Origin of the sequence: Hymenobacter rubidus (assembly GCF_016734815.1) — a bacterium.
Classification (GTDB): Bacteria; Bacteroidota; Bacteroidia; order Cytophagales; family Hymenobacteraceae; genus Hymenobacter; species Hymenobacter rubidus.
In genome coordinates this window covers 54,785-112,455 of record NZ_JAERQF010000003.1, presented here as the reverse complement: position 1 = coordinate 112,455, position 57,671 = coordinate 54,785, and the positions used below count along the sequence as shown (strand labels likewise).

The following is a 57,671-nucleotide window of genomic DNA, read 5'->3' as shown; positions in this document are numbered from 1 at the left end:
GACCAGGCTGCCCCAATGCCTATTTTTTATGCTGGCCGGCATGGCTCTCCGGCTTAGCGGCCTGCTTTCCGGCGCGGGGGCGTTGGCCTCCAACCGTACCTGGCGGCGCTTGCCACCGGGGCTACTCCGGGCTCATGGCAACCGGGGGCGCGGCGCGGTTGCGTGGCTGGTTGGGGGCGGCAAGGCTGGCCGTTTTCTGCTTTGAAGGCACGGCGGAATCGGGCTTTAAGCGGATGCGCAGCCGGTGCCGCGTGCCCCCTTCGGCAACCGAATAGCTGACGGCCCAGCCGTAATAGCCGCAGATTTGCTGCACAATGCTCAGGCCCAGGCCCGGCGAGTCCGAAGCCGGGTTGTGCTTGCGGAACCGCTCGAAAAACCGCGCCGGGTCGCCCTCAACGGGCAGGCCGGAATTGCTGATGGCCAGCTCCTGTGCCGAGAGGCTCACGGCCAGCTCGCCGCCGCGCACGTTGTGCTTCACGGCGTTTTGCAGCAGGTTTTGGAGCAGGGAGTCGGCCAGGCCGGGGTGCATCTGCACCACCACGGGTGGGTGGCTGATGTCGAGGCCATAGCGCAGCTCCCGGGCATCGAACAGGGGTTCGAGCTGCGCCATTTTTTCTGCCAGCAGCTGGTCGAGGCGCACCGGCTGGGCGTGGGCAAACTGGCGGTTTTCGATTTTACTGAGCAGGCTCAGGGCCTGGTGCAGGCGCGAAAGCCGCAGCGTGGCGCCGTAGAGGTCGGCCACGAGCGGGGCCGCGGCGGGGTCTTCGGCCAGGGCCGGCACTTGCAGCAGCTGTTCCAACTGGGCCTGCATGATGGCCAGGGGCGTCTGGGTTTCGTGGGCGGCGTTGGCCGTGAACTCGCGCAAGTTCTCGTAATCGGCCACCAGGCGCTGGCTGAGGGTGGTGAGGGCCTGGTTCAACTCGGCAAATTCGGAGACGGTGGCCGTGGGCAGCTTCAGCACCTGGTGCTGCTGCAAATCGTAGCCGCGCAGGGCGGCCAGCGTGCGCTGAAACGGCGCCCAGATGCGGCTGGCCAGCCAGCGGTTGAGCAGCACGGTGCCGCCCAGCAGCAGGGCCAGCACGCCCAGCATCACGGCCAGCACCACGCCCAGCAGGTCTTCGGTTTCGACCAGCGACTTGCGCAGCGTCACCCACACCGTGCCTTCGCGGCGGGTGGGCAGCGCAAAGGTGAGCTGGCGGTGGGGCACCTGCTCGTGCTCCTGCGCGTCGTAAATCAAGGTATCGCGGAAGCCCACCGGCTGCGGCTGGGTGCTCACCAACAGCAGGGTTTTGAGCAGGGCCACGGGGGGCAGCTGGTTGGTGCGGGCTTTGTCGAGCAGTTCCCGCTGCCGCGCTGCCAACTGCTCGCCCATCTCGGTGCGCAGGGCCCAGTTCACGCCCTGGTACAAGCCAAAACTCCCCAGGATAAACAAGAGCGTGGCCAGCAGCAGGTAGTAGCGGGTGGTGGTAGCGAGCAGCTTCATGGGGCAGGAAAATCGCGGCAGACAGAGCAAGCGGCCAGCCGCACACGCGGCCGGGCAGCAGGCGTAAAGAGGGGGCACCCGCAAAGCCCGCAACCCTTATTCATGGCTGAGCTTATACCCCACGCCGTACATGGTGCGAATGTAGTTGTCGGCCCCTTTTTCCTGGAGTTTTTTGCGCAGGTTTTTGAGGTGGGTGTAAATAAAGTCAAAGGAATCGGCGGCGTCCACGGCATCGCCGCAGAGGTGTTCGGCAATGGCTTCTTTGGTGAGCACGCGGCCGGGGTTGGCCAGCAGGTAGAGCAGCAGGTCGTACTCCTTGCGGGTGAGGGTCACCAGTTCGCCCCGCACGTGCACTTCGGCCAGGTCGGGCAGCACCAGCAGGTCGCGAAACACCAGCTGCTGCTGGCCCTGAAACTGCCTCCGCCGCAAAATGGCCCGCAGCCGGGCGTTGAGCTCGGACAAGTGAAAGGGCTTGATGAGGTAGTCGTCGGCGCCGAGGTCGAGGCCCGTGATTTTATCGTCCAGCGCATCGCGGGCCGTGACGATGAGCACGCCGGCCGGGGAGCCTTCGGCCTTGAGGGCGCGGAGCAGGTCGAGCCCGGAGCCGTCGGGCAGGGTCAGGTCGAGCAGCACGCAGTCGTACTGGTAAAGCATGATTTTTTCCTGGGCTTGGGCAAAATCGTGGGCTTCCTCCACCACGTAGCCCGCCTGCCGGAGCGAGCTGCGCAAGGCCGTGCGCAGGGCCGATTCATCTTCAACGAGCAGCAGCTTCATAGGGCATGGGACCGGGCCGGCCGGGACATTCGCGGCAACCCACCGCGAAGGAAGAGCAAAATCCTGTACATTTTCTGTGAGCTTGCGCGTATAGGCCGCAGCGGCCGGGCCCCGGCCAGGTCCGATTTTCTTCAGAATCATCCCGCAGCTTTGCGCTGTTGCCATCCCTTTTTCTCCTTGTTTATTCGAAGCCCCTTCCTCATTTGCGCGGTTCTGCTGAGCGGCCTGCTGCCGGAAGCGCCCGCCCGAGCCCAGCAGGTGCCTGACCGGGCCACCATCACGCCGCTGCCGGCCGTGCCGCTGGCCCCCGCCAGCCCGCGCCGCCTGGAAGATTTCCTGCTGGTGGCCCGCCAAAACAGCCCGCTGCTGCGCGAAACCGCCAACCAGCTCGGCCAGAACCGCATCGACAGCCTGGTGCGGGCCCGCCAGAACGGCGTGCAGGTGGCCGGCATTGGCTCGGCGCTGTATTATCCGAGCATCACCAACAGCCGGGGCGAAAGCGTGCTGGGCTACGACAACGCCATTTCGAACGGCGGCAACTACGCGGCCATCGCGCAAGCGACCAAACCCATTCTGAACCGCTTCCAGCTTCAGAACGATTACCAGATAATTGCCAACCAGGGCCAGGTGCTGCGCAATACCGGCCGCCTCTCGGCCTTGGATTTGCGCCGCAGCATCACCGACCAGTTCTTGACCGCCTACGCGGCCGAAACTCAGCTCAATTTCAGCCGCACGCTGCTGGCCGAGCTGCGCCAGCAGGATGCCCTGCTGCACAAGCTGGTGAATGCCGGCATTTTCAAGCAGACGCAGTACCTGAGCTTCTACCTGTCGGTGCGTACCCAGGAAGTAACTGTGGAGCAGAACCAGCTGGCCTACCGCCGCGAGCTGGGCACCCTCCGCGCCCTGGCCGGCGTGGCCGATACGGCGTTGGTGGCCATCGAAACGCCCACCCCGCCCACCCACCGCCCGCTGGCCGGCCTGCTGGCCCCCGCCCAGCGCCAGTACACCCTCGACAGCCTGCGCCTGTTGCTTGACCGCCGCGCCGTGGACGCCAACTACCGCCCCAAGCTCAGCGCCGTGCTAGATGGGGGCTTGCAATCTTCCTCCTATCTGCCGGTGGCGCTGGCGCACAGCGTGGGCATTGGCGCTGGTTTGCAGCTGGCTGTGCCGATTTTTGATGGCCACCAGCGGCAATTGCAATACCAGCGCATCGAACTTAGCGAACAGAGCCGGCGCGGCTACCGGCAGTTTCTCACGGTGCAGCGGCAGCAGCAGTACGAGCAGCTGGAGGGCCTTATTCGGGCCGCCGATGCGCTGCTGGTGCGCATCCGGGAGCAGGTGCGGGTGGCAGATGCGCTGGTGGGCGCGGCGCGCCAGCAGCTGGCTACCGGCGACGTGGCCATTCTCGATTATTTGAACCTAGTGACTAGCTACCGAACGTTACAGTTTAGTTTAACCCAGGCGCAGACCGACCAGCTCCGTAGCCGGTTCGCCCTGGATTACCTGGCCGAACAGTAGAGAAGGTGTAGGGGCGGGGCCTGCCCCCGCCCGCCGTTCGGGGCCGCTTGTTTTGCGTTCCAATAATTACCGCCCGTCATTCACACCGGCCGGTGTAAGTCTCAACAATTACCGTTCAACGACGGGCGGGGGCAGGCCCCGCCCCTACTCCTGATGAATCTCCCCCGCTTTCTCTTTCTCCTCACCCTCGCCAGCCTCACCGCCTGCGGCTCGAAAGACGCCGCTGACACGCCTGCCGACGGCGCGGAAGAGCCCGCCGTGAAGCCCCGCGCCCTTGTTACTATCGGCACGGTGCAGACGGATACCATTGCCGATGTGCTGCGGCTGAGCGCCGTGTCGGCCTACCCGGCCAAGGACGCGCTACGGGCCACCACCACCGGCTACGTGCTGGCGCCTACGCCCGTGGTGGGCCAGCAGGTGCGGGCCGGCCAGACGGTCTTTACCATCCAAACTAAGGAATCGAAAACGCTGCATCTCGACCAGCTCACCGGCGACCCGCGCCTAAAATTCAGCGGCATTATTGCCATCAAATCGGCCCGCAGCGGTATTCTGGCCACGGTGGACAAGCTGGCCGGCGACTACGTGCAGGACGGCGAGCAGCTCGGCCTCACCTACGACAAAAGCCGCTTTGGTTTCGTGCTCGACGTGCCCGTGACCCAGCTGCGCTACGTGCACACGGGCCAGAACTGCCGCATTTTCCTGCCCGATGGCCGCGTGCTGAACGGCCGCGTAGCCGAGGTGCTGGCCACGGCCGACGTCAGCATCCAGACCCAGCGCTACACCATCCGGCCGGTGGGCACCGTGCCCGATTTGCCCGAAAACCTGGCCGTGCAGGTCGAAATCGACAAGACGGCCCCGCACCTGGCCAGCACCCTGCCGCGCGGGGCGGTGCTGACGGATGAAACGCAAACCGCGTTCTGGGTGATGAAGCTGCTCAATGACTCCACGGCCGTGAAGGTCCCGGTGACGGTGGGCGAACAGGACAAGGAGCAGGTTGAAATTAAAAAGCCGGTTTTTTCGGCGAAGGACAAGATTTTGTTGAGCGGCAATTTTGGGCTCGACGACACGGCGGCGGTGAAGGTGACGCGGCCGGCGGCGGCGGAGAAGGAATAGGAAGAACCTCTGAAATGAGCAAAAGGAACGTCATGCAGAGCGCAGCGAAGCATCTTGCCCGCCACCACTAAACCAGTCGATTGAATTATTTCCTGCGGGCAAGATGCTTCGCTGCGTTCTGCATGACGTTCAACAAAAGCAAAGAATACCAACCAAATGCCTAACCGCCCATCCATTTTCCAAGCCTACAAAGCGCCCATTGCGGTGCTGCTGGCGCTGGCCCTGGCGCTGGGCACGGTGGCCTACCGGCGCATCAACGTGGCGCTGTTTCCGGAGGTGACTTTCCCGAAGGTGAAGGTGATTGCTGAGAACGGCCTGGAACCCGTCGACCGCATGATGGTGACCGTGACCAAGCCCATGGAAGACGCCATGAAGCGCGTGCCCGGCCTGAAACTGCTGCGCAGCACCACCAGCCGCGGCAGCTGCGAAATCTCGGCTTTCCTGGATTGGGGCGTGAACGTGGCCACCAGCCAAACCCTGATTGAGTCGCGCCTGAACCAGATTCGGGCCGACCTGCCGCCCACCGTCAACATCTCCGTCGAGCGCATGAACCCGGCCATTCTGCCGGTGATGGGCTACACGCTGGAAGCCCCCGGCCGCTCGGCGCTGGAGCTGCGCAAGCTGGCGCTCTACACCATCAAGCCGTTTTTGTCGCAGGTCGATGGCGTGTCGTCAGTGGCGGTGCAGGGCGGCCGCACCAAGGAATACCAGGTGCAGCTGCTGCCCGACCAGCTGGCCGCCCTCGGCCTCGGGCCCGATGACATCACGAAGGCCCTCACCGCCACCAATTTCGTGCAGAGCAACGGCTACCTGAGCGACTACCGCCGCCTCTACCTCACCGTCACGGACGCCACCATCCTGCAGAAAGAGGACCTCGAAAATATCGTGCTCCGCAACGACGGCCGCCGCATCGTGCGCCTGGCCGACGTGGCCACCGTGGCCCTCGGCGAACAGCCCGAATACACCCGCATCAACGCCAACGGCTCCGACGCCGTCCTTATTTCCATCCTGCGCCAGCCCGATGCCAACGTGGTGCAGGTGTCCGATGGCGTAAAGGCCAAAGTAGCGGCCCTGAAAACCGGCCTGCCGCGTGGCGTGCGCATGGCTCCCTACTACGACCAGGCCGATTTTGTGGCCGAAGTCGTGCGCTCCGTGCAGGATGCGCTGTGGATTGGCTTGGCGCTGGCCCTCGTGGTCACGGCGCTGTTCCTAAGGTCCTTCCGGGCCACCATGACCATTCTCGGGGCCATTCCGGTGGCGCTGGCGCTCACCATCGCGGTGCTGTATTTCGGCCTGGGCTACTCGTTCAACATCATGACGCTGGGCGCCATTGCCGCCGCCATCGGCCTGATGATTGACGACGCCGTGGTGATGGTGGAGCAGTTGCACCGCGTGGGCGAGGAGCACCCCGAGGCCACCCCCGGCGAGGTGGTGCGCCGCTCGGTGGGGCATCTGCTGCCGGCCCTGGTGGGGTCTTCGCTGAGTACGATTGTGATTTTCCTGCCGTTTGCACTGCTTGGCGGCGTGGCGGGGGCTTACTTCAAAGTGCTGGCCACCACGATGGTGGTGGCGCTGATGTGCTCGTTTTTGGTGGCGTGGCTGGGGCTGCCAGTGATATATCTGCTGCTGTCGCGGCGGGGCAAAGCCGGCCAGCCGCTCACCTCACCCCCCGGCCCCCTCTCCCGCGGAGAGGGGGAGCCAGTCGGCACCGACACAACAAAATCGTCAGGCTCCCCCCTCTCCGCGGGAGAGGGGGGCCGGGGGGGGGAGGTGACCGTGGAGGTCGACCGCAAAGCCGACTCCGCCCACCACGAAATCCCCTGGGTGCGCGCCGTTATCCGCCACCCGGCTTACAGCATTATCGGCATTCTCGCGCTCATCGGCAGCATGGCGCTGATTATTCCGCGCCTGGCCACGGGCTTTCTGCCCGATATGGACGAAGGCGCCATCGTGCTCGACTACAACTCGCCGCCCGGCACCAGCATCGAGGAAACTGACCGCATGCTGCGCCAGGCCGAAAAGCTGATTGTAAAGGTGCCCGAGGTAGCCAGCTACTCGCGCCGCACCGGCACCCAGATGGGCTTTTTCATCACTGAACCCAACCGCGGCGACTACCTCATCCGCCTGAAAACCACGCGCAAGCGCACCACGGAGGAAGTCATTTCCGACATTCGCGAAAAAATTGAAGCCACCCAGCCGGCCCTCACCATCGACTTCGGCCAGGTTATCGGCGACATGCTCGGCGACCTCATGAGCACCGTCCAGCCCATCGAAATAAAGGTTTTTGGACCCGATGCCACCAAGCGCTACGCCTTGGCCGAGCAGGTGACCGCCGTGGTGGAAAAAGTGGCCGGCACCGCCGACGTATTCGACGGCATTGTGCGCATGGGCCCGAGCGTGGACGTGCGCCCCGACCCGCGCCGCCTGGCCCAGTACGGCCTCACCGCCACCGATTTCCAGACCCAGCTGCAAACCCAGCTGGCCGGCACCACGGCCGGCAATGTGCTCGAAGGCGAGCAGCTTTTGAACATAAGGATGCGCTACCCCAACGCTGCGCAGGCCACCCTGGCCCAGATGCGCGGCGAGCCCGTGTTTCTGCCCAACGGCCAGCGCCGCCGCCTCGACGAGCTGGCCACCGTGCGCATCACCCCCAGCGAAGCCGAGCTGGAGCGCGAAAACCTGCAAGCGATGACAGCCGTGACGGCCCGCCTCGACGGCCGCGACCTGGGGGGCGCCATGAGTGAGATTCGCCAGAAGCTGGAGCGCGACGTGCCGCTGCCGCCGGGCTACTTCATCCAGTACGGCGGTTCGTATGCCGAGCAGCAGCAGTCGTTTCAGGAGCTGCTCACCATTCTGGGCACGGCCTGCTTGCTGGTGTTTGCGGTGGCGCTGTTTCTGTTTCGGGACTTGAAAGCAGCCGGGCTCATCCTGCTCATTGCCGTGCTGGGGCCGGCCGGCGGCTCGCTGGCGCTGTTTGCCACCAACACGCCGCTGAACGTGGGCTCCTACACCGGCCTGATTATGGTGGTCGGCATCATTGGGGAAAACGCCATTTTCACCTTCCAGCAGTTTTTCGAAGTGCTGGCCGAGGGCAACCCCGTGGAGCAGGCCGTGGGCTACGCCATTGCGGCCCGCCTGCGGCCGAAGCTGATGACGGCCCTCTCGGCCATTGCGGCGCTGCTGCCGCTGGCCCTTGGCATTGGGGCAGGCGCGCAGCTGCACCAGCCGCTGGCCATTGCCGTCATTGGCGGGCTGCTGCTGGCGCTGCCGCTGCTGTTGATGGTGCTGCCCAGTTTGTTGCGCCTCTCCTACCGGCAACAAACGATGCCGGAAAAACCACAAATAAGCTCGACCTTGGCGTAGCGGCGCGCAATCCTGAATTGCAGTGCTTCAGTCGATGGATTTTGACCTCTCTGTCGATGAAAAGGCCCTTTTTCTAGGTCGAAGGGTTAATTTTACCCCTCGAAGGCCAACTATTGAGTAGTTTGGCTGGTTAGGAACCCTTGCGGCCAAACCGGGCTGCTCTGGATTAATAGGAGACGTAGTATGTGGATAGTTAGACTGGCGCTGGCACGCCCCTACACCTTCGTGGTGATGGCGCTGCTTATACTGGTAGGCGGGGCCCTCACCATTCAGCGAATGGCGGTGGACATTTTCCCCGACATTCCCATTCCGGTGGTGGGCGTGGTGTGGGGCTACTCGGGCATGGCCCCGGAGGAGATGAACCAGCGCATTGTGACCCCGGTGGAGCGCTCCATTACCACCACCGTCAACAACGTGGAGCACATCGAAAGCCAGAGCCTGAAGGGCATTGGCCTGATTAAAGTATTTTTTCAGCCCGGCACCAGCCCCGATGCGGGCGTGGCCCAGCTCACGGCCATCACCCAAACGCTGCTGCGGGTGCTGCCCCCCGGCATCACGCCGCCGCTCGTTATCCGCTACTCGGCCTCTAACGTGCCCATTGCCCAAACCTCGCTCAGCTCCGAAACGCTGGGCGAATCGGACCTTTTCGACGCGGCCAATGCCTTCATCCGGCCGGGCCTGGCGGTGGTGCAGGGCGCCTCGGTGCTGCTGCCCAATGGTGGCAAGCCAAAGCAGATTATGGTCGACCTCGACCCCGAGAAGCTGGCCGGTAAAAACCTGAGTGGCAACGACGTGGTGAACGCGCTGCTGGCCCAGAACATCATCATCCCGGCCGGCTCGGCCAAGATTGGCGACCGGGAATACGACGTGAAGCTGAACTCCAGCCCCGAAGCCATTGCCACCCTCAACGACTTGCCCATCAAAACGGTAGATGGCACGCCGGTATACATTCGCGACGTGGCTTTCGTGCACGAAGGCGCGGCGGTGCAAGCCAACATTGTACGGCAGAACGGGCGACGTACTGCCATCATTCCCATCCTGAAAAGTGGCGCGGCCAGCACGCTCGACATCATCGACAAAATCAAGAAGGTGCTGCCCAACATTCAGGCCAACGCCCCGCCCGGCCTGAACATCAAGCTCTTGTTTGACCAGTCTTTCTTTGTGCGCGCCAGCATCAAGGGCGTTATCATTGAGGCCTGCATCGCGGCGGCCCTCACGGCCCTCATGATTCTGCTGTTTCTGGGCTCCTGGCGCTCCACGCTGATTATTGCAACGAGTATTCCGCTCTCGATTCTGGTCAGCATCATTGTGATGAATGTGCTGGGACAAACCCTGAATATCATGACTTTGGGCGGGTTGTCGCTGGCCGTGGGTATTCTAGTGGATGATGCCACGGTGGAAATCGAGAACATTCACCGCAACATGGGCATGAAGAAGCTGCTCAAGCGCAGCATTCTCGATGGCGCTCAGCAGATTGCGACGCCGGCCCTGGTGGCGACGCTGGCCATTTGCATTGTGTTTGTGCCGGTGTTTTTCCTGGGCGGGGTGGCGTCGGCCATTTTTGCGCCGCTGGCCACGGCCGTGATTTTTGCCATGCTGGCCTCCTACGTTCTCAGCCGGACGCTGGTGCCTACCCTCGTGATGTACCTGCTGCGCAAGGAGTTGCCCATCTACCACGCCCAGGAAGAGCCCGACCTGCCCAGCCAGCACCAGCGCAACGGCCAGCCGGTGAGCCAGGTCGAGCGCGACCTGGAGCGCATCCGGCGCGAACAGTTTGAGAAGGCCCACCCCAGCGCCACCCCCGAGGAAGAAGCCGAAGAAGCCATTACCGACGAGGAGCGCCGGGCGGCCGAAGGCATTACCAAAACCTGGGTCTGGAAGCTGCACACGGCCTTTGAGCACCAATTTGAGAAATTCCGGGCCGTGTATGGCCGGGCCCTGGATTGGAGCCTGACCAACCGGCCCAAGGTGATTGTGGCTTTTGCGGTGCTCTTCATTGGCTCGCTGGGGCTGTTTCCGCTCATCGGCCAGAATTTCTTCCCGACCGTGGATGCCGGCCAGCTGCGCCTGCACGTGCGGGTGCCCACCGGCACGCGGGTAGAGGAAACGGAGGTGCGGTTCCGGCAGGTCGAAAACGTGATTCGCAGCGTGATTCCGGCCGATGAGCTGGACCTGGTGCTCGACAACATTGGCCTGCCGGCCATCTCCATCAACCTGCTGCTCAGCGACAACCCCACCATTGGGGCCGGCGATGGCGAAATCCTGGTGAGCATGAAGGAAGACCACGGCCCCACGGCCGACTACATCAACGAAATCCGCCGGCGGCTGCGCAAAGAGCAGCCCGACCTAATTATATTCTTCCAGCCGGCCGACATCGTGAATCAAACGCTGAACTTCGGTCTGCCCGCGCCGATTGATATTCAGGTGATTGGGCGCGACAAGCAGGCCAACCAGCGCATTGCGGGCGAGCTGCACCAGAAAATCAACAAGGTGCCGGGCGTCGTCGATGCCTTTATCTACCAGGCGTTTGACCAGCCGCAGCTGCGCATCGACATCGACCGGGTGCGCGCCCAGGAAGCCGGCCTTTCGCAGCGCGACATTGCCAACAACGTGCTGGTGAACCTGAGCAGCAGCACCCAAACCAACCCCAACCAATGGCTGAACCCGACCACCGGCGTGAACTACACCGTGGCCGTGCAAACGCCGCCCCGCGACCTGTCAACGCTCGATGAAATCAACAACATCGGCGTGACCGGTCCCACGCAAAGTCAGGCCCAGCTGCTGAGCAACTTTGCCACCGTGCGCCGCACCCAAACCACGGCTGTAGCGTCGGACTACAACATCCAGCGCACCGTAGACCTGTACGCCAGCGTGAGCGGCCGCGACCTGGGCGGCGTGAGCAAAGACATCCGTAAAATCCTGGCTGAAACCGAGAAAACGCTGCCCAAAGGCACCACCCTGGCCTTGCGCGGGCAGGCTGATTCCATGCGCACGTCCTTTGCCGGGCTGGGCCTGGGGCTGGCCGGCGCCATTGTGCTGGTGTACCTGCTGATGGTTGTCAATTTCCAGAGCTGGATGGACCCGCTCATCATCATCACGGCGCTGCCGGGGGCATTGGCGGGCATTTTGTGGATGCTGTTTGTGACGCAAACTACGCTCAGTGTGCCAGCCCTGATGGGCGCCATCATGTGCATTGGCGTGGCCACGGCCAACTCGATTTTGCTCGTCACCTTCGCCAACGAGCGCCGCGAGGAAGAGCCGGACCTGTCGCCGCGCGACGCAGCCCTGGATGCCGGTTTCACCCGCCTGCGCCCCGTGCTGATGACGGCCCTGGCCATGGTCATTGGCTTGCTGCCCATGTCGTTGGGCATGGGCGAAGGCGGCGAACAAAACGCCCCGCTGGGTCGCGCCGTAATTGGCGGGCTGATGCTGGCCACGGTTACGACCCTGTTTTTTGTGCCGATTATGTTCTCGTATTTGAAAAAGATGAAGCCAGTGGCTACGACCCAGGCTTAACTACTTAGTTAGTAAAACGTCATGCTGAGCGGAGCCGAAGCATCATTCCCACTTCGGCCTCGCAAACCTCACCCCTGGCCCTTTTCCAAAGGAGAGAGGGGCATGACGTTCTACCCCGCTTTCCGCCCCGATTCTTTTGCATAATGTCTGATTCTAACTCTTCCGGTTCTGGCCGGTTCTGGCTCATCATCTTTATTGTCCTTCTGGTCTTTGGCGGCCTGTTTTTGCTGGGCTACATGCCCCGGCACAAGCAGGAAAAAGCCCGCGACGCCGAAGCGGCTCAGGTTTCGACTGCCGCGCCCACGGTGACGGTAGTGCCGGCCAAAGCCGCGCCCGATACCACCACCGTTACCCTGCCCGCCGATACCAAATCGTTGCGCGAAACCTTCGTGTTTGCCCAGGCCAACGGCTTCGTAAAGTCGTGGAGCGCCGACATCGGCCAGAAAGTGCACGCCGGGCAGGCGCTGGCCGAAGTAACCACACCCGAACTTGACCAGCAGGTAGCCCAGGCCCGCGCCAACCTCGGCCTGGCCAAAACCAGCTACAACCGCCTGGCCGGCGTGGCGCTGCCCGGAGCCATTTCCAAGCAGGAATTGGATGCCGCGAAAGCGCAGTATGCTGCCCAGCAAGCCGGCGTGCAACAGCTGCTGGCCCAGCAGGCATTCCGGCGCATTACGGCTCCGTTCAGCGGCATTGTTACCCAACGCAATGTGGAAGTGGGCAGCCTGGTGAACAGCAACAACGCCCCCGGCTCGCAGCTGTTCAAGATTGAGCAGACGGACAAGCTGCGCGCCTACGTGCAGGTGCCCCAGAACTTCGCCCCCGCCATTAAAAACGGCATGCAGGCCGACTACCTGGTACCGGAGTATGCCGGTAAGCCCTTCGCCGCCAAGGTAGTGCGCGATGCGGGCGCCCTCGACCCCAGCACCCGCACGCTGCTCACCGAAGTGCAGGTACCCAACCCGCGCGGTGAGCTGCGGCCCGGCTCCTACGCCCAGGTCCGCTTCTACCTGCCGCGCACGGCGCCCAGCGTCATCATTCCGGCCAATGCGCTGGTGCCCGGCGGCACCGATAGTCGCGTAGCCACCGTGCAGGATGGCAAAATCCATTACCTGACCATCACCACGGGCCGCGATTTTGGCAAGCAGCTCGAAGTATCGCAGGGCCTGAAAGGCGGCGAACTGTTGGTGCTCAACCCTTCCGAAAACCTCACCGAAGGCCAGGCCGTGCAAACCAAAGCCTTTGTGCCGCCCGCCAAGCCGGCTGGCCCGCCGCCCGCCAAGCCCCGCCCCAACGACCCCGATGCGCCGCGGGTATCCATGCCGGTGAAATAGGTATTAGTTGCGATACAAGACGGTCATGCTGAGCGAAGTCGAAGCATCTCTACTGCGCAACTAACTTATTCAATTGGATTACTGCTGCGGCAGAGATGCTTCGACTTCGCTCAGCATGACCGCCAGCTTTGATTTTGCCCTGCCAAATGAACCTTCGCTTCTTCCCTTTTCTTCTGATTGCCTTGCTGGCCAGCTGCGTGCGACCACCCAGCTACGCGCCGCCCAGCCTGCCCACGCCGGCGGCCTGGCGGAACACCGCCGACAGCCTCACCGCCGCCACGCCACCCGCCGCCGTGGCCAGTAGTACGCCGCCCAGCGTCGACAACCCGCCCGCGCCCGGCAACTGGTGGACGCTTTTCAACGATGCCGGCCTCGCCACCCTGGAGCAGCAGGCCACAGCTCAGAACTTCAGCCTGCAAGCCGCCCTGGCCCGCGTAGAAGAAGCCCGTGCCAACGTACGCGTAGCCAATTCCTACCGCTCGCCCCTTGTCACCGTCGACCCGCAGGTGTACCGCACGCGGCTGTCGGGCCTGCGGCCGCTGCCTTTTCCGGTAGCCACCAGCAACCTCGGCGTAGTGCAGACCCAGTATTATATCCCCGTGAACGCCAGCTACGAAGTGGACGTGTGGGGCCGGATTCGCAGCAGCATTCGGGCGGCCGAAGCCGATGCCCAGGTGCAGGAAGCCAACCGGCGCACCGTGCTGCTCTCGCTCACGGCCGATGCCGCTACGTATTATTATGGCATTCGTGGGCTCGATGCGCAATTGCAGGTGCTCGATACTGCCCGCGCCGACCGCCAGCACAGCCTCGAACTGACCCGGGCCCGCTTCAACGCTGGCGTCGACAACGAAATTGCCGTGCATCGCGCCGAAACCGAGTTGGCCAACGTGGATGCCAGCGTGCTGGAAACCCGCCGCCAGCGCTTGGGACTCGAAGCGTCGTTGGCTACGGTGCTGGGGGTACCGGCCAGCGGGTTTGCGGTGGCGCCGCAGCCGGGCCAGCTCACCGCGCCTGCGGTGCCGGCTTCGCTGCCAGCTTCTTTGCTGGCCCGGCGGCCCGATTTGCAACAGGCCGAGCGCCGCTTGGCCGCCACCAGTGCCCGCGTGGATGTGGCCAAGCTCACGCGCCTGCCCACCGTGCGCCTCAACGGATTTCTGGGGCCGCAAAGCGCCCAACTGGGCGATTTGGCCCGGGTGGCCGACAACTACACCTACTATGTGGGCGGCGGCATCAGCATCCCGGTGTTCAACGGGGGCCGCAACCGCGCCAACGAGCAGGTGGTCCGCTCCGAAGCCGAAGCCCTGGTGGCCGACTACCGCCAGGCAGCCCTCGCGGCGTTTCAGGAAGTGGAAACCAGCCAGGCCGATGTACGCCAGTACCAGGCCCAGGTGGCCGCCCGCCAGCGCGCCTACCGCGCCGCCCGCCTCGCCAGCGCCCTCACCAAGGAGCGGTACCGCGCCGGCCTCACCAATTATTTTGAAGTAGTGGATGCCGACCGGCAGACACTGGATGCGGCCACCCTGCTCACCCAGGCCCAGAGCAACCTGCTAGGCGCTAGCGTAGCGCTGGTGCGGGCGCTGGGCGGCGGTTGGGAATAGCCACATAATCAACAGATTTCGCTCAGATTTCAAAGTCCCCGCCCATTGGTGGGGACTTTTTTTATCGTAATAATTTGCGCATAATCAGCCTATTAAGATTTCCCTCAGAATCTGCCGTTACGTTTATGTTAACAAGCCCGTAATACCGAATTCAAAATCGTTCTGACTCCAATTTCACCTTCATGCGCTCATTTCTAGTTACCCGTTTCGCTGCTGCTATGCTGTTGTTCGGGGCAATCCATCCGGTCCAGGCCCAAGTAAAACCCACGTCAACCGATACGACCAAAAAGTACGCCAACCCCGGCGGTGTTTCGGCCCCCGGCAGCAAGCCTTTCCTTAAAAGCAAGCTGTTCAAGGCCGTGGCCATTCCGGCTGTGCTCATCACCTATGGCGCCATCACGGCGCAGGGCGATGCCGGCATTAACCACAGCGAACGAACCTTTGTGCAGAAGCAGTTCCGGCCGGTCAGCACTGGCTTTGACAACACGCTGATTATCGCCCCGTATTTTGAATTGGCGGCGGTGGCCATTGCGGGCGTAGAGTCGCGCAATGACCGCATTAACACTTTGCTCATTATTGCCAAGGGCGAGGCCATTATGCTGGCTTCTACCTTCGCCGTCAAGTACATAGCACGCGAAACCCGCCCCGACGGCTCCGATGACCTGTCGTTTCCATCGGGCCACACGGCGCAGGCCTTTCTGGCGGCCAGCATCGTGCACACCGAATTCCGCGACAAAAGCCAGTGGTACGGCATTGGGGCCTACACCATTGCCACGAGTGTAGCGGCGTTGCGCATGATTAACGACAAGCACTGGCAGTCCGACGTGGTGGCCGGGGCCGGCTTCGGCATCCTTTCCGCTCACTTGGCCTACCTGAGCCACCGCAACCGCTGGGGCCGCAAATCCATCGGCCGCGACGTGGGCATGTCGCCCACCTACTTCGGCAACGGCACGCCGGGCATGACCATTAGCTGGCGGCCTTCCAACTAAGGCGGTTTGGCCAAGCAACCCCACAAGCCGCCCGCCTTGCCGGGCGCAGCCGAGGCAACCTGCGTGCCGCAATAATCAACGAAGCTATTAAGGGAGTGTCTCGCTGGCCAGTCGCTGTCGTCTCATGAAGAAGCCCCGATGCTAATAAGCATCGGGGCTTCTTCTCTCCCGCGGCGCAGCAATTGTGCGGGCCTGCTATGAACAACGCAACGTTGTTGCAGTCAGACTGTCTTTTTCATTAAGATTTGTACCCATCCTTACTCAACTGATTTCATAGCTGTTTAGGAAATGAAGACCGATGTCATCCTGAGCGCAGCGAAGGACCTTATCCCAACTAAACGGCGATTGTGCAGGCGTGAGAAGGTCCTTCGCTGCGCTCAGGATGACCGACGGGCACCCGAAGCCGACTTTCTAGAGCAGCTGCTTTATCAAAATAACCACGCTGCTTTGAAACGACGTGGCTTTGTGGGACTTTCCGGCCTGGCGGCCGGCGCCCTCTTCCTCCCCAGCCTTCCCAGTTTCGGCGGCAACCCCGTCGGCCCTACGCACCTGCTGAAACCAGGCGCCGACGCGGCCCAGAAAAAACGCTTCGCCGATGCCGGCCTGCACGCCGCCAAAGCCGCTGGGGCCAGCTGTGCCGACGTGCGCATCGGCCGCTCCCTGAACCAGTGCTTGTTTGCGCGCGCGAAGCAGGTGCAGAACAACGTGAGCACCGAGAGCTACGGCGTGGGCATCCGGGCGCTGGTGGGCGGCTGCTGGGGCTTTGCCTCGACCAGTGTGGCCACGGTGGCCCGCGTAGCCGCCGCCATTGCCGAAGCCAACAAGCTGGTGCTGAAGGAGTCCCTGCAGCTGGCCGCCCAGCAAGGCTACAGCGAAGTAAGCTGGAAAATGCCCATCCAACAAAGTGCCCTACGCTTGAATGGAAGGCGAAGAACATTTCCCTATGGCTTAAAAGCCGTCAACATCGTGGCCGACAAGCTGCAACCCGGCTCCGTTGGGCTAGCTGTTAGCTGTTGGCTTGCGTTGAGGAGGCCTCGGCTAACCGCTGATAGCCAGCAGCTATTAGCTAACAGCTCAATCAAAATGGCCATTCTCTCCAAAAACGCCGCCCAGGCTTTACTCAAAAAGGTTCTCACCTACAGCACCGCCGACGAGTGCGAGGCCTCCCTGCGCGGCCGCACCACCGGCAACATCCGCTACGCCCGCAACAGCGTGAGCACGGTCGGCGCTCAGGATTCCGTACCACTCACTGTAGAGTCGCGGTATGGCAAGCGCAGCGGCATTGCCACCTGCAACGGGTTCGACGATAAAACCCTAAAACGCTCCGTGCAGCAGGCCGAAGACATTGCCAAGCTCGCGTCCGAAAGCCCGGAATACGTGCCGCTGCTCGGTCCGCAGACGTATCTGCCCACGCCTTCTACGGCCGCCACGCGGGCCCAGCGGCCGAGCCCATGAACCTGTGCGCCGTCAAGAACCTCACCGCTGCCGGTTTCCTGGACGGCGGGACCAGCTTCGTGGCCAAGCGCAACACCAAAGGCATTCTGGTGACGCGCCCGTGGTACCTCCGTGAAGTCGCCCCGCAGACGCTGCTTTACACCGGCCTGACGCGCGACGGCACCCTTCTCACGCTGAATAAGCGATTCAAACGGAAGAAGGTCCTTCGTGGCGCTCGGGATGACCGAGGGGCTATCTATTTCTTGCCATCGCCAAACTGAAACGCGGCGTACACCTGGAAAACCCGGTTTTGCAGCCGGGGGTCGTTGACACCGGTCAGGTTCTTGGCATCGTTGACGTCGTTCAAGCCCGCCACCAAGCGGCCGCCGAGCGAGAAGGTGCTGGCCAGTTTGAGGCCCACGCCGCCCACCACGCTAAAGTCGCCGCGCTTGAACTCGCTGGTGGCCGGGCGCGACTCGTTGCCGTAGGCCGGCATGCCATCGGCAGTGAAGCCAATCTGGTATTTGCCCGACTGATTGGCGCTGAGAAGCAGTCCAAACTGCGGGCCCGCTTCCACAAACACCGGGCCCACGGTAAGTTTGGCCAGCAGGGGCACGGTGAGGTAGTGCAGTTGGCTGTCGTAGTTGGTATAGGCCGATTTCAAATTGCCGCCTTGCAGCGAATACTGCACTTCGGGCTGGATGGAAAGCGGCCCCAGAATGTTGGCCTGATAGAAAACCCCGACGTGGTAAAAAGGCATGTAGGTGGCGCTTTGGCCATCACTGCCCGTTAGCTCGGCCACGTTCAGGCCGCCCTTTATGCCAAATTGTGCTTGCGCCAGCGACGCAAAAAACAAGCTCAGAAAACCGATAATCAACAGTTTTTTCATGGCAAATAACAGCAACGGCGTGAGGAAAATAAACGATAATACGTTGAATGCTTCGGCCTTAGATTCGGCCGCAGTAAATACAGCCGGTGCCGGGCAAAAGGTTGCAAGCGTGGGCGGCGCGCGTTGGTGTTGCCACCGCTAACGCAACGCCGCAAGCAGCGCAATTATTTTCGGTACGACCATCATCCAAACGTCCGGGTTACTTTCTTCGTTTCTTACGCTTCTACCCTACTCGCTGTGCTGACGGCCCCGTTCACTTTCGTATTCGTACGCCTGAAATACCACTCCGGCGACTGGGACGTGGTGACCGAGCGCATGCCCGCCACCCTGCTGCACTCGCTGGTCCAATACACCAAAGTGCCCGTCGGACCCCAAAGAAAAAGTGGTGGCGCTGGACAGCCCGGCACTGTTCAATTCCTGCTTTTGCTACCTGTCGGGGCACCGGCTGGTGCAGTTTTCGAGCACAGAGCAGCAGCACTTCATCCACTACGTGCGCAACGGTGGCTTCGTGTTTGTGGACGATTGTAACCACGACATCGACGGCCTGTTTGCCCGCTCCTTTGCAGAGCAGAGGCGTCAATGCTTTGGCGCAGGTGCCCTGAAGAAAATCCCTAAAACCGCACGCGCTGCCCAAGCCCAACTTCCTGCTGGCCACCCAAAACCCGATTGAGCAATCAGGCACTTACCCCTTGCCCGAGGCGCAGCTCGACCGGTTTTTGCGGTACGTTCGCATCGGCTACCCCACGGCCGCGGAGGAACTGGCGGTGCTGCGCGGCACCACCGGCGCGGCCGGCCAAACGGCGCAGGATGTGCTGGGCGGGGCCAATGTCCGGGCGTTGCGGGCGCTGGTGCGGCAAGCCAGCTCCAACCCGGAACTAGAGCAGTTTCGGAGTCGGTGTAACGGGTTTTGTGAACCGCTTGGTGCGCGCCACGCGGCCGGCTACTTGGGAAGTGAAATTTATCCAGGACCACGGGCGCTGGGGCGCTGGTCCGAGAGCCGGACAGGCGCTGGTACTTTGCGCCAAAGCATAGGCGTTGCTGCACGGCCGCTTCGCCGCTACGCTGGAGGACATTCGGACACTGGCACCGCTCACCGCCCGGCAACAGCGTGCGCTAACCGTCTGCGTGAGTGATTTGTATGAAGAGGGCGCAGAAATCAACGCGCTGCTTAGCCGCTGGCGTGCCACCAGCGGCGAGGTATTGTGGTTGCATTTGATGGCGCATAATGAGCTGCAATTCAGCTGCCAGGGGCCGTTACGCTCAGGGACCCGGAAACCGGCCAGACCCTGCAGATTGATGCCGACGGGCAACGGGCTACCTACCGGCAGCAATTACAGGATTGGCTGCGCGACACCGCGCAAACGGCCCATCGCCAGGGGTTTGATACCATCTGCTGGCTGCCTCGCAACCACTTGATGCGGCCATGCGGAAGTTTTTGCGCCGCCGCACCCTCGCCATCTGACGCCGGGTGTTCACCCTACTCAACCCCACCGCCTTGTTGGCCCTGGAGCGGTTTCGGGCCGGCTAACGACACCCCTCCTAAACAGCTTCTATAATACGGCACCAGCAAAGGCACTAACCGTATTTCCGGCTCCCGCATTTTAAAGCCGGCCTCGCTACCTACGCGCTTTCCGTTAGTCGGAGCACTCAGTGGCCCGCAGGTGCCGGGGCAGCAGCGGGTACGCCTGGCTGTAAAACGGCTCCGGTGAGCGGATTCCAGCGCCCGCCAAACGTCCAGACCGGGGTGATGTCCTTGGCTTGCGGGGCGCCCTCGGCGCTGGCCAGGTTATCGCCGAACCAGGCGTAGTCGCCGCCGGTGCGGTGGCAGCCGGCGTAGTACACGCGCCGGCCCCATTGCTTGGGCCCCGGTCCCGAGGCGGCGTGGTAGATGTCTGCATCAGCCATGTTTTTAGCAAACTTACAGTCAATGAGGTAGAACTGGGCTTCGCGGTGAAACCGGCCCAGCTTGAAATCGTCATCGCCGCTGAAGGTGCAGTGGCGCAGCACGGTTTTCGAATCGCGGCTGCCCGAGCCGTCGTGCCAGATGGCGGCCTCCCGGCTGTGGCAAATAAAGCGGCAGTCTTCGGCGTAGGCCCAGCCGCGGGGGCAGTAGAAATCCACTCCGCCCTCCATGGTGCAATCCTTGAAATAATAGGCGCCCGCCTCTGTGTCCCAGGGGCTCACGGTGTCGCCGCCCAGCGCCCGGAAGGTGCAGTGCCGCGCTATCAGGCGGGTAGCACCCGGCAATGCCCGCAGGGCCATCTGGTGGCCGGTTTTGCTCACGGTTTTCTTGCCCGTGGGCGCCGTGGGGCAGTCAATCGTGACTTCGCCCGTGGCGTCGAAACCGTAGCTGTTGACGACGCTGAGGTTTTCGAGGGTGATGTCGGGGCTCCGGCGCAGGTTGAGGGTGGCCACGCCCCAATCGCCGGCTTTCGCCTCGGGGCTACACAGCCACATGTCGCGGGCCTGCGGATACGTGAGCACGACGCCGGCCTCGCTCTGGCCCTTCAGCACGAGGTTCGCCTTGCCGTCGATGTAGACCTTCTCGCGGTAGGTCCCGTTTTTGATGAGCACCGTACGGGGCTTGCTGGCCGCGTCCGGCAGGCTGTTGATGGCCTCCTGAATGGTGCGGTAATTTCCGGACCCGTCCGGCGCCACGGTCACCGTCTGGGCGCGGGCCGGCAGCAGGCAGAAGCCGAGCAACAAGAGAATCAGCAGCCCCAGCAGGCGCAGCGCGGTGGTTTTCATCAGCAGAAAGCAGGAGAGGAAGGGGAAAGGCGTGATTGAGCGAACAAGCGGCTTCGCTACCCTAGCGTCAAGTCTGGGGCAGGAAATCGTCGCGGCGGGGCGTGAAGGCATCCACCAGCACGCCGGCTTCGGTGCACACCACGCCGTGCCAGGCCAGCGGCGGCACGTAGCAGCTGTCGCCCACGCGCAGCGTCTGCGTATCGGCGCCAATGGTGTAGGCAAACGTGCCGCTTTCCACGTAGCTCAGCTGGGCGTGCGGGTGCTGGTGGCGGGCGCCGATGCCGCCGGTTTCGAAGGCGACGCGGGCAAGCATCAGGTCGGGCCCGTGGGCCAGCACTTTGCGGCGCACGCCGGGGCCGGTGGTTTCCCACTCAACGCCGGCATCGGACACGAAGGAAGGGATAGAAGGTTCGGGAGAGGGCATCACGTAATTGGAACGGCGGCAGCCAGTGGATTGGTCCGCTAAAAGTCGGGGCCACGCCAGCCGCTACCAAGCGTTTGTGGCTTTTTACTTGCGCAAACGTTCCCGACAACAACGCCACATTGCGAAGCTGTTTAGAAAATCGGCTCTGCCCGGTCCGACGCCCGAGGCGTCCGACCGGTTGTGGGTCGACGGTCTGTTGGAAGCCGTGCTGGCGACAACCGGTCGGACGCCTAGGGCGTCGGACCGGCCAATGAGACAGTTCCTAAACAGCCTTTGCCTGAATAAAAAAAGGTCTCCACAACTGCGGAGACCTTTTTTATTCAGGTAAAAACAGCTTGGCAGGCCACGCCCGGCCGGGCTGTTCTTAGTTTTTCTCGATGCGGCGCACGGCGGTTACATCGCCCTGACGCACTTCGAGCAGGTAGATGCCGCGGGCCAGTGTGGCCGGCAGCACCAATTGCTTATCAGCGCCCAGCACGGCGGGCGCCAGCACCACGCGGCCGGCGAGGTCGCGCAGGGCAACCATGGCTGCGCCAGCCGTGGGCAGGCTAATGGTGATGCGGTCAGCCGCCGGGTTCGGAAACACCGACAGGCCGGGCAGGGCCTGGCCGGCCAGCGTGGCCGAAACCAGGTTAAACGAAGCCGTGCTCGTAGCCGTGCCGCCGGGCGTTACCACCGTAATCCGGCCGCTCACGCTGCCCGTGCCGCCGGGCACCACGAAGGTGATGCTCGTGGCCGATACCACCGAATAGTTGGGCACGTTGAACGAGCCGATGCGCACCGCCGAAGCGTTCAACAGGTTGGTACCGGTCACGGTCACGCCAGTACCGGGGCCGCCCGTGGTGGGCGTGAAGCTGGTGATGGTAGGAGCCGGAGGCACGATGGTGAAGGCCACCCCGTTGGAGGTGCCGCCGCCGGGCGTGGGGTTCACCACCGTCACGGTGTAGGCACCTTCCGGCGCGCCGGCGGGCACCGTGGCCGTGATTTGCGTAGCCGACACGAACGTGCTCGGAATGACCGTGGCCGGAATGCTCGCACCGTTCACAACCACCGTTGAGGCGCTGGTGAAGCCCGTTCCTACTAGTGTTACGTTGCCGGTGTTACCCACCACCACCGAGTTCGGCGTGATACTGGTAATGGTAGGCACCGGGTTGGCCGGGGCGGTGTAGTTGCTGATGGAAATATCGTCAACAATGACACGGACGGTGGCCGTGGTGGTGTTCGTGATGCGGAAACGCACGTTGCCGCCCTGGTTCACCGCGAAGGTGTAGGGTGTGAGCGTAGCCGTGAGGGTAGCCGGAGCGCCGGGAACGGTGGTGAAGGTAGCGCCGCCGTCGGTCGATTTTTCGAGGATGAACGTGGCACCCGTGTCGGTGCCGTACAAGGCAGCGTTCACGATTACGGTGCCGGCACCGGTGGTTTTGTCGAAGTCCATGCGAATGAAGCCGGCGCGGATGCGGGCCGATTTCAGGCCGTTGAACTTATCAGCAAACGAAGTACCGATGAGGGCATCGGAGAACGTCCACGAGCCGCTGGCCAAGGCCACCGAAGCAGCCGCATAGGTCGTTTTTGTCCCCGTTTCGAAGTCCTCGAACGCACCGGCGGTGCTGGGGTTGCTCACAATGAAGGTAAGAACCGTCGACGTCCCTGCCGTATTGGTGACCGTGACCGGATAGCTGCCCGCCGTGGCGACGGCGCTGGCCGGGATGGTGACCGTGAGCGACGTGGCGGTGCTGGACGTTTGCTGGTAGGTGACGCCGTTGAAGCTTACCGTGGAGGTGGGCGTAAAGCCTGTGCCCGTGATAACCAGCGTGACCGCCGGGCCGCCCAGAACCTGGGCATTGGGCGTGAGGGCCGAAATGGTGGGGGCCACCACCGGCAGCGTCACCGTGAAGGTGCCGGCGCTGGTGCCGGTACCGGCGGGCGTGGTCACGGCAATGGGGCCGCTGGTGGCGCCGGTGGGCACGTCAAACATCACCGAAGTGGCGCTCATCACCATGAAGTTGGTGCCGGCCAGGCCATTAAGCGTAGCGCCGGTGGCACCCGTGAAGTTGGTGCCGGTGACGGTTACCGTGGTGCCCACCGGGCCGCTGGTGGGCGTGAAGCTGGTGACGGTGGGTGCGGGCGTGGCCGCGGTGGTCACGGTGCCGGTCACGGCCACGTTCACGGCCGCAGCGCCGGTGCTGGTCAGGGCAACGTTGCCGGCGAAGGTGCCCGTGGCCGCACCGGTCAGCCGCACATACACGGGGGTGCTGGCAGCCGTGCCACCGGTCTGGGGCACGGTGAGGGAAGCCGCAAAGCCGCTGGTGGCGCTCAGCGATACTTCGTAGCCGGCCGGCGCCGTCACCACGATGCCGGCGGTGAGCGACGAGCCGCCGACGGTGATGGTCTGGGTGGCCGAGGCCGTGCCCACCACGGTGCTAAAGGCCGTGAGCGTAGCCGGCGCGGCCGTGATGGTGGCCGTGGTAGCCGAAGCGCAGCCGGCATTCAGAGGCGTGTCGGTCGCGGTGAGCACCACGGGAGTAGCGCCGCCGGTGGGGCTCACGGTGTTGGCGCCCGAAGGCCAGAGGCCATCGGCGTCGTTGTTGCAGTTCAGCACTGCCCCGGTCACGATGCTGCGCTCCTCCACCCGGCGCACGCCGTTGCCGAGGGTGCCCGGAATAATGACAGAATAAGAACCGTCGGTGGTGCCGTAGGTGGCAATGGTACCGGTGGCCACCCCGACGCCCTCAACCAGCCCGCCGCTCACCGGGCGGCCGGTGCCGGTGGTGTTGTCGTAGGTAAAAACAAGGTTTTTGGGCGTGGCCGACGAGGAGCCGGTCAGCAGCGTGCCGGTGTTGGCACCCGTCCCAAAGGCCAGCACGGTAGCCCCCAGGTCGAGAGCGCGCCGGGCCACGATGGTGGCCGGCGTAGCGTCGGTGGCCAGCGTAATCATCGGATAAAGCACATTGCCGGAGGTGGTGAAGCGCGCGTTGGTCGAGTTCACAAAGCCAAACCAGCCGGTGTAGTTACCCGAGGCGTCGGTGGTAAAGGTGGCGTAGCTGCCCGCCGTGCTCAGGCTACCCGTCGAGGTGGTGACGTAGGTGGAAGTGGCCGGCGTGGTGCCGGGCGTAAGCGAGAGGACCACCCCGGCGGCGCCCGTGGTGCCGAAATCGGTGGAAGTAGCGGCCAGCACAAAATAGCGGTAGAGGGTGCTGGGCGTCAGGTTGGTCAGGGTGCCCCGAAAGACGTAGGCCAGGCGCGGGCCCGGGTTGGTGGTCGTGGTCGAATTGTTGCCGCTGCTCAGGTACTGGGGCACTACTACCCCCGTAAAATCGGCCTGGGTGATGTTTTGCGCGTAGCCGGCCAGGGCCGGGCACAGCAGCGCCAGCATCACCAGGCAAGCCAGCAGGCGCGAAGTGAAAAAGTGTTTCATAGGTATCGAAAATGGGTGAATAAAAGTGAAAGTGTAGGAAAACGAATGAATAGACGTGGCTGCACTCGTGCAGCTGCGGCCAAAGATAAAGCCCCATACCGGGCCTGGAAAGTTACGGATTAATGAACACGAACGGTAGGAGTCCGGCTACTCCCATAATGGGTAGTATTGCAAGTGCACTTCCTGCTCGAAAAAGATGCGCGTACTTTCTTCAAACGAGCGGGTGAAGTCGGACACGTAGAAGTGGTGCGCCGGCGGCGTGGCCGCGGCCGGCGCCAGCAAGTTGTGCGCCCCCAGGTAGGCCTCGGCATCGGCCGCTACCACATCGGACGCATCGAGTACATCGACGCGGCCGGCGTAGTAGCGTCCAATCTGCTCCTTAATGAGCGGATAGTGCGTGCAGGCCAGCACCAGCGCGTCGATGTCGGCCAGGGCCGCGTTGCCGAGGTAGGTCCCGATGATGTCGTCAGAAATGGAGTTCTTGAAGAAGCCTTCCTCAATCATGGGGGCCAGCAGCGGGGTGGCCAGCGAGTGCAGGTCGACGCCGGCGTCGAGGTCGTCGACTTTCTTCTTGTACACGTTGGAGTTCACCGTCTGCTTCGTGCCGATGAGGCCCACCCGGCGGCCGGCATAGGCCCGGCCCAGGTGCGCCACAATGGGGTCGATGGCGCTCAGCACTTTGGCCTTGCTGCCCACGTACTCGCGCACCAGCTCGTAAGCAGCGGCCGAGGCCGAGTTGCAGGCAATGACAATGAGCTTGCAATTCTGGCGCAGCAATAAGTCACAGATTTTGACGGAGTAGGCCTGGATGGCGGCCGTGCTTTTGTCGCCGTAGGGCAGGTGGGCCGTGTCGCCGAAGTACACGATGCGCTCGTGGGGCAGGCGCCGGGCCACGGCCCGCGCCACGGTGAGGCCGCCAATGCCGGAATCGAACATGCCAATGGGCCGGGCGGCCAGCGCCGCAGCAGAAACAGCAGGAGTCATGGCGCAAAGGTAGCCGGGAGCACGCGCTGCCGGGGCACCAGCCCACGGCCAGGCGATAGGGAATGCGTTGCGCCTCGCGGTAAATCAACATTTCCCTGCTTCTTCAAAACCTCGCTATATTTCCGCTCCCATCAAGCTCAATTCTTTATCCATGAGCACCATCTTGGCCGAAATCGACCATGCCCTCGCCGCCCACGACGCCCGCCTGGGGCGCCCGGTGGCTATCTACCTCGGCGAGCGCAAACTCACCCAACTCACCCTCGACGCCGCCCGCGAGCCCTTGCCCGAGCTCAGCACCGACGCCGGCCGGCCCCTCGCCTACCGCCACCTGGAGCTGCTGCGCGACGAGGTGAACCTCGACGGCCTGCGGGTGATATAGGATAGGGTGTGAGGGCAGGAGGGTATGGGGGTGTGAGTTCGTCCCTTTTGCTTTCGCCTTAAAACACCTCCTACCCTCTTGCCCTAACGAAGCAACGGCTGCAGCACCGCCCACACCGTGCGGGCCACGATGCGGTGCCCGGCCGGCGTGGGGTGGATGCCATCGGCCTGGTTGAGCGTCCGGTCGCCGCCCACGCCTTCGAGCAGGAAGGGAATCAGGACGAGGTGGTTTTTGGTGGCCATTTCCTGGTACAGGGCTTTGAAATCCTTGGCGTAGGCCTGGCCCATGTTGGGCGGAATCTGCATGCCGGCCAGCACGATTTGCGCACCGGGGCTGCGCCGCCGCACCGTGTCGATGATGCCCTGCAGGTTTTCGCGGGTGGCCGAGAGCGGCAGGCCGCGCAGGCCGTCGTTGCCGCCCAGCTCCAACACAAACACATCGACGGGCTGCTTGAGAATCCAGCCCACGCGGCTGCGGCCGCCGGCGGTGGTTTCGCCGCTCAGGCCGGCATTTATCACCTCGTAGGGCAGCTGGAGGGAATCGATTTTCTGGCCAATGAGGCCGGCGAATGCCTGTTCGGGCTCGACGCCGTAGCCGGCCGTGAGGCTGTTGCCGAAGAACAGCAGGCGCTTCTTGCCGGTGGCCGGGCCGGGCGGGGTGCTGGTGGCGGCGGTGGCCGGGGCAGCGCCCGGGGCTTTAGCGGTTTCGGGAGTGGAGTTGGAATTGCAGGCGGCGAGGGCCAAACCCAACAGGGCGGCCAAGGACAGATTCAGGAATTTCATAAGCGGCGTATTGGCACGAAACCGTAAATCCGAAAAACATCCCGGTGGTTTCCACGTCTTGAATAACGAACGGGTGGCGGCGCGGTTGTGCGGTGCGGGTGTGATGCGTTGAAAGAACATCAGCAGCAGAACGTCATGCTGAGCGCAGTCGAAGCATCTCTACCGCGCAACGCAACTAAATTACTATTGCAGGAGAGATGCTTCGGCTGCGCTCAGCATGACGGCCTTTTCACTCCTTCCCGCCTCCCCCATCCCCTCCTACCCCAATCCATGAGCATCCTCCGCGTCGAAAACCTCACCAAAACCTACCCCAGCGCCGGCCAGCCGCTCACCGTGCTTCACGCCGTGAGCTTCGACCTGCAAGCCGGCGACACCTTTGCCATCGTCGGGCCCTCGGGCTCGGGCAAAACCACGCTGCTGGGCCTCTGCGCCGGCCTCGACCGCGCCACCTCGGGCAGCGTCTGGGTCAACGGCATTCAGCTCGATAACCTGAGCGAAGACCAGCGCGCCGCCGTGCGCAACGAGCACGTGGGCTTCATCTTCCAGAATTTCCAGTTGCTGCCCACCCTCACGGCCCTCGAAAACGTGCTGGTGCCGCTGGAGCTGCGCGGCCAGCGCGGCGCCACCCGCACCGCCCTCGACCTGCTCGACCGCGTAGGCCTGGCCGCCCGCGCCGGTCACTACCCGGCCCAGCTTTCGGGCGGCGAGCAGCAGCGCGTAAGCCTGGCACGTGCCTTCGCCAATCGCCCCGCCGTGCTCTTCGCTGACGAGCCCACCGGCAACCTCGACCCCGACACCAGCGAACGGGTGGTGAATTTACTGTTTGAGTTAAACCGCGAAGCCGGCACCACGCTGGTATTGGTGACGCACGATTTGGAGCTGGCCGCCAAGACGCAGCGCACGCTGCGGCTGCGCGGCGGCAAGGTGGTGGAAGTGTCAGGAATGAATGAAATAATTAACTGAACGTCATGCTGAGCGCAGCCGAAGCATCTCTACTGCAATAGTAATTATTTACTCTCGTGGTAGAGATGCTTCGGCGGCGCTCAGCATGACTGTTATTTATCAGCTACCCAAATACACCAAAAAATGAATAACACCTCCTGGCTTTTCCGCATGGCGTGGCGCGACAGCCGCCGCAGCCGGGCACGGCTGCTGCTCTTCATGGCCAGCATTGTGCTGGGCATTGCGGCGCTGGTGGGCATCAATTCCTTTGGCGATAACCTCGCCCGGAGCATCAACTCACAGGCCCGGGAGCTGCTCGGGGCCGACCTCGTGCTGAGCGCCAACCAGCCCTTCGATGCCAAGCTGGAGCCGGCCCTGAGCCGCCTCGGCACGGCCCGCACGCGGGAAGTATCGTTTGCCTCGCTGGTGCAGTTCCGGCCGGGCCGGGGCACCCGGCTGGCCCAGGTGCGGGCCCGCGACGGCGGCTTCTTCTACGGCGCCTGGGAGACCGAGCCGAAAGCGGCCGCCCGGCGCTTTGCCGATACCACGGCCGCGCCAGGAGCGTTGGTTGATGACGTGCTGATGACGCAATTCGGCGCGAAAATCGGCGATTCAGTGCAGGTGGGCAACGTGGTGCTGCCCATCATCGGGCGGGTGCTGAAGACGCCGGGGCAGTCGGGCATTACCTCGGCCGTGGCGCCTACGGTGTTTTTGCCTTTGAAGGAGGTGACGGCCACCGGGCTAGTGCAGCGCGGCAGCCGTGTGCGCTACACCCGCAGCTACCAGTTTGCGCCGGGCGCCGATGTGGCGGCCACCGTCAAAGCCCTGCAGGCCCGCCTCGACGCGGCCGACATCGACACCGATACCGTGGCCGAGCGCCAGCGCAGCACCGGCCGCGCCTTCGCCGACCTCACCCGCTACCTCAGCCTGGTGGCTTTCGTGGCGCTGCTGCTGGGCTGCGTGGGCGTGGCCAGCGCCGTGAACCTGTACGTGCGCGAAAAGCTAGCGGCCGTGGCCGTGCTGCGCTGCCTGGGCGCCAGCGGCCGGCAGGCGCTGCTCATTTATTTGATTCAGACGGCCGGCCTCGGCTTCATCGGCGCGGTGCTGGGCGCGGCATTGGGCGCGGCCGTGCAAACGCTGCTGCCGCGCGTGCTGGGCGACTTTCTGCCCGTTGACATCACGGTGAGCGTCTCGTGGGGCGCCATCGGCACGGGGCTGCTCACGGGCCTGCTGATGGCGGTGCTGTTTGCGCTGCTGCCGCTGCTGAGCATTCGGCGGGTATCGCCGCTGCGGGTGCTGCGCACGGCCTTTGAGGACGACACGGCCGGGCCCGACCCGGTGCGGGGCATCGTGATTGGCATTATTGGCCTGTTCATTCTGGCCTTCGCCTACGGGCAAACCCGCGACTGGAAGCTCACGCTGGGCTTCGGAGCGGGGCTGCTGGCGGCCTTCGGGGCGCTGGCCGGGCTGGGCCGGTTGCTGATGGGGGCCGTGCGGCGCTTTTTCCCCGCCGGCTGGGGCTACGTGTGGCGGCAGGGCCTGGCCAATCTGTACCGCCCGCAAAACCAGACGCTGACGCTGGTCACGTCCATTGGGCTGGGCACGTTTCTGCTGGCCACGCTTTTCCTCACCCAGGCCATGCTGCTGGGCCGGGTGCAGATTGCCGAACAAAAATCGGCCGCCAACCTCGTGCTGTTCGACATTCAGCCCGAGCAGCGCGCCGGCGTGGAGGCCCTGCTCACGGCCCAGCAGCTACCCGTGCTCCAGCGCGTACCCATCGTGACGATGCGCCTGACCGCCATCAACGGCACCTCCGTGTCCGTCATCAAAAAGGACACCGCGCGCGGCATCCCGGCCTGGGCCCTCACCCGCGAGTACCGCGTGACGTACCGCGACTCGCTGAACTCCTCCGAAAAGCTCGTGGCCGGCACCGCGCCCGTCATCGGGCCCGATAAAATCCCGCGCATCTCGGTGGAAAGCGGCTACCTCGAACGCACCAAGCTGCACCTCGGCGATACCCTGGATTTCAACGTGCAGGGCCTGCCGCAGCGCACCATCATCGGCAGCACGCGCGAGATTGACCGCAGCCGGGTGCAGCCCAGCTTCCTGGTCATCTTCCCGGCCGGGGTGCTCGAAGGGGCGCCGCAGTTCCAGGTGGTGCTCACGCACACGCCCAACACGGCCGCGCTGGCCGCCGTGCAGCAGCAGCTGGTGCAAAGATTTCCCAACGTGTCGGCCATCGACCTGGGCCTGATTCTGACCACGCTAAACGACATCGTGGATAAAATTTCCTTTGTGATTCGCTTCATGGCGGGCTTCAGCATCCTCACCGGCTTGCTGGTGCTCAGCAGCTCGGTGGTCATCAGCCGCTACCAGCGGGTGCGCGAAAGCGTGCTGCTGCGCACGCTGGGCGCCAGCCGCCGCCAGATTCTGCGCATCACGCTGGTCGAATACGGCCTGCTGGGGCTGTTGGCGGCGCTGGCCGGCATCGGGCTGGCGGTGCTGGCGGCTTGGGCGCTGGCCGTGTGGGTATTCGAGGCCAGCTTCGGGCTGGCTGTGCTGCCGCTGCTGGGGCTGGCGGCGCTGGTCACGGTCCTCACGGCCGGCATTGGGCTGTTCAACAGCCGCGACGTGCTGCGCCGCTCGCCCCTGGAGGTGCTGCGGGCGGAGGGGTAGGCAATGCGGTTGCCTTATTGTTATGAATCCGTTTTTCTTCCGCGGCAGTTGCGAGCGAGCGAGTCGCAATAGTAGCTTTGGCGCCTTCCCCACGCCTGCTTTTTCAATGCTCTACCGACTTGGGGCCCTACTGGCCCTGGGGCTGCTAGCCGCGCCGGCCCACGCCCAGCTCATCACCGACCCCGCCCGCGCCACGGCAGCCCGCGACACGCTCCTGCACCAGGCCGCGCTGCTGCGCGAGCGTGCCGTACAGACCAGCGCATTTTTTACTACCAATGTGCGCGGCGATAACCGGCGACGCGTGGTGGTGCAAGGAAAGTCAGCGTTCAAGAGTGCGCCGCCGGCCCCAACCAGCGTGCGCCAAGCCCAATGGGCACCCGATAACATTGCCTGGCGCCACATTACCCGCTACCGCCGCAACGGCCGCGTTCAGGAACGTTTTCGCATTACCATGGACGGCAAAACGCTCCTGAAAGAGCACCGCCTGAACGGTGCCGTGCAGTGGCTTTATATCCCCGTGGCTTATAGCAGTGCCATTGGCTTGGCCGTTCATCATCGCGGCTTCTACCTGCTCACGGGCTACGTCTTGCTCGATAAGGAGCAGTACGCGTTGCCCAAGCCCATGCAATAGCCCCCGCCGCGACGGGGCGTGTCGGCCGCCGCTGGCGGGGCTTCAGTGACGGCTAACCTGCAATCCTTGCTGCCTTTTTGCGTAACTTTCGCCTATGTACTCGGACAGCAACAGCATACGGCCTGATTTTATCGTTTCTTCCGCAACGGGGGAAAAGCAGCTATTGGTAGAAGTAAAAAAATGGCAGCCTGCCCCAATGCAATCCGGACAACACGCGCTTGTTAATCGGCAACGCGAAAAAATGGGGTTAGCCGCGTGCTACTTCTTGTTGGTAACCCCAGAAGCAATGACCCTTTGGCCTCCTGCTTCAGCAAGTAGCAGCGAATCTATTCAGCAAAGGGCTTCCCGGCGAATGCCATCAGCCGAAGTATTAGCTAACTATTTAGCCATTGAACGCTACCCACTTGTTGCGCTTAGCGAGCAAGAGCTTAGCTTGATTGTCTCTTCCTGGCTTGGTTCGGTTATGTTCAAGCCAGCAACGACACTCTCAGCCATGCCGGCCCAAGCTTGGTTAGTAGAATCTGGTTTACACCAGGCAATCTATCGGGGCTACGTTCAACGCGAACCGTTAGCCGCGTAGCTGGATGGACGTATTCGTTGAGTCAAACTTCATTCTGGAACTGGCCTTTTTGCAGGGCCAGCATCTTGCCTGCGAACGGGTACTAGCCGGTGCAATTTCTGGGCGCTACCGGTTACACGTGCCCCAGTATGCGTTAACTGAAGTGTTTCAAACCTTGCGTTATCGCTCCAATGAGCGTGCCGAGCAACAGAGTTATTTCCAACGCGAGATTGAGCAACATCGCCGCGAAACCGATGTGGACTTGGTTGACACCGATAATTTGGTGCGCTTGCTCAACAACTTGCTGACCGAGCGCACAGCTGCGCAAACTACCCGCCTCTATGCTACTACGGCTCAGTTGGCAAGGGTTGCACTCGGTCCGGCCCTCACTTCCGAAGTACTGACAGAGGCTCAAATGGTGCAGGCGCGCCATGGGCTAAGCCCACAAGACGCATTGGTCTACGCCTCGGTTCTGGCTGGTTTGCGGCTACTACCGGCTGATTCCCCCAAACTGTTCATAACGCGTAATCCAAGAGATTTTGAGCAGCCGCTCATCATCGAAGAGTTGCGAACATTGGGATGTCATCTGATGTCCAACTTCCATGGAGCAGCGCAGCGGTTGGAATTTGGAAATACGCTTTAGGTAGCAAAGTTCTCCCCCCCGCCCCCGCCGCGACGGGGCGTGTCGGCAGCCGCTGAAGGGGCTGGAGACACAATGGGATAATGATGCTATGACCTATTTTGCAGCACCTTCTGGGAATCACAAATTTCTTTCCTTACAAAATCTATGAGAAATATCTTCCTAATACTCCTGATTATTTCCTTCGCTGGGTCTACAACATCTGCACAGTGCATCGGCGAGGATAAAATCAAATACGGAGGAGATTTTGGCTCTTATGATTACACTTTCTTCTGCCCAACTTATAGCTTTTCGTACAAAGGCGAAACCTCTAAAAAATGGAGCATTCTCAATCCAATTGATATCAGACAAGTCGAAGCAACTATTCTTCCGGTCAAAAATACAGTTGAACAGAAGATAAGGGAATACGCAGGGGAAGCTTTTTTCTCTCGGCTAGTTTTCTATACAGTTGACATAGTATATGCTGATAGTATTGCCAAGTTCAAGGATAGAATGCCCGAAGCAAAGAAGGCCGGATGCAAAGGAAAATATTACTTCTATTATTATTTCCGCGCTGACCCGAAAGCAGCATATTGCGTTGGGTTTGCAGTGGACGAGAAAGCAAATATTATTTCTCCTTTCAATTTTCCTTCAAAAAAAGACTACAAGCCGATTGATACTACGATTACAGTTTGCAAGGTAATTGAACAAGCTAAACGCTTCGGCAAGAAAATCGCCCCTATTGATAAGATTGAATTTGAATACGATTCAAAAACTAAACGTTTTTACTGGTTGGTAACTCAAGAAATAGTAGTGCCTAAAGCGGGGTTGAACACCCGCAACCAATTAGTAGTCGATGCCGCTGACCCCACAAGAGTTGCAATTCGGAAAGAGCAAGTCCATGCTTCTTTCTAACAGTCATTAGGCGCCAACCCCGCCCGCCCCGGCCGTACCTTTGCGGCCTATGAACCTGTTATCCGCCGAGAACATCTCGAAGAATTACGCCGACCGCTGGCTGTTTAAAGACCTTAACTTCGGCCTCAACCAGGGCCAGCGCGTGGCCTTTGTGGGCATCAACGGCACCGGCAAAACCACCCTGATGAAGGTGCTGGCCGGCCTCGAAGCCCCCGACACCGGCTCGGTGAGCGTGCGCAAGGGCATCCGCGTCACCTACCTGGGCCAGAACCCCGTGTTCGACGAAAGCCTGAGCGTGGAAGCCACCATCTTCGCCAGCCAGAACGACACGCTCCGCGCCATCCAGGAGTACGAGCACGTCGTGAACGACCCCGACCACAAGCCCGACGACCTGCAGCGCGTGCTCGAACGCATGGACGCCCTCAACGCCTGGGACTACGAAGCCCAGGTGCAGCAGATTCTGGGCAAGCTCGGCATCCTCGGCGAGCTGCTCACCCGCAACGTGAGCCAGCTCTCGGGCGGGCAGCGCAAGCGCGTAGCCCTGGCCCGCGTCCTCATCGAAGAGCCCGACGTGCTGCTCCTCGACGAGCCCACCAACCACCTCGACCTGGCCACCATCGAGTGGCTCGAAAACCGCCTGAACTCGCCCAGCCTCACCCTGCTGATGGTGACCCACGACCGGTACTTCCTCGACAAAGTGGCCAACGAAATCGTGGAGCTCGACAAGGGCCAGGTGTACCGCTACCAGGGCAACTACGCCTATTTCGTGGAGAAAAAGGCCGACCGCGAAATGCGCGAAACCGTGGAAGTGGAGAAGGCCCGCCAGCTCTTCAAAAAGGAATTGGAATGGATGCGCCGCATGCCCCAGGCCCGCGGCACCAAGCAAAAAGCCCGCATCGACGCCTTCTACGTCACCAAGGAAAAGGCCAGCACCAACCTCAACAAGCAGCAGATTGAGCTGAGCGTGAAAACCACCCGCCAGGGCGGCAAAATCATCGAAGCCGACCACCTGAACAAGAAATTCGGCGACAACGTGGTGCTTGATGATTTCAGCTACGTCTTCAAAAAGAAGGACCGGATTGGTCTGGTAGGACCGAACGGCGCGGGCAAGTCCACGCTGCTCAACATGCTCACGGGCAAGCTCAAGCCCGATTCCGGCACCATCGACGTGGGCACCAACACCGTGTTCGGCTACTACACCCAGACCGAGCTGGAATTCGACCCCACCCAGCGCGTCATCGACATCGTGAAGGAAGTGGCCGAAGTGGTGGAGCTCGCCAACGGCGACGTGCTCACCGCCAGCCAGTTCCTCAACCTGTTCCTGTTCCCGCCCGCCCAGCAATACACGCTGGTGAGCAAGCTGAGCGGCGGCGAAAAGCGCCGTTTGCAGCTGCTGCGCGTACTCATCAAAAACCCCAACTTCCTCATTCTTGACGAGCCAACCAACGACCTCGACCTGGCCACGCTCAACATCCTGGAAGACTTCCTGCTGCACTTCACCGGCTGCCTGCTCATCGTCAGCCACGACCGCTACTTCCTCGACCACCTCGCCGAGCACCTCTTCGTGCTCGAGCCCGGCGGCGCCGTCCTCAACTTCCCCGGCAACTACACCGACTACCGCGAATACCTCGAAGAGCGCGAAGCCGAAGCCGCCCTCATCGAAGAAGAAAAAGCCGCCAAAGCCGCCCGCGCCGCCGCCAAGCTGGCCGCGCCCGCTGCCGTGAGCACGGCCGTAGCCCCGTCGCCCCAAAAGCGCCGCGCCACCTTCGCCGAGAAAAAGGAATACGAGCAGCTCGAAAAAGCCATGGCAACGCTGGAAACCGAGAAGCAGGACATCACCGCCAAGCTGAACGGCGGCAGCGGCTCCCCGCAGGATTTCGCGGCTTGGGGCGCACGCCTGTCGGCGTTGAATCAGGAGTTGGAGGAAAAGGAGTTGCGCTGGCTGGAGCTGGCCGAGCTGGTTTAGGCTAGCAAATGTCAGGACGATGTAGGGGTGGGGGCTGCCTCCGCCAAACCGTTGAACGGCATCTGTAGACTGGCGCAAACGGCTGGGCGGGAACAGGCCCCGCCCCTACAGCCACCTATTCTCATGAAAAAAGCGAAAGGAGCCAAAGCTGAACAGCTTTGGCTCCTTTCGCTTTCTGGCTGTGCCGAAAAACCGAGGTTAATCTTTGTGCAAAGGCACGGCAAACTGCCCGGCGCCGCTGGTGTAGCGCACCACATAATAGCCAGGCGCCAAGGCATTGATATTGAGTATCGTTTGCTGGGTACCTGCCACACAGGCTACCGTAGCCACCCGCTGCCCCAGGGCAGAATACACTGCTAGGCTGGCTCCGCCGGGAGCGGCTGGGTGCACCACCAGGCACTCGGCCGTGGCGGGGTTGGGGTAGAGCTGAAGCACCTCGGCAGTTGCCCGGCGCGTGCTCGTTGTCACGTTGGCCTGGCCCTTCACCTGCACGTTTTTCAACGTGGCGAAGCGGGTAGTGACGGTGGTGGAGCCGCAGCTGAAGTACACGCGGAACGTGAGGCGCTGCCCGGCTTGCAGCGTGACGCCCGCAGCCCCGGCAAAAGCCAGGCGGTAGTTGTCGCTGGCGCTGGTCGTCAGTATGGGAGTAGTGAAGCCGCCGTTGGCCGTGCTGAGCAGGGTGCCGGTGGGCCCCTTGCCACCAGTTACGTCGGCCGAGTCGGTCGCGAAGCCGCTGCGCGACCACACCACGGCCAGCTTGGTGCCGCTCACCGAGCCCGTGACGTAGGCATTCAGCACCAGCGAATCGAGCCGTACGGCGCCGCTGCCGCTCGGGGCCAGCGTGAACTGCTCGTAGTACGTGCGGTTCAGGTTGCTGCCGTTGCCGCCCAGCGCCGTCGTCCAGCCCCCATCGGCCACGGGCGCGAAGGCCTGGCCGTAGCGCGTCGAATAAGGCGGGATGGTGGCCGCGGTCGAGCCGCTCGAAAGCTGAAACTTACGGAACGTGGGCGTGCTGGCCTGCAGCGCGGCCACCCGCACGGCGGCACTGTCCTGGTTGGTGCGGGCCATGGGCCACCACTGCAGAATGTTCGACTGCGGCAACAGTGCGGCCTGCTTCTGGCCCGAAACCGGGACATTGACCGTGACGGCCCCGGCGCTGGCCAGCGTCAGGTTGCCCGCGTAGGCGCCCACGGGCCCGGCGTTGAGGCGCACGCTGAGCGTGGTGCTGGCCACGCTGCCGGTGCCGCTTTGGGCCAAGGTCAGCGGCGTAGCGCTGCCAAACCACGTGGTGCCGCCGTTGGCGGAAACCTCAAATCCGGCCGGCGGCGTCACCGTGACGGCGCCCGTCAGGTTCTCGGCGCTTACCAGCAGGTTCTGGATGGCGGACGGCGGCGTGCCGCCCTGCAAAAAGGCTTGCAGCGTGCCCGCGGTGAAGATGGTGGGCGTGCTCGAAATCTCCAGCGTGTCGGTGATGTGCGTGGCCAGGCCGGTTTTCGAGGCCCGCACGTAGTAGAAATACGACGTACCCGGCGCCGGAATGGGGTCGGTGGTGCCGAAGTTGATGTTGGCGGCCACCGCCGAGGTGGTGGTATACAACTGCGTGTAGGTACCCCGGCGCGCCGTGCTACGGAAAAGTTGGTACTGCACGCCCGCGATGAGCCAGCTGCTGTTCCAGGTCAGGTTGGAAGGCGCGGTGGCAGTGCCTTTCACGGCCCAGAAATTCGATACCGCAATGGCGGGGTCCTGGTGCCCGCAGAAGTTGGGCACCAAGGCGCAGGGGTTCCAGCTGCCCAGCACGGCGGCGCGGGTGTAATTCACCGTGTCGGCGTCCGTAAGCTGAATGGACCACGGCACGCGCTGGCTGATATTGACCAAATTGCCGTTGAAGTCCCGGCTTTTGTATTCGGCGTACTGGATGACGCTGGTCACGGTGCCCGCGTCCCACACCTGCCAGCCCACGGGCTTGATGGAGCTGCCCATGATGGTGTTCAGCCACACCACCTTCGTGGCCGAGCGGTCGGCCGGCGTCGAACCCGAGTCGTTTTGCCAGGGCCGGCCCAGGGTGTAGGTGGTGGTGCCCCGGTTCTCGGGAATGATGCAATTGCGAAAAACGAACCCGTAGGGCTGGCCGGGCTGGGTATTGGCGGCGGTGATGTAGCCGCCGTTACCGCCATCGCGCCGGGTGCGGGCGTAAATGATGCAGTTTTCAAACAGCCCGCGGCCGGCCCCAAAGATGAAATCGACCACCCCGTCGATGTAGCACTCTTTGAAGTAGCTGCGGTTGCCGACCTGCGAATTGAGCTGCATGGTGTCCTGGCCGCCCAGGAAACGGCAGTTTTTGAAGGCTACCCGGTCGCCGGTGATGTACATGGCCAAGCCCTGCGGTGCGTCGCCGTAAGAATTTTCAAAGGTGATGTTCAGCGCGCTGATGTCGGAGGCATTGATGATGAAACTGGCCGAGTTGCCGGGAAACGACGGGGTGTTGGCATCGTTCCAGGTCAGCACCGTGTTGGCCACGCTTTCTCCGATAAATTGCAAAAACGGCTTGTTGCTCGGCACCGTGATTTTCTCTCGGTACTTGCCATTTTTGATGAAGATGGTGAACACCGTTGTGCGTCCCGTGGGCGCCGCGTTGATGGCCGCCTGCACGGTGCGGTAAGCACCGGACCCGTCTTTGGCCACCACTAAGTCATAAGTCTGGGCCTGGGCACTCTTCCCAAGCAGGAGCAGGAGCACGGATAGCAGCACCGTGTAGAAGGTAGAAGTACGTTTCATAACAAACCGTTTGGTGGGAAAACAGGTAGCCAGCCTTGGCATTTAGCCGCGCATGGCAGCGAGTAAAGGTGAAGAAATCACTGTTTGAAACAATGCGATTCCGCATAAATAATAGTGGGAACGATGCCGGTAACGTTCCCGAACGTGTCAATGAGGGTTGGTCTGGAGCGCACGCAGGCAATGGCAGCGTAAAGAAGCGGTTCGGGAAGTTGCTTTGGCGTGGCGGACAGCCCGTGAAAAACGGCAGCCCGCCCGAACGCCAGCGTGAAGGGGCATCCCTACACAACTTTGCCCATAAAAAAGGCCCTCGCATTGCTACGGGGCCCTTTTATGGGTTGGAATGCGCTTTCCGAAGGCCTATTGCCGACGCCGCACCTGGGCAAACTCCAGCGGCACCACGCTGCTGCCCACCGGGGCTTTCACTACCAGAGCATCGGCCGCATCGTAGCGGGGGAAATAGAGGTAGCCACGCACCTGCTGGCCGGGCTCCAGCGTCACTTTGCGCAGCGCATATTCCTGCAGCATGGAGGCACGCTGCTGGAGCACATTGGCCGCGACGGCGTGCTCCATTTTAGTAGCGGCCGAAATAACGTTGTAGGTCACGGCTGCGTCGTGAATGGCGGCGCGGCCTTGGTACTGCGCCAGCGTTTCGCGCCGCCCAATGCTGGCTACGTCGGTGGCCAGGCTGGCGGCGCCCAGGGCCAGCCCCAGCCAATCGAAACGGGCGGCTTTAATGGCTTCCCTATCCGCGTTGGCGCGCAGCATGGTGATTTCCGGCTCGGGGTCGAAGGCAGATACTGCTTTGGGAGGCAACGGAGGTAGCGGCAGGGCCATGCTGGCGGCGGCTACGGCGGCGGTTACCTCGGTGCCAGGCAGCGGCTTAGGGCGCCGGGCTTTGGGGTCGAGGGCCGGGGCGGGCTGGCGGCTGGCTTCGTATTGAAAAGCAGCCGGGTCTACGACCAGCGAATGGCGCGTGGGATTGCGGTATTCGGCCTCAAACACCACCCGCGTGGGCTCGTAGCAAATGAAACTGAGGCGCACTTCCACGCTGTCGGTAGTGGCCAGGGCTTGCTCGCGGCCTTCTACGTATTGATGGGTGGCTTTCGCGGGCTTCAGGCCCAGCTGATAGGTGGGGGCGCAGGCAGTGGCCAGCCCAGCCAGGGCCAATAAGCGCAGGGAGCGGAACGTAAAGAGGTCCATAAAACCGGCTGGTTTAGTGGTGGGTTTCTGGCGGGAAGATGCAGCCCAACGCTCTAAGGTTGCATGATTCCGGCCGTTTTTTTACCCTAATTTACAACTCCGCCGGCAGTTGAAAATCACCTGCTTCATTGGCACCAAACGGCCACGCGCGGCGCACCGCCGCCAGCGGTACCGGCCCAAAAACGTGCGCAAAATGCTGCCGTCGGCTCGCCACCCACTCCCGCTCCACGCGCACGCCGGCAGCGGCCAGCACGTCCTCGTCCCATTCCAGCAAAACCAAATCGGCCCGCCCGGCATAGTAGCGGCGGGCCGTTTCGAGAATCTGGTGCTGTTCGGAAGAATGGATGAATCCTTCGGCCGCCAGGTCGGCGCTGGCGAAAAAGTCCGTTTGCCGGGCAAGGTGCCAGTCGGCGGGTTCGGCAATGCGGTAAAGCATATTTTTTTGAACAGGAATAATAAAAGAACGTCGTGCTGAGCGCAGCCGAAGCATCTCTACCGCAGTAGTAAACAAAACCGTTTCAACGATTGAGTTACTACCCCACGCGAGATGCTTCGGCTACGCTCAGCACGACGTTCTTTTTTTGGTTCTTACGAAACCGTCACGTCAGCGCTACGCTTTCCACAGCTCCTGCTGCACCTGCTTGCCCACGGTCAGCATGATGCGCACGGGGTTCGGAATAAGCGTGATGCGGGCTTCTTTGCCGGGATATTTCTCCGAATCAACCCACACGCCTTCTTTGGGCGAGGGCGTAGCGCCGGGCGTGCTGGGCAAGTAAGCAGTGGGCAGCAGCACGTCGGTGTCCGATTTCAGGTCGGTGTGCACCTTGTCGAGCGCCGACTCCAGGAAGTCGCCGTACTCATCGTTGAAGTCGTCTTCGAGGTCGTGCAGGGCCTCCTCCACGTCGTCGTAGCGGGCGTCGTCGTAGGTGAGCTTGTGCAGCTCGGCCTTCTTCTCAATCAGGGCCACGAGGGCGCGGTTCAGTTCTTCGGTATTCATTGGGTGGCGCTAAGGCAGATGATTGGGCACAAAAATGGGAATGATTTGGCAAACCTACGCGGCATGCCGCGCAGCTTGGCGCCAGCGCCGGCCAAATTGACGCCGAAACCAATCAAAGCCGTATTTTTACCTCATCAACCACCCGCCCCAACATTCCCTTCTCCGCCTATGCAAACCATGACCTCGCCCGCAGTGCTGGCCCAGCCCGCCCAGGATTTTCTGCCCCTCAAAGGCACCGATTTTGTCGAATTCTACGTCGGCAACGCCAAGCAGTCGGCCTACTACTACCAGGCCGCTTTCGGCTACGAGCTGGTGGCCTACGCCGGACCTGAAACCGGCCTGCGCGACCGCGCCAGCTACGTGCTGCAGCAGGACAAAATCCGGCTGGTGCTCACCACCTCCCTCCTGCCCGATTCCGACATCACCCGCCACGTGGCCCAGCACGGCGACGGCGTGAAGGTGATGGCCCTGTGGGTGGACGACGCCCGCAAGTCGTGGGAAGAAACCACCAAGCGCGGCGCCCGCTCGGCCTTCGAGCCTTATACTATTGAGGACGAGCACGGCTCCGTTACGCTGTCGGGCATCTACACCTACGGCGAGAGCATCCACACCTTTGTGGAGCGCACCAACTACAGCGGCCCGTTCCTGCCCGGCTACGTGGCTAAGAGCAGCGGCGTGCCGCAGGGCGCACCGGTGGGCCTGCTGCACGTCGACCACTGCGTGGGCAACGTGGGCTGGGGCGAAATGAACCAGTGGGTGAAGTTTTACGAGGACGTGATGGGCTTCAAGCTACTGCTCACTTTCGATGACGAGGACATTTCGACCGAGTATTCGGCCCTGATGAGCAAAGTGGTGAGCAACGGTAACGGCTACGTCAAATTCCCCATCAACGAGCCCGCCGAAGGCAAGAAAAAGTCGCAGATTGAAGAGTACCTCGACTACTACCACTCGCCCGGCGTGCAGCACATTGCCATCGCCACCAAGGACATCCGCGCGACCGTGACGGAGCTGCGCCGCCGCGGCGTAGAATTCCTGACCGTGCCCGGGGCCTACTACGAGGACCTGCTGGAGCGCATCGGCGCCATCGACGAGGATTTGGAGTCTTTGAAAGCCCTCAACCTGCTCGTGGACCGCGACGAGGAAGGCTACCTGCTCCAGATTTTCACCAAGCCCGTGGAGGACCGGCCTACGGTGTTCTACGAAATCATTCAGCGCAAAGGCGCCAAGAGCTTCGGCAAAGGCAACTTCAAAGCCCTGTTTGAGAGCATTGAGCGCGAGCAGGCGCTGCGCGGCAATTTGTAAGCACGGTATTTCGCTTAGCCTGAATAGAACGTCATGCTGAGCGAAGCCGAAGCATCTCGCGTGTGGTAGTAATTCATTTACTGTTGTACGCGAGATGCTTCGGCTTCGCTCAGCATGACGTTCTCGTATTGTACCTTTTCAGCCCTGTCGTTTTTATTTCTACCCAGCCCGATGCCCAAAATTTTATTGCTTGGGCTGCTGCTCTGCGCTACCATTGGGCCTGTCGAGGCCCAGCGCCACCTACCCGGCCGCGCCCGGCCCCTGCGCAAGGCTTTGTTGGACCAAGCCATACCCGAAACCTCAGCTCTGCTCTATACCGATGGCAACCTGTGGACGCTGAACGACAGCGGCAACCCGCCGGTGCTGTTCCGGCTCGATTCGGCCACCGGGCGCGTGGTGCAGCGCGTGCACATCACCAACTTTCCCAACGTGGACTGGGAAGAATTGGCCGCTGATGCCCGCTGCTTGTACATCGGCGACTTCGGCAACAACGCCGGCAACCGGCACAATCTGCGGGTGCTGCGCGTGGCCAAATCTGCCATCAGTCCGGCGCCCGATGTCGCCGTTGCCGCCGAGGAAATTGCTTTCCGCTACCCCGACCAGCAGGATTTCAGCCCCGGCGCCTACCGCCACAATTTTGATTGCGAGGCGTTTTTCTACGCGCACGATTCCCTGCACCTGTTCACCAAGAACTGGGCCGACCAGCGCACCCGCTACTACACCCTGCCGGCGCAGCCCGGCAACTACGTGGCGCACTACAAAGGCAGTTTCGATGCGCGGGGCCTCGTCACGGCGGCTGCCCTCAGCCCTGCCGGGACCAGCGCGGCCCTGCTGGGCTACACCAAAACGGGGCGCACCTTTCTGTGGCTGCTGACCGATTTTACGGGGACTAGCATCTTCAGTGGCCAGCAGCGGCGGCTGAAGCTGCCGCACGCCCTGCGTCTGGGGCAGGCCGAGGGGCTGTGCTTTATTGATGCCGACCGCGTTTTTCTATCGAATGAGCGGCTGCCCAAGCGCTTTAGGCTGGTGCGCCAACGGCTCTATGCCCTGGACCTGCGCCGCTGGCTGAATCCACGATAAAATACGACGTTGCCTGCTTTTTCCGGCAAACCTCTTTCCTTTACGGCCGTTTCCGACCTTACCGACTTTCATTCCCGCTCCCCATGCCCGTTTCCCCCGAAATCCAGCACACCATCAATACCTGGCTCACGCCCGCGTACGACGCCCAAACCCAGCAGGCCATCCGCGACCTGCAGGCCGCCGGCCAGGACGACGCCCTCACCGACGCCTTCTACCGCACCCTCGAATTTGGCACGGGCGGCCTGCGCGGCATCATGGGGCCGGGCTCGAACCGCATGAACCGCTACACCCTGGGCATGGCCACGCAGGGCCTGTGCAACTACCTGCTCCAAAGCTTCCCCGGCCAGGAAATCAAGGTGGCCATTGCCCACGACAGCCGCAACAATAGCCCCGAATTTGCCGCCATTGCCGCCGGTATTTTCTCGGCCAATGGCATCATTGTTTACCTGTTTGAAGCCCTGCGGCCCACGCCGGAGCTGTCCTTCGCCATTCGGGAGCTGCACTGCCAAAGCGGCTGTGTGATAACGGCTTCGCACAATCCCAAGGAGTACAACGGCTACAAAGTGTACTGGAACGACGGCTCGCAGGTAGTAGCTCCGCACGACACCAACATCATTGTTGAGGTGAATAAAATCACCAGCCCGAGCGAGGTAAAATTTGAGGCTGACTCCTCGAAAATTGTCCGCATCGGGGCCGACATTGACGCGAAGTATTTCGCCGCCGCCAAAACCCTCAGCATCGACCCGGCCGCCATCCAGCGCCAGCACGATTTGAACATCGTGTACACGCCCATCCACGGCTCGGGCATCACGCTGGTGCCGGGTTTGCTGCGCGAATTTGGCTTCACCAACGTGAACGTGGTGCAGGCCCAGGCCACGCCCGACGGCAACTTCCCCACGGTGCAGTCGCCCAACCCAGAGGAGAAAAGCGCCATGCAGCTGGCCCTCGACCAGGCTAAAGCCACCAATGCCGACATCGTGCTGGCCACCGACCCCGACGCCGACCGCGTGGGCGTGGGCGTGAAAAACGACCAGGGCGAATGGGTGCTGCTCAACGGCAACCAGACGGCCGCCGTGCTCACCAACTACCTGCTCTCGGCCCGGCACCGCGCCGGCACGGCCACCCCGCAGGATTTCATTGTGTACACCATCGTGACCAGCGAAATCCTCGGCGACATTGCCCGCCAATACAACGTGAAAAGCTACCAGACGCTCACCGGCTTCAAGTACATTGCCGGCCTCATCCGCGACCTCAAGGGCCAGGAAAATTACATTGGCGGCGGCGAAGAAAGCTACGGCTTCCTCATCGGCGACTTCGTGCGCGATAAAGACGCCATTTCGGCCTGCGCGCTGGTGGCCGAAATGGCCGCCGTGGCCAAAGACAAGGGCCGCACCCTCTACCAGGAAATGGTGGATATGTACGCCCACTACGGCCTCTACGTAGAGGATTTGATTTCCCTCACCAAAAAAGGCCAGCGCGGCGCCGAAGAAATTCAGGAAATGATGGCCAGCCTGCGCGCCAACCCGCCGCAGTCCATTGCGGGCCTGAAAGTGGTGGAAATCCGCGACTACAAAACCGGCAAAATCCACGACCTGACCACCGGCCTCTCCTCCGAAACCGGCACCGAAAGCTCCAACGTGCTCCAGTTCCTCACCGAAGACGGCAGCAAGATTTCGGCTCGTCCCAGCGGCACCGAGCCCAAAATCAAGTTCTATTTCAGCGTGAAGCAGCCGCTGAAATCAGCCGTGGACTATGACCTGGCCACCCGGCTGGGCCACGAGAAAATCAAGGCCATTATTGCAGACATGCAGCTGAAATAGCGCGCAAGGTTTCGCAAAGCAGAAAAGAACGTCCTGCTGAGCGGAGTCGAAGCATCTCTACCGCGCAAGTAATTCATTTACTACTGCAGTAGAGATGCTTCGACTCCGCTCAGCAGGACGTTCTTTTTTATGCAACCTCTTCCCTACAGCACCGGCACCAAGATGGTGCGCTGCCGCCGCGAGTGGGCGCTGAAATACCCCAGCACGCCGCCCGTGAAATTGGATTTGGGGTTGGCCGGCGAGGCGCTGGTCATGGGGTTGCTTTGCAGAATCTGGTTCAGGGTGCGGAAGTATTCGTACACATCGACGTCTACGTTCTGCATTTCGACGCGGGCGCTGTCGCCGGCTACCAGCTTGTCGGCATCGGTGCTGCCTCCGCCCCCACCGCCTCCGCCGCCCAAGCCCCGAACGTTGGCTTTGCCGTCGGTAAACTCGTCGTTTTGCAGGTAAATGGCCTTGTTCAGCCGGCCGTTGCGGTACTGCCGAAACAGGTAGTAGTTGCGGCCGCCGGCGGGGTCCAGGTATTCCGGCACCAGCTGAACAGCGGTGCCAATGGGCGCTTTTTGTGCCTTCACGCCCGTGAGCGGCACCACCGGCGCGGGCAGCGTCGATACGGCCACGTAGGCTTGGCCCGCTACTTCCACGCGCAAGGTGTAGCGGCGGCCGGGCTGGCCCAGCACTTTCTTGCCCTGGTAGAGGCCGGGCGTGCTGGTTTCGGGCAGGGTTTCGAGGCCGCCCGCGTCGTCGCTCAGCGTGACCACGGCGCCGCTTACGGCCGGAAACGTATTGGTTTCGGTGTAGCTTACGCTGCGCGACAGCAGCACGGTGCAAGGCTGCCCGTCGTCGGCCAGGTTGCCTTCGATGGTGAGCTGCGGGTCGGTTTGCTTGAGGTCGAGGGTGACGACTTTCTGGCAGGAAGCGGTGATAAGCAGCGCGGCGGCCAGGAAGCGGAGGGAAAACAGGTATTTCATAAGGTAAACCAGAACATCCTGCTGAGCTTGCCGAAGCATCTCTACCGCAGGAGTAAAATCAATAGATTGGAATAGTTGCGCGGGAGAGACGCTTCGACTGCGCTCAGCATGACCCGTGCTTTTTTCGTTCTAAAACCCGTGCCTTAAAAGTTGAAATTATACGTCACCGACGGCACCATCTTGAACAGCGCGGTTTGGAGCGCCTGGGTTTTGGTGGGGTCGTCGGGGTTGGTTTGGAAGGTGATGCTGTAGGCATTTTCGCGCCCCAGGGCGTTGTAGATGGAGAAGTTCCAGCTGCTGTGGAAGCGGTGGCCTTCCTGGTGGGCTTTTTCCCAGGTGGCGCCCAGGTCGAGGCGCTGGTAGCTGGGCAGGCGGTCGGCGTTGCGGGCCCCGTAGAGGCTCACGGCCTGGCCGGCCACGTAGTATTTGCCGATGGGATAAGTCACGGCGTTGCCGGTGCTGGCTACGAAGGTGCCCGACAAACTCCAGGTGGGCGTGAGCTGGTACACGCCCACCACCGAGAGGTCGTGCGGCCGGTCCTGCCGGGCATTGAACCAAGCGCCGCCGTTGATTTCGGTGTACTGCCGCTGCGACTTGCTCAGCGTGTAGCCCAGCCAGCCGGTGAGGCGGCCGGTTTCTTTTTTCAGCAGAAACTCAACGCCGTAGGCCCGGCCTTTGCCGTAGAGCAGGGTGCTTTCCACGTCCTGGTTGCCGCGCAGCTGGGTGCCGTCGCGGTAGTCTATCTGGTGCTGCAGCTGCTTGTAGTACACCTCGGCCGAAAACGAGTAGGCGCCCTTGGTGCCCAGCTGGCGGAAGTAGCCCGCCGAGTACAGGTCGGCCAGCTCGGGCTTCACGTTGTTGGTGGTGGGCACGTACATATCGGTGGGCGACGACGCAGCCGAGTTGCTGAGCAGGTGCAGGTTCTGCACGTTGCGGGCGTAGCCGGCCTTCAGGGCCGTGCTGGCCGACAGCTGGTAGCTCACGGCCAGGCGCGGCTCCAGGTTCAGGTAGGTTTTGATGAACTCGCCGGCGGTGTAGTGCTGGGTTGCGAGCACGGTACCGGCCGCGTTGTAGGTCGAGTAGTCGCCGGCACCCAGCAGGCTGAACGCCGACAGCCGCAGCCCGGTAGTGAAGTCGAGCTTGTCGGTAGCCGCCCATTCGTGCGACACGTAAGCGGCCGATTCCAGCGAATAATTGGTTTTATCGGCCGTCGAATTCACCGCCGCATCGGCCGAGGCCGTGACGTGGCCCGGCGTGATGGTGTGGTAAATAACGTTGGCCCCGAAGCGCAGCGTCTGCTTTGCGCTGGGCGAAAACTCGAAGTCCTGCTTCAGGTTCCAGTCCTTGATTTTCGAGTCGATGCGAAAATTCTGGTCGTTGGTTTTGATGTTGATTTCGTAGTCGTACTTGCTGTAGATGAGCGAGGTATTTGAAAACAGGCGGTCCGTAAACAGGTGGTTGAAGCGCAGCGTGGCGGTCTGGTTGCCGTAGTTGTTGCCGAAGGCGTCGATGCCCAGCGCGTCGCGCCCCAGGTAGCCCGAGAAGTAGATGCGGTTGCGGGCGTTCAGCGTGTAGTTGGCCTTGGCGTTGAGGTCGTAGAAGTAGAGGCTGGCGCTTTTGGTGGTGGGGTTCGAGCTGAGCTTCAGAAACACGTCGGCGTAGGTGCGGCGGCCGGTGAGGAGGAACGAGCCTTTGTCCTTCACCAGCGGGCCTTCCAGGGCCAGGCGCGAGGCAATGAGGCCAATGCCGCCGCTGCCGTGCAGCTGCTGGTTGTTGCCGTCCTTCATCTTGATGTCGACCACCGACGAGAGCCGCCCGCCGTACTGCGCCGGCATCCCGCCCTTGTACACGGTCAGGTCCTTGATGGCGTCGGAGTTGAAGGTGGAGAAGAAGCCCAGCAAGTGCGAGGCGGACGCGGTGGCTTCATACCCCAAACTTACCGCCAGCCACGCCCTGAAGGCCGGCTTTTTCTACAAACGCCGCAAAAAGGCAGATGATTGCCAGCACTTCTCGGGGCGTAGCATTGCACGCGGTGTGCGTAAATGTTGGAGCTTTGCAGCGAAATTTCTGCTCACAGCCGTCGGACCGTGCTTCTTCCCTTCTACTGTCCTTCCTTTCCGTAACGCTAAGCAACCATGGCTGCTTCCAGAAGCTTATTCTTGATTGGTTTTGGCTTGTCGTTGTTGGGCAGCTGCACCAGCGAGCAGCCGTCCACGGTGAAGGCCGAAGCGTCGCCCAAAATGATACGGGTGCCCGGCGGAACGTTCCTGATGGGTTCTGATGACCCGAATTTTCCCGACGCTTCTCCCATTCACCCGGTTACGCTCGGGTCCTATTATATCGACGAGCACGAGGTCACCAATGCCGAATTTGCCGCCTTTGCTAAGGCGGCACGGTACGTGACGGTAGCCGAGCGCAAACCCACTCCGCAGGAATTGCCGGGGGTGCCAGCGGCGCAGTTGGCAGCGGGCTCGGCCGTTTTCTTGAAGCCCGATGGCGCGGTGTCGCTGGCGGAACCAGGGCAGTGGTGGCGCTACGTGGCCGGGGCCAGCTGGCGGCACCCACTGGGCCCCGGCAGCAGCCTCGCCGGGCACGAAACCGACCCCGTGGTGCAGGTATGCTACCAAGACGCCCTGGCCTACGCCCAATGGGCCGGCAAGCGGCTGCCCACCGAGGCCGAGTGGGAGTTTGCTGCCCGCGCCGGCAAAAACGTCGCCACGCCCTACTACTGGGGCGCCGAGCTGAACCCCGGCGGCAAGTGGATGGCGAACATTTTCCAGGGTGATTTTCCGGCCGGCAACACCCGCAAAGACGGTTTTGAAGGGCTGGCTCCCGTCAAGTCGTTTCCGCCCAATGCCCTGGGGCTCTACGACATGGAAGGCAACGTGTGGGAATGGTGCAGCGACTTTTACCGCCCCGACTACTACCGGGCCAGCCCGGTGGCCAATCCGCCAGGCCCGGCCAGCAGCTTCGACCCCGACGAGCCCGGCCTGGTAAAGCGCGTGCAGCGCGGCGGCTCCTTTTTGTGCAGCGACCAGTACTGTGCTCGCTACAAGGCCGGCAGCCGGGGCAAAGGCGAGGTGAGAAGCGCCGCAAATAATTTAGGCTTTCGCTGTGCCAAAGACGTGAAATAGGTGACACCTTCGCAGTGAAGAACTACCCGCAACGGCTGTTGTGGTACCCCGAAATGCCAACTCCCTGGATATGAAATCTGCGAAACTGCTGGTGCTGCTGTTGGGCGTGGTTTGCGGCGTGGCGCTTGCTCAAACGAAGCCCAAAGCCCAGCGCCCGCCCAATATCATTTTCATTGTGGCCGATGATTTGGGCTACGGGGATATTAGCTGCTACGGTCAGAAGCGGTTCAAAACCCCCAACATTGACCGGCTGGCCACCGAAGGCATGAAGTTTACGCAGGCCTATGCCGGCACGGCGGTGTGCTCGCCGTCCCGCTCGTCCTTGTTCACGGGCCAGCACACCGGGCACACGCCCGTCCGGGGCAACCTCGCGGTGAAGCCGGAGGGCCAGTACCCTTTGCCCGATTCGACCGTCATCATTCCGCAGCTGCTGAAGAAGGCCGGCTATGCCACCGGCTGCTTCGGCAAGTGGGGCCTGGGCGGCCCCGGCACCAGCGGCGACCCGGTGAACAAGGGCTTCGATGAATTCTTTGGCTACAACAGCCAGACCCTGGCCCACAATTACTACCCTTACTACCTGTGGCACAACCGGGAAAAAGTAATGCTGCCCGAAAACAGCGGCGCCCGCTCGGGCACCTACGCCCCGGATTTAATCCATCGAAAAACGCTGGAATTCATCAAGCAGCATAAGGACCAACCCTTTGCCGTGTTTGTGACGACGGTGATTCCGCACGCGGAACTAGCCGCCCCGCCCGCGTACATGAAGCAGACCATCGGGAAATTTGGTCCGGAAAAGCCGTATATCGGCCCCGATACCAGTGCTCCAACCTTCACCAAATCGGGTCCTTACCTGTCGCAACCCTATCCGCGGGCGGCCTTCGTGGGCATGATGGGGGTGCTCGACGACCAAGTGGGCCAAATCATGCGCACGCTCAAGGAGCTGCATCTTGACGGCAACACCTTGGTAATTTTCACTTCCGACAATGGCCCTTCGCCGGAAGGTGGCAAGGAGCTGAATTATTTTAACAGCAGCGGCGGGTTTCGCGGGGCGAAAAGGGATTTGTACGAAGGCGGTATTCGCGAGCCGTTTATTGCCAGGTGGCCCGGCCAGGTGAAAGCCGGAGTTGTAACCAAGCAGGTGGTGGCCTTTTGGGACCTGCTGCCCACCTTCACCGAATTAGCGGGCCTGAAAACGCCGGCCAACCTTGATGGCGTTTCCATGGTGCCCACGCTAACCGGCAAAGGCCAGCAGCAACAGCATCCGTACCTGTACTGGGAGTTTTATGAGCAGGGCGGCAGCGTGGCCGCCCGCATGGGCCACTGGAAAGCCGTGCGCCTGAACATGGCGACTACCCCCAACGGCCCCATCGAGCTGTATGACCTGGACGCCGACCCGGCCGAAACGCACGACGTGGCCAAACAGCAACCGGCGGTAATTGCGCGCTTTGCGCAAATTTTCACCAAGGAGCACAAGCCCTCGCCGGTGTTCAAGTTTCAGCCCCGGAAAGCCGCCGACGAGTAAGCAGTTTGGCCGTTCCGCAGCCCTACAGCCGCACCCCAATGCCCGGCCCCAGCATGTAGAACCACCGGCTGGTGCCCAGCAAAAAACCACCGCCCAGGTAGAGCGGAAACGTGAACTTGGCCTCGCGCCGCGTGGGGTACACCGAGCCCAGAATCACCAGGCCGAGGTCGCGGTTGGCGCTGCTGCTGCCCAGGTTGAAGGCGTTGAGGGCCACGAAACCGGCCCCGATTTTGTACGGACGCAAGCGGTTGATTTTGTTGGGGCTGTAGAAGCTGAACTGCGCCAGCGTGGCCAGCGAGATACCGCCGAGGTCGCCGTAGCTGCTCTCGCCCTGCTTGCGGGTGAGCAGGCCCGCCGGGAAGCTCACGTCGATGTCGAACTTGTAGCGGCGCTTGAGCACCAGCTCCACGGTTTGGGTATAGCCGGTTTCGCCGTACTGGCTGGCCTGGTGCTTGACAGTGACCAAAATGCGGCTCCACTCGTCGAGGTCATAGGTTTTGCGGCTCAGGATGGTGTTGAGGCTCAGCGGGTCGGTGCGGCACTGCTTATCGGCGTAGAAAGCGGCGCGGGGTGAGTTGTCGCCGGGGCACACCAGCAGGCTTTCCACGGCGCGCTGCTCCACCAGGTCGCCCTTGCTATTCACGGTCCTGATTTCGAAGGTCAGGTACTGCTTGCCGTAGAGCTGGTCGGCCTTGTCGATGCCGTTGGGGTTGAACTGAAACACTACGTCCCGAATGGTGCCGTCGTACAGCACCGGGCCATTGAGCCGGGTGATGGGGCGGGCGGCGTCGCCGTAGGCCACCGACACAAAATCCAGCGGATGCGGCCGCTGGAATTCCTTTATGTTCAACGTGTAGCCCGTGGGCTGGCCCAGGTTGTAAATCGTGCTTTTGCGCTTGTCGAAGCTCACGGGCACATGCACCCGGTACACCAGCCGGCTATCGGTGCGCACCGACGAATCGGAAGGCACCACCGGCAAATCCTCGAAGCTAATGCGGGCTTTTTGCAGGCCGTCACCCTCGAGGCGCACGTCCACGGTTTCGCCGGGGCTCACGCTCAGGCCGGGCGTCCACTCGCCGCCGCGGTGCAGCACCTGCACGTTCCGAATCACGGTTTGGGGCGTGATGTCGAGGTTGGTGAGGTAGCGGGGCGCGTCATTTTCCTTGATGTAGAGGTAGCCGGCGGTTTGGCGGTGGATGTTGTAGGGGCGGAAGTAGCACAGCACCCGGTCGTTGCTCAGGTACTGGCGGGTGAATATTTCGGCAATGAGCGCGCCGCCGGCTTCTTCCTGGTCCTCAATACGGTAGGTGCGATGCAGCTCGAAGCTGCGGCCGTTATCGAGTATCAGCTCCACGCCCCGGCGCCGGCTCACGTCGTCCATGGTCACGCTGCGCTGGTCGGGCGATAGAAAGCGCAAGCGACTGGCTTTCACGTTGAACTCCTGCTTCAGCACCGGCAGCTGGTAGCTGAGGCGGTTGCCGGCCACCAGCGTGGGCCGCTCGGTTTGCAGCTTCACGGCCAGGGTGCGCACGCCCAGCTGGTTGGGCAGCACGTGCAGGCGCAGGGTGCCGTTGGCCTCGGCCACCAGGCGGTAGTCAAATTCCGGCCCGCGCATCCATTCGCCGGTGGTGTGCACATTGCGCGGGTTCGAGCTGGTGAGCTCAAACACCTTTTCCTCGCCCACAAACAGCTCGTTATCCGTCACACGCAGCGCCAGCGAAGTGCGGGCCAACGGCAGCAGCGGCACCTCCTGCCGGCTGGGCGTACGTCCGGCCGAGTCGGAAGCCTGCTCCACCACCAGCCGCAGGAACCGGCTGGTCGTCAAATTCTGGAATTTCAGGCGGGTGCGCAGGCTGCCATCGTCTTCCTTGCTCAGCGAGTCGAGCTGCTGGTAGTCAGGGCTGCGGCGCAGACGCACCGGCTTGGCATTGGCCGGATTAGCCGGGTACAGGCGCAGCTCCACCGTTTCATCGTCGCGCCTATACCAGAAATACAGCGTGGGCACGCCCTGCACCGGCACCGTGTTGCGGCTCAGGAGGTAGGTGGAAGTATCGGTGCGCAGGCTGGCATCGCGCAGCACCAAGCCGCCGACCGGAGCCGTCTGGGCGTTGGAAAAACGCGGCACCACTCCCAGTAAAATGCCAAAAAAGGCGAAAAACAACCGGAAGCAAAACGAAGCAGACATGCAGGCAAGTGGAACGGAAATAGCGCTCCACGCCGGCAAAGGTCGGGCTCCGCACGCGCGGCTACCAAGCTCCGCCACTAAATTCTTGACCGGGTCAGTCCAAAACCTCGCCGGCTCGTTGCGGCATCGGCCTGCCGCTACTTCAGCTTCTCGCGCCGCCGGGTGCCCAGCAGCAGCAGTATCAGCAGCAAGAAGCCGGTGGCGCCCAAGCTCCACCAGGTTATTTCGGGTACGCCGCGCCGGTAGGGCATGTCGGGTGAATAATGGCCCAGCAGCGACAGGCCCGAGAACAGCAGCCCGCCCACGCTCAGCAGCGCCAGAATGGTGCGGCTCACCAGCTGGTCGGCCTTGCGCAGCAGCGTCTGGTAGCCAATCAGCTCGATTTTCACCCGCAGCTCGCCCTTGCTCACCTTGCGCACAATCTGGCGCACATCAGCCGGCAGGGTTTGGAGCAGGGCCAGCAGCTGCGTGCCGGTGTATTCGGCTTCGTTGAGCAGGTTTTGCCGGGAGTATTGCTCCCGAATAATCTTGGCCCCGTACGGCCGCACAAACTCAAACGTGTTGAAATTGGGGTGCAGCACCTTGCCGATGCCCTCCAGAATAACCAGTGCCCGCAGGATGAGGAACACCGCGCCCGGCACCTGCAATTTGTAAGTGTAAATGATGGTTTGGAGCGAGTCGGCAAGGTCGCTCATGCTCATCTCCTTCACGTCGAGGGTAGCAAAATCCTCAATCAGCTGGCTCAAATCCGACTCGAACGCCCGCATGTCCGGGATTTCGGCCGTGAGGGCAAGGCGGCGGAAATTGAGCGCCATGCTGCGGGGGTCCTGCCGCGCCATGCCGATAAACACGCCCGCAAACGCGTATTTCTGCTGCTTGGTGAGGCGGCCCACCATCCCAAAATCAATGAGCACCACCGTGCCGTCGGGGCGTACCAGCACGTTGCCGGGGTGCGGGTCGGCATGAAACACCCCGAACTCGAAAATCTGGGTCAGGTAGATATCCATGCCGTTTTCGGCCACCGTGGCGGGGCTCAGGCCCCACTCCAGCAGCTGCGCCTTGTCCGTGATTTTGCAGCCGCTCACGAACTCAATCACCAGAATGCGCGAGGTGCTCAGCTCCCGGTACGGCTTGGGCACGTAAAACGTGGTGTACTCGGCGTAGAGCTTGCGAAACTGCTCCATCGAGCGCGCTTCGGCGGTGTAGTCCAGCTCTTTGCTCATGCTCCGCTCGAAGGCGTCCACGATGTCCTGCGGGTTGGCCAGGCCCTGCTTTTGCAGGAAACCAGAGGTGAGGCGCACCAGCTCGTGCAGCAAAGCCAGGTCGGAACGGACTTTTTCGCGCACGTTGGGGCGCTGCACTTTCACCACCACTTCCTCGCCCGTGAGCAGCCGCGCCCGGTGCACCTGCCCGATGCTGGCCGAGCCCAGCGTCACGTCATCAAACTCGCTGAAAACCTCGGAAATCGGCCGGCCCAGCTCCTCCTCAATAATCTGGCGGGCCAGGGCCGTCTCAAACGGCGGCACGTTGCTTTGCAGCTTCTCAAACTCGTCAATCAGCGCCTCGGGCAGCAGGTCGGCCCGGTTGCTCATGGCCTGGGCCAGCTTGATGAAGGTGGGCCCCAGCTCCTCAATTATCAGGCGCACCCGCTCCCAGCGCGTGGTTTCAAACACCTGCCGGTCGGCCCGCTGCCAGCTCAGGCGGCGCGCCTGGCTCACGAGGCGGCGCAGCGGCGTGGTCGTCACCACATCCTCGAAGCCGTAGCGTAGCAGCACCTCCGCCACTTCCCGGATGCGCTGCAAATTAGAAATCGTGTTTTTGAACATAGGGCGCCGATTTACGGACCGCAGATTTACGCAGATTAAACCGATTTCGCGGATTCGAACGCGCCGCACGGGCTGGCACAGCCGGTTGCTTCGCACTCGAACGATGCTAAAAAACCCCGCCTGCGCCGAGCAAACGGGGTTTTATCAGTTCTCAACGCTTGGCTATGCGTTGTCGTCAGTTTTGGCGGCTGGTGCTGCGGCAGCGGGCTTCTTGGCGGCGGGCTTGCTGGTGGCGGGTTTGGCAGCGGGCTTCGCGGCCGCTTTGGCAGCAGGCTTTGCGGAGGCTTTTGCGGCGGGCTTGGCAGCCGGTTTGGCCGGAGCAGCGGCTTTGGCAGCCGTCGATTTCTGGGCCGAATCGGCGACGGCGCTCACTTTGTCGGCTACTTTCTTCACCGCACCAGCGGCTTTGCTGGCGGCGCTGTTGGCCGTGGCGGCGGCTGTTTTCGCAGCGGGTTTGGCAGCGGGCTTTTTGGCCGCGGCCTTGCCCTTGGGCTTGGCATCGCCGAGGCCAACGGAGCTTTTCACGCGCTCGGCCAGGCCCTGAAATTGCTTTTCCAGCTCAACGCGCTTGGTTTCGCCGCTTTTCAACAGCTCATCCACAATTTTCTTCCCCTCTTCCTGGGTCATCTTGTTGTCTTTCACCAGCTTTTCGATGGTGCTCTGTAGCGACTTGCTGCCCTGGGCGATGTAACCCACGCCAGCATTTACGAATTTTTTAAACAAATCTTCCATGATGAGGAAACATGTTGAGGTGAAAAATGAAAAAGGGAAGCAACTGGAAACAAATGCGTTGCAGGCACAAAGTAGTATGCAAGCCGACTATTTCTGGTGCAAACCTACGAATACTCCGCAATATAGTGGAACGGTGTACGCAGTATTTTTCGAAAAGTGGCTCAAAATCACTTCAATGCGAGTAAAATTTTCTGTTTCAGACCGGAGACAAAATTCCACTGGCCAATCAATAGTTCTCATGCCTCACGTATGATAACCGATAACAGCGAATCGCTAAGCGGCGCGCCGTGAGAGCACACGCGGCGCCCGGACCCGTGCGGTTTTGGTCTGATATTGCCCGGCCCACAGCTTATCCAGAAAGCCCGCCACCTGGTCCAGCGCCTGCCGGGCCTCGGGCACAATGCGCCAGAACAAATGCCACCAATGCACCAGTCCCTCAAATGGTTGCAATACTAAAGGCACGCCGGCGGCGCGGGCTTTTCTGACAAATTTTACCACGTCACCATACAGCACCTCGGCCGTCGAAACCTGGATGAGCAGCGGCGGCAGGCCGTGCAAATCGGCCTGCGCGGGCGAGAGCAGCGGGTGCGTGAGGGGCGTTTTATGGGCGTACAGCGGGCCCCAGGTGCGCATTTGCAGGGCTTCGAGCAGGAGACCTTCTTCGCGGGCCACGCGGCGCAGGGCGGTGATGGGCAGGTTGAGGTCAGTCCAGGGCGAGAGGCCGATGCCGGCGGCGGGCAGCGGCTCGCCGGCATCGCGCAGGGCCAGCAGTAGCGCCAGTGCCAGGCCGCCCCCGGCCGAGTCGCCGCCCACCACGATGTCGTGCGGCTGGTGGCCCTGGCGCAATAGCCAGCGGTAAGCCCGCCGGGCATCGTCCAGCGCGGCCGGAAATGGATGGTCGGGCGCCTTGCGATAGTTGATGGTGAGGACATTGAGGCCGCAACGCTGGGCCAAGCTGCCCACCAGGCTGCGGTGCGTATTGAGCGAGCCCAGCACGTAGCCGCCCCCGTGCAGGTAGAGCAGCACCCGCGTGGGATGCGCCGTGCGGGGCCGCAGCCACTCCGCTTCGAGGCGGTTATCGAGCTGAAAGCTTTCCAAATTCACGCGCCAGGGCATAAACTGGAACAGGGAACCGGCTTCCATGGCCAGCCGCATGGCGCCCACGCTGGGCTTGCGGCTAGCCAACGGCGCGGCCGCCGCCGTGAGAAACTGCTTGAGCAGCAGGTGCTGAAACGAGGGCATTGGGTGGGATTTGGGGAGGGCGGAAGGGTGTGAAAAGTCTGTCATCCTGAGCAGAGCGAAGGACCTTATCACGCCAGCGCAGAATAGAATTACGGCAAGCTATTCAAACCTGACAAGGTCCTTCGCTCTGCTCAGGATGACAGACGATTTACGGAGCAACAAACTACGGTTTCTGCCCCAGCTTATTGCCTTTATACCCTTTGATGGCCAAGGGAATCCAGCCAAGTACGGGGATGAAATAAGCCAGGGTAATGGGGTTGCGCCACAGCATACGTAGCCAGGCACCGGGGCGGTCGAGCTGCATGTGAAAATCGCGGCGCCCTTCCTTCACGTACAGGCGCTCGAACTCGGTGAAGAGGGCCGGCCAGGCGAAGGGCAGGAAAAACGGGAAGAAGCGCCGGTTTTCCTTCATGCGCTGCCACAGCTCGGCCCAGCGGTAGGGATGCTGGCCGTAGTTTTTCACGGCAACATCCATTTCGGCCTGCATTTTCTGGCGGATTTGCTCGCTCAGGGCCAGGTATTCTTCGCGGGTGAGCTGGTCGGTGGTTTTGTCGGTAAGGTCCGACGGGCGGATGCGGGTGCCCATCACGAACGTGAGCTTGGCCGGCAGCGCCAGGTAGAAGGCCCACGGCTGCACAATGACCAGCAGCAATAGCAGCGTGAGCGGCAGAAACGGAATCCCGATTTTCTTGGTGAAGCGGTTGATGAAATCCCAGCTGTAGGCGTAGGGATTCAGGTATTCGGCGTTGATGGTGTAAAAGGGCACGATGTCGGTGCCGTGCTGCAGGGCCAAGCGCACCATGCTGGTGGCCAGGCGCTGAAACTGGTACTTCCGGTTGAAGCCCTTGCCGATGCCCGGCACGCCTTCGGGGTAGAGCATCAGGTTGTGGTCCTGGTAGTACATCATGGTTTCGAAATTCAGCGTGGTGGCATCCACGCAGCCCGCTTTTTTCCAGAATTCCTTTACCAAGTACGGGTTCATCAGGGCCGTTTGGGAGAGCAGCGGGGCCGACAATGGGCGCGGCAAGTCGCTCAGGCTGGCGTGCTTGGGCAGGTAGCGCCACAGGTGCGACAGGGCCACAATAGCATCCCAGGGGAAGGCCATGCCCGAATGGTTGCTGGCAAAAATCAGCGGCCGGTTGGGGTTGTTGCGCTGCGGAAAGTTCTCAAAACCCACCAGCTTGGACCGGAACCACACGCGGTCGAGCAGCTGCAGGATGTTTTCGTCCAGCGTCTGGGTGAATTCCTCCCGAAAATAGTCGTCGTAGATGTGCTGGTTGGCCACAATGGCCGGTGGGGGGGTATTCAATGAAGGATGAGGAATGAAGAATGATGAGTTATCCGTGCTTCCATGCATGAAAGAAAGGTAGGGGTTTTATTGCATTCCCAATTCTTCATTCCTCATTCCTCATTATTCATTAAGCGCAGCGTCACCGGCTGCCGAAAATGGCGCTGCCCACGCGCACCAGCGTGCTGCCTTCGGCCACGGCCAGCGGGTAGTCGCCGCTCATGCCCATCGAAATGTCGCGGAAGGCGTCGTCGTCGGCAAAATACGTGGCTTTCAGGTGCTCGAAGTAGCTGCGCAGCTGCTGGAATTCCCGGCGAAGCTGGGCTTCATCGTGCGTGAAGGTGGCCACGCCCATCACGCCGGTGAGGCGCACGTTTTGCATCTGGCGGTATTCTTCCGAAGCCAGCATTTCCTCCGCTTCGGGCAGCGAGAGGCCGGACTTGGTTTCTTCCTGGGCAATGTGAAATTGCAGCAGCCCGTTGATAACCCGGCTGTTGGCGGCGGCGTGCTTGTTGATTTCGCGCAGCAGCTTCCCGCTGTCGATGC

General features: G+C 62.1%; 43 protein-coding genes and 1 pseudogene (1 of these 44 cut by a window edge). 24 read left to right on the top strand and 20 right to left on the bottom strand.

Annotation, left to right across the window (positions count from 1 at the left end; translation table 11 throughout):
- Positions 1-121: 121 nt before the first annotated feature.
- Together JKL48_RS03195 and JKL48_RS03190 are read right to left on the bottom strand one after the other, a co-directional pair.
- Positions 122-1,483 (bottom strand): sensor histidine kinase, encoded by a 1,362-nt coding sequence (locus JKL48_RS03195; RefSeq protein ID WP_201978333.1) that lies wholly within the window; start codon positions 1,481-1,483, stop codon positions 122-124.
- A gap of 96 nt (positions 1,484-1,579) precedes the next feature.
- Positions 1,580-2,257 carry a response regulator transcription factor gene (locus JKL48_RS03190; protein WP_201978331.1) on the bottom strand — a complete coding sequence of 226 codons (678 nt, stop codon included), beginning with the start codon at positions 2,255-2,257 and terminating at the stop codon, positions 1,580-1,582.
- Positions 2,258-2,434: 177 nt separating this feature from the next.
- Here JKL48_RS03190 and JKL48_RS03185 point away from each other — a divergent pair, with 177 nt between their 5' ends.
- From JKL48_RS03185 to JKL48_RS03145, 9 genes are all read left to right on the top strand, one after another.
- Entirely contained in the window at positions 2,435-3,775 is a 1,341-nt protein-coding gene (locus tag JKL48_RS03185) for a TolC family protein (RefSeq protein ID WP_201978330.1), read from the top strand.
- A 153-nt stretch (positions 3,776-3,928) separates the two neighbouring features.
- The gene (locus JKL48_RS03180) at positions 3,929-4,888 is read left to right on the top strand and encodes an efflux RND transporter periplasmic adaptor subunit (RefSeq protein WP_201978329.1); all 960 of its coding nucleotides are present in this window, start codon (positions 3,929-3,931) and stop codon (positions 4,886-4,888) included.
- A gap of 156 nt (positions 4,889-5,044) precedes the next feature.
- On the top strand, positions 5,045-8,251 hold the full coding sequence (locus JKL48_RS03175; protein WP_201978328.1) for an efflux RND transporter permease subunit: 3,207 nt from the start codon (positions 5,045-5,047) through the stop codon (positions 8,249-8,251).
- A gap of 183 nt (positions 8,252-8,434) precedes the next feature.
- Positions 8,435-11,767 carry an efflux RND transporter permease subunit gene (locus tag JKL48_RS03170; protein WP_201978327.1) on the top strand — a complete coding sequence of 1,111 codons (3,333 nt, stop codon included), beginning with the start codon at positions 8,435-8,437 and terminating at the stop codon, positions 11,765-11,767.
- A gap of 143 nt (positions 11,768-11,910) precedes the next feature.
- Positions 11,911-13,101, top strand: a complete 1,191-nt coding sequence (locus JKL48_RS03165) for an efflux RND transporter periplasmic adaptor subunit (protein WP_201978326.1) — start codon at positions 11,911-11,913, stop codon at positions 13,099-13,101.
- 146 nt (positions 13,102-13,247) lie between these two features.
- Positions 13,248-14,699 carry an efflux transporter outer membrane subunit gene (locus tag JKL48_RS03160; protein ID WP_201978324.1) on the top strand — a complete coding sequence of 484 codons (1,452 nt, stop codon included), beginning with the start codon at positions 13,248-13,250 and terminating at the stop codon, positions 14,697-14,699.
- Positions 14,700-14,881: 182 nt separating this feature from the next.
- Positions 14,882-15,688, top strand: coding sequence for a phosphatase PAP2 family protein (locus JKL48_RS03155; protein WP_201978322.1), 807 nt, complete (start codon positions 14,882-14,884; stop codon positions 15,686-15,688).
- 447 nt (positions 15,689-16,135) lie between these two features.
- The gene (locus JKL48_RS03150; RefSeq protein ID WP_201978320.1) at positions 16,136-17,143 is read left to right on the top strand and encodes a PmbA/TldA family metallopeptidase; all 1,008 of its coding nucleotides are present in this window, start codon (positions 16,136-16,138) and stop codon (positions 17,141-17,143) included.
- Positions 17,140-17,403: a hypothetical protein gene (locus JKL48_RS03145; RefSeq protein WP_201978319.1), complete on the top strand. Its 264-nt coding sequence runs from the start codon at positions 17,140-17,142 to the stop codon at positions 17,401-17,403. Before JKL48_RS03150 ends, JKL48_RS03145 begins: the two co-directional genes overlap by 4 nt.
- On the opposite strand, the gene JKL48_RS03140 is transcribed toward JKL48_RS03145, so the two are convergent.
- Entirely contained in the window at positions 17,379-18,011 is a 633-nt protein-coding gene (locus JKL48_RS03140) for a porin family protein (RefSeq protein ID WP_201978317.1), read from the bottom strand. The two genes, JKL48_RS03145 and JKL48_RS03140, sit on opposite strands and share 25 nt — an antisense overlap.
- Positions 18,012-18,251: 240 nt before the next feature.
- Between JKL48_RS03140 and JKL48_RS03135 the strand changes: the two are divergent.
- A pseudogene (locus tag JKL48_RS03135) lies at positions 18,252-18,624 on the top strand (DUF4159 domain-containing protein); the annotation flags it as partial.
- Positions 18,625-18,637: 13 nt separating this feature from the next.
- A complete protein-coding gene (locus JKL48_RS23705) occupies positions 18,638-19,144 on the top strand; it encodes an AAA family ATPase (protein ID WP_394368846.1) in 507 nt (168 codons plus the stop codon).
- Positions 19,145-19,658: 514 nt separating this feature from the next.
- On the opposite strand, the gene JKL48_RS03130 is transcribed toward JKL48_RS23705, so the two are convergent.
- The 4 genes from JKL48_RS03130 to murI all read right to left on the bottom strand — a co-directional run bounded on the left by JKL48_RS03130 (position 19,659) and on the right by murI (position 25,582).
- Positions 19,659-20,759, bottom strand: coding sequence for a pectinesterase family protein (locus tag JKL48_RS03130; RefSeq protein WP_201978315.1), 1,101 nt, complete (start codon positions 20,757-20,759; stop codon positions 19,659-19,661).
- Positions 20,760-20,826: 67 nt separating this feature from the next.
- Complete coding sequence (locus JKL48_RS03125; protein ID WP_201978313.1) at positions 20,827-21,183, bottom strand: cupin domain-containing protein; 357 nt, start codon at positions 21,181-21,183, stop codon at positions 20,827-20,829.
- A gap of 364 nt (positions 21,184-21,547) precedes the next feature.
- Positions 21,548-24,598 carry an IPT/TIG domain-containing protein gene (locus tag JKL48_RS03120; protein WP_201978311.1) on the bottom strand — a complete coding sequence of 1,017 codons (3,051 nt, stop codon included), beginning with the start codon at positions 24,596-24,598 and terminating at the stop codon, positions 21,548-21,550.
- Positions 24,599-24,745: 147 nt separating this feature from the next.
- Complete coding sequence (gene murI / locus JKL48_RS03115) at positions 24,746-25,582, bottom strand: glutamate racemase (protein ID WP_201978310.1); 837 nt, start codon at positions 25,580-25,582, stop codon at positions 24,746-24,748.
- A gap of 151 nt (positions 25,583-25,733) precedes the next feature.
- On the opposite strand from murI, the gene JKL48_RS03110 reads away from it, so the two are divergent.
- The gene (locus tag JKL48_RS03110; RefSeq protein WP_201978308.1) at positions 25,734-25,961 is read left to right on the top strand and encodes a hypothetical protein; all 228 of its coding nucleotides are present in this window, start codon (positions 25,734-25,736) and stop codon (positions 25,959-25,961) included.
- 83 nt (positions 25,962-26,044) lie between these two features.
- On the opposite strand, the gene JKL48_RS03105 is transcribed toward JKL48_RS03110, so the two are convergent.
- Complete coding sequence (locus tag JKL48_RS03105) at positions 26,045-26,743, bottom strand: arylesterase (RefSeq protein WP_201978306.1); 699 nt, start codon at positions 26,741-26,743, stop codon at positions 26,045-26,047.
- A gap of 270 nt (positions 26,744-27,013) precedes the next feature.
- Here JKL48_RS03105 and JKL48_RS03100 point away from each other — a divergent pair, with 270 nt between their 5' ends.
- From JKL48_RS03100 to JKL48_RS03070, 7 genes are all read left to right on the top strand, one after another.
- Complete coding sequence (locus JKL48_RS03100) at positions 27,014-27,706, top strand: ABC transporter ATP-binding protein (RefSeq protein WP_201978304.1); 693 nt, start codon at positions 27,014-27,016, stop codon at positions 27,704-27,706.
- Between the two features lie 123 nt (positions 27,707-27,829).
- Positions 27,830-30,361: an ABC transporter permease gene (locus JKL48_RS03095; protein WP_236668587.1), complete on the top strand. Its 2,532-nt coding sequence runs from the start codon at positions 27,830-27,832 to the stop codon at positions 30,359-30,361.
- A gap of 106 nt (positions 30,362-30,467) precedes the next feature.
- A complete protein-coding gene (locus JKL48_RS03090) occupies positions 30,468-30,992 on the top strand; it encodes a hypothetical protein (RefSeq protein ID WP_201978302.1) in 525 nt (174 codons plus the stop codon).
- 94 nt (positions 30,993-31,086) lie between these two features.
- A complete protein-coding gene (locus JKL48_RS03085) occupies positions 31,087-31,572 on the top strand; it encodes a hypothetical protein (RefSeq protein WP_201978300.1) in 486 nt (161 codons plus the stop codon).
- Positions 31,573-31,576: 4 nt separating this feature from the next.
- Entirely contained in the window at positions 31,577-32,194 is a 618-nt protein-coding gene (locus tag JKL48_RS03080; RefSeq protein WP_201978298.1) for a PIN domain-containing protein, read from the top strand.
- Positions 32,195-32,338: 144 nt separating this feature from the next.
- Entirely contained in the window at positions 32,339-33,085 is a 747-nt protein-coding gene (locus JKL48_RS03075) for a hypothetical protein (RefSeq protein WP_201978291.1), read from the top strand.
- Positions 33,086-33,134: 49 nt separating this feature from the next.
- The gene (locus tag JKL48_RS03070) at positions 33,135-35,051 is read left to right on the top strand and encodes an ABC-F family ATP-binding cassette domain-containing protein (protein ID WP_201978289.1); all 1,917 of its coding nucleotides are present in this window, start codon (positions 33,135-33,137) and stop codon (positions 35,049-35,051) included.
- A gap of 198 nt (positions 35,052-35,249) precedes the next feature.
- Here the strand turns inward: JKL48_RS03070 and JKL48_RS03065 are convergent, their stop codons facing one another.
- The 4 genes from JKL48_RS03065 to JKL48_RS03050 form a co-directional block, all read right to left on the bottom strand.
- On the bottom strand, positions 35,250-37,826 hold the full coding sequence (locus tag JKL48_RS03065) for a pectinesterase family protein (protein ID WP_201978288.1): 2,577 nt from the start codon (positions 37,824-37,826) through the stop codon (positions 35,250-35,252).
- A 357-nt stretch (positions 37,827-38,183) separates the two neighbouring features.
- Positions 38,184-39,026, bottom strand: coding sequence for a hypothetical protein (locus JKL48_RS03060; RefSeq protein WP_201978286.1), 843 nt, complete (start codon positions 39,024-39,026; stop codon positions 38,184-38,186).
- A 91-nt stretch (positions 39,027-39,117) separates the two neighbouring features.
- Positions 39,118-39,462 carry a DUF952 domain-containing protein gene (locus JKL48_RS03055; RefSeq protein WP_201978284.1) on the bottom strand — a complete coding sequence of 115 codons (345 nt, stop codon included), beginning with the start codon at positions 39,460-39,462 and terminating at the stop codon, positions 39,118-39,120.
- Between the two features lie 174 nt (positions 39,463-39,636).
- Entirely contained in the window at positions 39,637-40,023 is a 387-nt protein-coding gene (locus tag JKL48_RS03050) for a hypothetical protein (protein ID WP_201978283.1), read from the bottom strand.
- Between the two features lie 168 nt (positions 40,024-40,191).
- On the opposite strand from JKL48_RS03050, the gene hppD reads away from it, so the two are divergent.
- From hppD to JKL48_RS03035, 3 genes are all read left to right on the top strand, one after another.
- The gene (gene hppD / locus JKL48_RS03045; protein WP_201978282.1) at positions 40,192-41,325 is read left to right on the top strand and encodes a 4-hydroxyphenylpyruvate dioxygenase; all 1,134 of its coding nucleotides are present in this window, start codon (positions 40,192-40,194) and stop codon (positions 41,323-41,325) included.
- Between the two features lie 171 nt (positions 41,326-41,496).
- Positions 41,497-42,405 carry a hypothetical protein gene (locus JKL48_RS03040; RefSeq protein WP_201978281.1) on the top strand — a complete coding sequence of 303 codons (909 nt, stop codon included), beginning with the start codon at positions 41,497-41,499 and terminating at the stop codon, positions 42,403-42,405.
- 83 nt (positions 42,406-42,488) lie between these two features.
- Positions 42,489-44,225, top strand: coding sequence for a phospho-sugar mutase (locus JKL48_RS03035; protein WP_201978280.1), 1,737 nt, complete (start codon positions 42,489-42,491; stop codon positions 44,223-44,225).
- Positions 44,226-44,368: 143 nt separating this feature from the next.
- On the opposite strand, the gene JKL48_RS03030 is transcribed toward JKL48_RS03035, so the two are convergent.
- Complete coding sequence (locus tag JKL48_RS03030) at positions 44,369-45,196, bottom strand: DUF4249 domain-containing protein (RefSeq protein ID WP_201978278.1); 828 nt, start codon at positions 45,194-45,196, stop codon at positions 44,369-44,371.
- A 143-nt stretch (positions 45,197-45,339) separates the two neighbouring features.
- Positions 45,340-47,130 (bottom strand): TonB-dependent receptor plug domain-containing protein, encoded by a 1,791-nt coding sequence (locus tag JKL48_RS03025; RefSeq protein ID WP_201978277.1) that lies wholly within the window; start codon positions 47,128-47,130, stop codon positions 45,340-45,342.
- A 201-nt stretch (positions 47,131-47,331) separates the two neighbouring features.
- On the opposite strand from JKL48_RS03025, the gene JKL48_RS03020 reads away from it, so the two are divergent.
- The gene (locus JKL48_RS03020; RefSeq protein ID WP_201978275.1) at positions 47,332-48,330 is read left to right on the top strand and encodes a formylglycine-generating enzyme family protein; all 999 of its coding nucleotides are present in this window, start codon (positions 47,332-47,334) and stop codon (positions 48,328-48,330) included.
- Between the two features lie 70 nt (positions 48,331-48,400).
- Positions 48,401-49,852 (top strand): arylsulfatase, encoded by a 1,452-nt coding sequence (locus JKL48_RS03015; RefSeq protein ID WP_201978273.1) that lies wholly within the window; start codon positions 48,401-48,403, stop codon positions 49,850-49,852.
- Between the two features lie 22 nt (positions 49,853-49,874).
- On the opposite strand, the gene JKL48_RS03010 is transcribed toward JKL48_RS03015, so the two are convergent.
- The 6 genes from JKL48_RS03010 to JKL48_RS02985 form a co-directional block, all read right to left on the bottom strand.
- Complete coding sequence (locus tag JKL48_RS03010) at positions 49,875-52,037, bottom strand: hypothetical protein (protein ID WP_201978271.1); 2,163 nt, start codon at positions 52,035-52,037, stop codon at positions 49,875-49,877.
- Positions 52,038-52,174: 137 nt separating this feature from the next.
- On the bottom strand, positions 52,175-53,863 hold the full coding sequence (locus tag JKL48_RS03005) for an ABC1 kinase family protein (RefSeq protein WP_201978269.1): 1,689 nt from the start codon (positions 53,861-53,863) through the stop codon (positions 52,175-52,177).
- A 162-nt stretch (positions 53,864-54,025) separates the two neighbouring features.
- Positions 54,026-54,595 carry a phasin family protein gene (locus tag JKL48_RS23350; protein WP_201978268.1) on the bottom strand — a complete coding sequence of 190 codons (570 nt, stop codon included), beginning with the start codon at positions 54,593-54,595 and terminating at the stop codon, positions 54,026-54,028.
- Positions 54,596-54,868: 273 nt separating this feature from the next.
- On the bottom strand, positions 54,869-55,837 hold the full coding sequence (locus JKL48_RS02995) for an alpha/beta hydrolase (protein WP_201978266.1): 969 nt from the start codon (positions 55,835-55,837) through the stop codon (positions 54,869-54,871).
- Between the two features lie 163 nt (positions 55,838-56,000).
- Positions 56,001-57,146, bottom strand: a complete 1,146-nt coding sequence (locus tag JKL48_RS02990) for a lysophospholipid acyltransferase family protein (RefSeq protein ID WP_236668586.1) — start codon at positions 57,144-57,146, stop codon at positions 56,001-56,003.
- Between the two features lie 121 nt (positions 57,147-57,267).
- Positions 57,268-57,671, bottom strand: the 3' portion of a protein-coding gene (locus JKL48_RS02985) for a YggS family pyridoxal phosphate-dependent enzyme (RefSeq protein WP_201978264.1). The gene runs 262 nt beyond the window's last position; the window shows 404 of its 666 coding nt (coding positions 263-666); its start codon lies beyond the right edge, outside the window; the stop codon is at positions 57,268-57,270.

Excerpts from the sequence above, each read along its gene's own strand:
- JKL48_RS03195 (WP_201978333.1), bottom strand. The coding sequence starts at position 1,483 with ATGAAGCTGCTCGCTACCACCACCCGCTACTACCTGCTGCTGGCCACG.
- JKL48_RS03190 (WP_201978331.1), bottom strand. The coding sequence starts at position 2,257 with ATGAAGCTGCTGCTCGTTGAAGATGAATCGGCCCTGCGCACGGCCTTG.
- JKL48_RS03180 (WP_201978329.1), top strand. The coding sequence starts at position 3,929 with ATGAATCTCCCCCGCTTTCTCTTTCTCCTCACCCTCGCCAGCCTCACC.
- JKL48_RS03175 (WP_201978328.1), top strand. The coding sequence starts at position 5,045 with ATGCCTAACCGCCCATCCATTTTCCAAGCCTACAAAGCGCCCATTGCG.
- JKL48_RS03170 (WP_201978327.1), top strand. The coding sequence starts at position 8,435 with ATGTGGATAGTTAGACTGGCGCTGGCACGCCCCTACACCTTCGTGGTG.
- JKL48_RS03165 (WP_201978326.1), top strand. The coding sequence starts at position 11,911 with ATGTCTGATTCTAACTCTTCCGGTTCTGGCCGGTTCTGGCTCATCATC.
- JKL48_RS03160 (WP_201978324.1), top strand. The coding sequence starts at position 13,248 with ATGAACCTTCGCTTCTTCCCTTTTCTTCTGATTGCCTTGCTGGCCAGC.
- JKL48_RS03155 (WP_201978322.1), top strand. The coding sequence starts at position 14,882 with ATGCGCTCATTTCTAGTTACCCGTTTCGCTGCTGCTATGCTGTTGTTC.
- JKL48_RS03145 (WP_201978319.1), top strand. The coding sequence starts at position 17,140 with ATGAACCTGTGCGCCGTCAAGAACCTCACCGCTGCCGGTTTCCTGGAC.
- JKL48_RS03140 (WP_201978317.1), bottom strand. The coding sequence starts at position 18,011 with ATGAAAAAACTGTTGATTATCGGTTTTCTGAGCTTGTTTTTTGCGTCG.
- JKL48_RS03130 (WP_201978315.1), bottom strand. The coding sequence starts at position 20,759 with ATGAAAACCACCGCGCTGCGCCTGCTGGGGCTGCTGATTCTCTTGTTG.
- JKL48_RS03125 (WP_201978313.1), bottom strand. The coding sequence starts at position 21,183 with ATGCCCTCTCCCGAACCTTCTATCCCTTCCTTCGTGTCCGATGCCGGC.
- JKL48_RS03120 (WP_201978311.1), bottom strand. The coding sequence starts at position 24,598 with ATGAAACACTTTTTCACTTCGCGCCTGCTGGCTTGCCTGGTGATGCTG.
- murI (WP_201978310.1), bottom strand. The coding sequence starts at position 25,582 with ATGACTCCTGCTGTTTCTGCTGCGGCGCTGGCCGCCCGGCCCATTGGC.
- JKL48_RS03110 (WP_201978308.1), top strand. The coding sequence starts at position 25,734 with ATGAGCACCATCTTGGCCGAAATCGACCATGCCCTCGCCGCCCACGAC.
- JKL48_RS03105 (WP_201978306.1), bottom strand. The coding sequence starts at position 26,743 with ATGAAATTCCTGAATCTGTCCTTGGCCGCCCTGTTGGGTTTGGCCCTC.
- JKL48_RS03100 (WP_201978304.1), top strand. The coding sequence starts at position 27,014 with ATGAGCATCCTCCGCGTCGAAAACCTCACCAAAACCTACCCCAGCGCC.
- JKL48_RS03095 (WP_236668587.1), top strand. The coding sequence starts at position 27,830 with ATGAATAACACCTCCTGGCTTTTCCGCATGGCGTGGCGCGACAGCCGC.
- JKL48_RS03090 (WP_201978302.1), top strand. The coding sequence starts at position 30,468 with ATGCTCTACCGACTTGGGGCCCTACTGGCCCTGGGGCTGCTAGCCGCG.
- JKL48_RS03085 (WP_201978300.1), top strand. The coding sequence starts at position 31,087 with ATGTACTCGGACAGCAACAGCATACGGCCTGATTTTATCGTTTCTTCC.
- JKL48_RS03080 (WP_201978298.1), top strand. The coding sequence starts at position 31,577 with ATGGACGTATTCGTTGAGTCAAACTTCATTCTGGAACTGGCCTTTTTG.
- JKL48_RS03075 (WP_201978291.1), top strand. The coding sequence starts at position 32,339 with ATGAGAAATATCTTCCTAATACTCCTGATTATTTCCTTCGCTGGGTCT.
- JKL48_RS03070 (WP_201978289.1), top strand. The coding sequence starts at position 33,135 with ATGAACCTGTTATCCGCCGAGAACATCTCGAAGAATTACGCCGACCGC.
- JKL48_RS03065 (WP_201978288.1), bottom strand. The coding sequence starts at position 37,826 with ATGAAACGTACTTCTACCTTCTACACGGTGCTGCTATCCGTGCTCCTG.
- JKL48_RS03060 (WP_201978286.1), bottom strand. The coding sequence starts at position 39,026 with ATGGACCTCTTTACGTTCCGCTCCCTGCGCTTATTGGCCCTGGCTGGG.
- JKL48_RS03055 (WP_201978284.1), bottom strand. The coding sequence starts at position 39,462 with ATGCTTTACCGCATTGCCGAACCCGCCGACTGGCACCTTGCCCGGCAA.
- JKL48_RS03050 (WP_201978283.1), bottom strand. The coding sequence starts at position 40,023 with ATGAATACCGAAGAACTGAACCGCGCCCTCGTGGCCCTGATTGAGAAG.
- hppD (WP_201978282.1), top strand. The coding sequence starts at position 40,192 with ATGCAAACCATGACCTCGCCCGCAGTGCTGGCCCAGCCCGCCCAGGAT.
- JKL48_RS03040 (WP_201978281.1), top strand. The coding sequence starts at position 41,497 with ATGCCCAAAATTTTATTGCTTGGGCTGCTGCTCTGCGCTACCATTGGG.
- JKL48_RS03035 (WP_201978280.1), top strand. The coding sequence starts at position 42,489 with ATGCCCGTTTCCCCCGAAATCCAGCACACCATCAATACCTGGCTCACG.
- JKL48_RS03030 (WP_201978278.1), bottom strand. The coding sequence starts at position 45,196 with ATGAAATACCTGTTTTCCCTCCGCTTCCTGGCCGCCGCGCTGCTTATC.
- JKL48_RS03020 (WP_201978275.1), top strand. The coding sequence starts at position 47,332 with ATGGCTGCTTCCAGAAGCTTATTCTTGATTGGTTTTGGCTTGTCGTTG.
- JKL48_RS03015 (WP_201978273.1), top strand. The coding sequence starts at position 48,401 with ATGAAATCTGCGAAACTGCTGGTGCTGCTGTTGGGCGTGGTTTGCGGC.
- JKL48_RS03010 (WP_201978271.1), bottom strand. The coding sequence starts at position 52,037 with ATGTCTGCTTCGTTTTGCTTCCGGTTGTTTTTCGCCTTTTTTGGCATT.
- JKL48_RS03005 (WP_201978269.1), bottom strand. The coding sequence starts at position 53,863 with ATGTTCAAAAACACGATTTCTAATTTGCAGCGCATCCGGGAAGTGGCG.
- JKL48_RS23350 (WP_201978268.1), bottom strand. The coding sequence starts at position 54,595 with ATGGAAGATTTGTTTAAAAAATTCGTAAATGCTGGCGTGGGTTACATC.
- JKL48_RS02995 (WP_201978266.1), bottom strand. The coding sequence starts at position 55,837 with ATGCCCTCGTTTCAGCACCTGCTGCTCAAGCAGTTTCTCACGGCGGCG.